Below are 53,132 nucleotides of genomic sequence, written 5' to 3' on the forward strand. Positions count from 1 at the left end.
CTGATTCGATCCCAGCCCGGCTCGGGAGCGTTCCGCAGGACGTCGGATGCGTGCGCCATCAATGCGTCGGTTCGTGATTCAGTCATCGCCACCTCGTCATTCGTTCACTCAGGTTAGCCCGTGCACGATGGTGATGCCCGCGCACCGCATCCGGGGTGAGTCTTAGAATCTTGCCGATTTGAACGAACGTGAGCATCTCCACCTCTCGCAGCGTCCATGCCGCACGCTGGCGATAAGGCAGTTCACCCAACGCTTCTTCCAGTGCCTCGAGGAACGCGGAGTTCGAGGTCGTGTCGAACGGGCCGGCCTCGGGAGACGGCACGAGAGGATCGAGCAATCTGTCGTCGATCGGTTGAGCTCTCTTGATTCGATAGCTGTCCACGATCTTTCGGGAACAGATCGCGAAAAGCCATGTTCGCATCGACGATTCGCCACGAAACGAATCGAGTCGACGCCAGGCGGCCACGAAGGTGTCCTGGACTACCTCGAGAATGTCACCTTCGTCTGCGAGCATGCGACGCGCATAGCGGTGAAGTGCAGGTCCGTAGTAGTGCACCAGTGACTCGAATGCTTCTCGGTCGCCGAGTATCGCAGCGTTCACTGTCGCGGTGTCCAAACCGTCAGGTGCTTCGGTGAGCCCCTGTGTATGCGGTAACGCCACAGTCGCTCCTCTCGCGGAAATGCGGAAAACTCGGCTGCGTTCGAAGATTGTTCGCCCGGCCGGGGCGTTGAATGTTACGGACAGTAACTAACAAGTGTCAGTGATGCACGTCACCTGACTGGGGCATTCGGTTTTGCCTTCGAGTGACGACTACACAGGTAGATCGATCAACAGGAGGAGATGACAATGGTCAGCACGCAGGTTGCGACAGCATCTACGAAGGATGTTGCATCATCGAACGACTCGGCTCTCGTGAGTTCGCAAGGAAAGACGTCGATCGCCGACACCGTTGTCTCGAAGATTGCCGGCATCGCTACGCGAGAGGTGAGCGGCGTGTACGACGTCGGCGGCGGAGCGTCGCGGGTTGTCGGGGCACTGCGCGAGCGGATCCCCGGCGCGAGTGTCAACCACTCCCAGGGAGTATCGGTCGAGGTCGGCGAAAAGCAGGCAGCGGTCGACATCGACATCGTGGCCGAGTACGGCGTATCGCTCGCCGATCTGGCCACCGGCATTCGCCGCAACGTCATTGCGGCGCTCGAACGGATGACGGGTCTCGAAGTGACCGAGGTGAACATCACGGTTCACGACGTTCACCTCGACGAGGGCAGTGACGACGAAACCGGCGAGCCCAAGACTGCACGGGTGCAGTGAGTTCCGAAATCGCCGACACCATCGCGGCGGCTGTGACGGGGATACCTGGGGTCGCCTCGCTTCATGCCGGAATGTTCGGCGAGGTTGGCACGTACCTCCCCGGTCGCCGCGTCGTCGGCGTGCGGGTGACGGAGTCGTCGACAGACATCCATGTGTGCATCTTCGCCGACGCCGCCGTTCGAGATACGGCTTTACGTATCCGCCAAGCGGTTTCAGGACTCGTTACAGGCCCCGTGAACGTGACAGTGGAAGACGTAGTCGGTCGTGGACGCGATGCCTGAGCACTCTCGTGGTCCAGTTCCTGATCGCCGATCCGCACGCCGAGAGGCGATCAGGAGCTACCACCCCGACGTGGGCGGATCTGCCGACGCACTCAATCGAGCGCTCGAACGCGTCGACCGGGACTTCGCGTCCCCGATCGGTGTGGGTGTGCGCAGGACACTGCGCGGCACGATGCGGCAGATAGCGAAACCCGCTCGGACCCAGTACACGCGTTTGCGCGCTCGGTTTCCGGGTGCCAAGACCTACACCGAGATCTGACAGGCACCATCGAACATCATCCACAACGGAGGATTCACATGACCACCTCGACTGTCGGCCTACTGGCAGGACTACTTCTCGGAGTCGCAGCTGCTGCAGGCGGTTTCACCGGATTCCTCATCGCTCTGGTTCTCGGTGTGATCGGATACCTCGTCGGTGGTCAGCGTGACGGCGAGTTCGATCTCGGTGTGATGCTGAAGGGTCGCGGACGTGGCTGAGACAGCTCGACCGGAGTCGTCTGTGCTTGGTGAGCCGGGCGATCGCGGAACGCTGACGATTCGAGACAGAGTCGCGCAGAAGTTGGTTCTCGAGGCGACGCGCGGAACCCCGGGGGTGCGCCATCACGCCGCCGGCATGGACAAACTGACCGGGCGCGAATTGCCGAGGGCGCGAGTGCTGGTATCCGGCAAGCGGGTACGGGCCAAGGTGGACATCGCGATCGAGTGGCCCGGATCCTTGTCGGTCATCGGTACCGCGGTGCGAGAGAACGTGACAACCCAGTTGCAGTCTGTATCGGGCCTGGACGTAGACGGCGTGGACGTGGCGATCGTGAGCGTTCTCCCGGCATCGACCAAGCGTGACGCGGGAAGGAAAGTGCGATGACCGCCGACAAGGTCGCACCACCCACTGCCTCGAGGGCTGCCGCTCCGGTTCCCCTTGCGGCGCCCGGATCGGCCGTCACGGGATTCCTCATCGCCGCGGCGCTACTTGCGCTCGGCGTGGTCGGCGTCCGCGACGCGCTGGTGGATACCGGCGTGATCACCGGGTCGCAGTGGATACCAAGTGCTGCCGCATATGTGGACGGGCTCGCGTACCAGGGTTGGATGTTGCCGGCGGGGATCGCAGCCGTCGTTCTCGGCCTGTGGTTCGTCATCCTCGGACTCAAACCGCGACGAAAGACTGCCAATGCCTTGGTCGGAGTCGCGAATACGTGGATCGATCCCGCCGATGTAGCGGCGATAGCGTCTGTTCGCGTCGAGTCACTGGCCCAGGTTCGATCCGCTTCGTCACACGCGACCCGGCGCAAGCTGGAAGTGAAGGCCTCGGTCACGCCCGATGGAGCCGCCACCGCTGAATCGGAAATCCGTGCGGTGCTGGGGGACTTGGCCGGGTCGCTGTCACCATCGCCGCGAATCAAGGTTCGTATCCAGACGGGATCGCTGTCATGACTCGGACGGCGACGGCGATGGATCGTATGGCGACATGCGTCGTGGGGATGCTCGCGATAGCGCTGGGAGTTGCAGCGATCCTGTGGAATCGCGACGTGATCAAGGATTTCCCGGCGCGTATCGAGATCCCGTGGGCTGAAGATCTTGTCGATCACTCGTGGTGGCCATGGGCTGTCGGAGCTGGGGGAGTACTGCTAGTCATCCTCGCGTTGCGGTGGTTGATCGCGCATGTGCCGCTGCGTCGGGTGAAGGAGATCACCGTCCATGGGTCGAACTCACACAATTCCATCACCGCGGATCTGGGTGCGGTGGCGGAAGGGGCGAGCGCATCACTGGAGGACTTCGACGAAGTGTCGCGTGTCCGAGGAAAAGCGTTGCTCGATCGTGGAGTTCGCACGATCGATTTGCGAGTGACATTGAGACGTAGCGTCGTATCCGGATCGGAAACGTTGTCCGAGCTGATTTCTCGCGTCACCGACACGGGGGATCAAGTCGCTGCGGTGGTCGGTGATCCATCCGTCGCGACCAGAACTCACATCGCCGTGGAAAGCGCGAAACGCGATGAGCCGAGAACTCTCTGATCAATCGAGGTTTGAGCCTCCCGACGGCCGGGTATTGGTAGACCTCCCGATCGTGCACAGAGTCATGGATGTTGCTGTGGCACTGTGCGTCACGGTGCTCCTGGCGACCGTGACCTCGATGGCGATCGCGATCGTCGTGACGCTGATCATGTGTGCGTCGGTGAGTGTCGTTTCTCGTATGTGGTGAATCGCCAGTCATTTTGGTTCTGTCGTGAACACCTGATAGAAAGGTAAGCAGACAATGTGGCTGCTACTGAGTGCACGATCCCCCGCGTCGTGCGGTGGAGAGTCCGGTTGTGTGCAAACACTACCCGCGATCACGGTCTAGTTGCGCGGGCCGATCGCTCGGAACTCTCCCTTCGCCGGCAGTCTCTCATTGCGCCGCCCCTCTTTACTCTAAGGAGTTCAAATGCTTCCTCTCGGTATCATCGCCTGGATCATCATCGGTGGACTGGCGGGTTGGATCGGCAGTAAGATCATGAAAACCGATGCGCAGCAGGGGATCTTCCTCAACATCGTTGTCGGTGTCATCGGCGGTCTGATCGGTGGTTTCCTGCTTCGAGTCTTCGGCGTCGATGTCGAGGGCGCGGGCTGGATCTTCAGCTTCCTCACTTGCCTCCTCGGCGCTGTCATCTTGCTGTTCCTGGTCAAGGCAGTCACCGGAAAACGCTGACACGCATTTGTCCACGCAGTTCGAGTTCGACTGAATCCACGACCGAATTCCACGGCCGAACGCACGACCGAATCCAAGAAGGAGAAATACATGTCTGACTTCATCGACAAGGCAAAGCACCGCGCTGAGGATCTCATCGGCGAGGCGAAGGAAAAGTTCGGAAACGCCACGGGCAACGATGATCTGGCTGCCGAGGGTGTTGCCGATCAGGGCGAGGCGAAGGTCAAGAAGGCCGGCGACACTGTCAGTGACAAGGTCTCGGATATCAAGGACAAGTTCACAAGCTGAGTGAGCTTCAGCGCGGTTGATCGGCATGTCCGGTCAACCGCGCTTTTGTGTGCCTCCCCGGCCGTTGCGGCTACCGCGATACGCGAACTTGCGCGTTTCTGCGAGCCACTCCGGAAGCATGCGCATGTGGGCCGGTGTGTTCAGAATCGGATCGAAGGACGGCTGGAGGCAATCCGGGTGGTCCTCGACTTCGTCGAGGCAGAGATGTCCGATCGGTATCAACTGAAGTTGAATCCTCGCGAGGTACACGGAGAAGTGCAGCGGGGAATGATCGACCGCAGCTTTCAATGCAGACAAAGAAGTGCCGGCCGGATGGACACCGCGCGGTGTCACGATCAGCCACGCCGCGGCACCGCCCGCGCGTGAGTAAGGAACCAGTGTGCTGTATCTCGCGCCGTTCCACGAGAAAGCCGGAGCTGGAAACATTTTCGAGAAGGTAGAAAGTCCTGATGTTGCGAGAAGAATGTCCCACGCGTTTTCATCTGCGCCGACATCGTGCAACCGAAGCGCCAGGCCGAGTACGTCGGGTAGGTCTCCGGGTGTTCCGAGGGCTTTCGACATTCGAGCGGTGACGGTAATCGTCGACGACTCCGATACCGGCCACCATGGGGTGGCCGGCTTCAATGTTCCCTTCAGTTCGATCCCGTGAGGGTGAAAAACCCTGGCCATGCGCAGCGATGATGCGAAGTGGAACGGCGCACCGACCAGCTTTCCGATCGCACTCTTGCCGGCGGGGATGATCGAATTGATCGTCACAGCTTCCTTTATCTGAGAATTCTCCGCCCGTGAAGCGCCCGGACTGGACGGACGTTCAGGCGTGTTGACGGGCTTTTCAGTGGCGTCTTTCGGCTTCCCAGTGGTGGTGATTGCTAATCATGTGACATGCCGTAACAAAAGTCTCGCCCGCCGGGATAATTAGCCAAACGCACAAATTGGTCGTTATGGTTTGTTTGTCCGTAACGGTGCGATCGGACCTGCGACCGTCGCGAACTGGCGAGATTGCTACTCGTGATTTGTGTTTGGTGATTGCGCGGAAACAAGAAATGTCGAGGAGACACGCTGATGGGCCACTCTCGAACCTGGCTGACGCGCGCGCTGGCAATGCCGGTGGCTGTCGCGGTCACTTTGTTGCTTCCGCTCGGCAGTGTCGCCTCCGCCCAGGATTTCGAGGACGACGCAGATACTTCGGTGGCCGCCGCAGCCACAACTCCGATCTCCTTCACCGAACTCGGACGAGGAACAGACATCGTGTTCTCCTCCGATGACGCACCCGTCTTGGTGACCGTGCCGGTGCCGGACGGACTCACCGCAACAGCCGTGACCGGAATCCTGACCGCCCCGACCGACTTCAGTAGGGGTTGGCTCGAAGTGACTGCGGACGGCAGATTGGTGAGCCGCGTCGACTTCGACGCCGGGCAGGCCGGAACCGGCCTACCGATTTCGGTTCCGTTGCAAGGTCTCGAAGTGGTCGACCGGAGCGTGACCGTGTCGATGATCGCTCACCTCGTTCCCGTCGACGACCGCTGCTACGACCGAACGAGATACCAGCCCCTTGCGCTCCGGGATGCCTTTGTCGCCTACGACGGTGCCGAGCAGCAGCCCACGACTGTTGCAACCTTCTTTCCGCCGATTTTGAGGAAGGCAACCATCTACGTCACGGATGGTTCGTCACGGTCACAGCAGAGTGCGGCTCTGCAGCTGAGTGCAGCGATTGTCAACAAGTACGGAAGTCAGCCTGACGCCGTGGTGGTGGAACGACTGCCGAACGGCCAGAGTCTGCCGTCCGCTGAGCCGGGACTGTTCGAGAGAGCTGTAGTACTCGGCAACAGTGGGGACGCCGGCATCGATCTCGCGGCTGCTCCGAATGGTGCACCAGTGCTGCGAATTTCAGGGGACGACAAGACCCTCGTTCCTCAGGTCAGTCTGTTGGCGGCGAACTTCGACGGCTACTGGGCGGCGAGCAGGGCGCTCGCGTCACCGGACAACACAGTTGCCCAGATTTCCCAGGACGCCATCACCGTCGGTGAGCTGAAGCTCGGAACGTTGACGGCTTCCGGTCTCAATCACATCGAGGTCGACGTCCCGTTCAGCCAGTCGCAACTGGGGCGTCCGATGAAGGACGTGTCGATCCGAATGATCGGTTCCTATGTACCGCTGCCGAATTCACGCAACGGAGAACTGTCGATTTCGCTGGGGGACTCACGGCTTGCTTCGCAGACGGTGAACGAGACAGGGCGCTTCGACATCGGCGTCGATGTTCCGAACGAACTCCTGCGTCGCGACCTGACCTTCGAAGTCTCGATGGATGTGACCGGCGACTTCCAATGCGGCACCAGTAGCCCGTCTTCGCTCACTGTCGATCCGGCAAGCACCATCACGTCCACTACCGGATTCCCGCCGACGCCTGGAGGATTCCAGGCATTACCGCAGTCGATGCTGCCCACACTCGATGTCGGTTTGAGTCACGGTGATTTCGCAGATCTCGTTCGCGCGCAGCGCCTCGTTGTGGCGATGCAGCGGTTGAGCTATCTGCCGCTGCAACCGCGTGTGCTCCCGTTCGGCGACGCGGCGACCAGTTCGCTGCCGGCGTTGTTGATCGCGGCGGACGGGAAGCTTCCCACTCCGGTGGCTCTACCCATGGACACAGCAGATCAAGGGCTCCTGCGCTTGCAGGGTCTGGAATTCGGTGGACAATACGGTGCCTTGCAGGTGGTTTCGGGTTCGCACAACGAAGTGGTGGCGCTGACCTCTGAGGGTGATGCGGCCGATGCCGACGGTCTGCTCAACTGGTTGGAAGGTGGGAAGGACCGGTTCGCAGAACTGACCGGCGATCTCCTGGTCGCGCCTCGGGGAAGTGAGCCCTTCGATGTCGGAGTCAACGTCGCCCCGTTGGGCACCGCGACCTCGGCCGAAGAGGAGACCGGACTGAGCGCGGTCACGATCGGCTGGATCGGATTCGGGACCGTGGTTCTGATCGCTGTTGCCGTCGGTGGTGTGCTCGTGGCTCGGCGTCGCGGACAGTGACCGTCACCGATCGCCCGGGCCTGTCCGTCGCGGTCCACGATCTACCGGGCCGCAAGCCATGGCGGATGTTCGTCGCGCTCTTCGCGATCTACACCGCGTTGGGCGTGTGGATGAACGCGGGTATCGGGTTCATCTTCACCGATTCGCTCAGCCGCGTCGCCGCGGTGTCGGCGATGCTGCTCAGCCGTGATCCGCACTTCGCGGCGATCGGGTTCGTGTTCACCCCGTTGACGGCGGCAGTCCAGATTCCGATGGGCCTGATGGGTCATTGGTGGCCGGATCTGCTGCGGTGGAACATCACTGCGGTCGTGATGTCCGCGGCCTTCATGGCTGGTGCTGTGATTCAGGTACGTGGGATCAGCCGCGACCGTGGGTGTGCGCGATGGGTCACCGTCGTCCTGACCGTGCTGTTCGCTGTCAACCCGATGATCGTCATGTACGCGGCGAGCGGAATGAGCGAAGCTCCGTTCCTCTTCTTCGTTCTGTGGGCGACACGTCGATTGATTCGGTGGATGCGAAGCGACGACGTACACGACCTCATCGGTGCCGGCCTCGCTTTCGCTCTGGCGTACCTCACCAGATACGACGCATTGGCCCCGCTGTTCGTCGCGGTGGTGCTGGTGACCGTGGTGAGTTGGCTTCGTTTCCGTCCGACTGCTGAGGAGCGCGGCGAGGGCGCGGGGCCTGGCTTGCGGCTCTGGGCAGCAGCCCTCGACGGTGCCGTAGTGCTGATGCCGGGATTCCTTGCCTTCGCCTTGTGGTCGTTTGCCAGTTGGCTCATCACAGGTCAAGCGTTCCAACAGTTCTCGTCGGTCTACGGGAACAGTTCCATCCTGGAGCAGGCTGGTGCCGGAACCGACTCACCGATCGCCCGTCTTGCGTTCTCGATTACCGAAATGGCCGTACTCGGCCCGGCGCTCCCGGTGCTCGCGGTCCTTGCAATCATCTACGCACTTCGGCGGCGCGACACCGAAGTGGTCGTGCCTCTTGTGTTGTTCGGCGCCATCCTCGGTGCCCAAACCTTGCTCTACGTGATGGGATCGACGTTTCCCCTTCTGCGCTTCTACATTTCGATCATTCCGCTGTGTTTCGTGTTGGTCGTCCTGATCGCACCTCGCGGAGCGCCGGTCGTCACGCGTCGACCGGGGGCTGCTGCGTCACGCTCGGTATCGACGTACCCCGAGCAGTCGGGACCCTCTCTGCCCCTTGTGATCTCTCTGTGCTTGCTGGTCGGGTCGACGCTGGTCACGTTTGTCGCGATGGGTAATGCGCGGATCGCAGTGCTCGAGCATTCCATTGCCAGTGCGATCATTCCGGGCCGGCAGAACCTGGAGGAGCAGACGAATCTGCGCACGTTTGCGGCCGAGCGTCGCATCGCCAGATACCTGGACGACTTGGCTCTGCCGGAGGGGTCGGTTCTGCTCGACACCGTGCAGAGCTATGCCGTCGTGGCGTCGTCGAACAACCCTCGGCAATTCGTCGTGCCTTCCGATGCGGACTTCGTGCGCGTACTGAACAACCCCGCCGAACATCACGTCGAATACATCCTGTCGGTGCCGAACACCGGTCGCGGTGTGTCGGACGCGGTCAATCGGCGCTATCCGACGATGTACGACACCGGGGCCGGCGGTGTGGGAGCGCTGGTACTCGAGGTTCCCAACGACGGCGGCATGGACCCTTCGGCCTGGCGTTTGTATCGCGTCACCGGTGAACGGCAAACGGGTCGATGAGGCAATTCGTGTGGGAGGATTGTCCGTATGACGTGGATGGTTGTAGATGTCTTCTGAAGAAGTGCGTCCGCGTGTGCCTGGCACAGTGCGTCGCCGTATCGCTGCCGCTGTAGTCAGCTTTGCAACCGTCGCGGTGGTGACAGGAATGTTCACGACGCCGGTGGTTGCCGATTCGCCCAAGACGGTTCGGGTGGGAGCGTCGTCGAGCGGACTGACGCTCGACGGACAGCCATGGTGGCCTACCGGGCTGAATGCTTATCAACTGGCCACTGATTGGTCGGTGAACTTCGGCTGTGGCGCCATGGTCGATCTCGATGCCTACTTCGGTTCTCTGCCACCGAACTCCGTCACGCGTTTCAACGCGTTCCAGGCGCTCGCGGTGAACAAGGTGTCCGGGGATATGGATTTCGGCCCGATGGACGCGGTGTTCGACGCTGCGGCGCGACACAATCAGTTCACGATTCCGGTGCTCTCACCCCAGGACAGCGGGTGTGATGACGGGCTGTTCAAATCCAGGGACTGGTACACCGACGAGTGGAAGGTCGCGAACCTGATCCCAGGTCGAGCCACCATGAGCTTCCAGGACTGGATGCACACCGCCGTCGACCGTTGGAAGAACGAGCCTTCCGTCGCGGCGTGGGAATTGGTGGGGGAGCCGGAACCGAGCCTGTGTACCGATGCCGCCTGCAATTGGTGGACAAGAACGTGCCCGTCTGATTCCGCGCAGGTGTTGCGGGAGTTCTTCGACACGGCAGGCGCCGAACTTCGGGCGATCGATCCGAACACCCTGATCACGGCCGGATACGTCGGGGGCGGTCAGTGCGGCACTGCGGGTGACGACTACCAGTACGTGAGCGAGTCCGACTTCGTCGACGTTCTGCAGTATCACGACTACGGAGCAGACGGGGTTCCGCTTCCGGGCGACCAGTGGAACGGACTGGCGCGTCGCATCGAACAGGCCGCGAACGTCGGGAAGCCGTTGTTGGTCGCCGAGACAGGCGAATTGGCAGGCAGTTGTGAATCACTGGCGACCAGAGCCACGAATATCGAGACGAAGCTGACGGGGCAGAAGGTGGCCGGTACGGCCGGAGCTCTCCTGTGGGCATTCGTGCCGGATCCACGGCCGAACGAATGCACAATGGATATCGGGCCTGACGATCCACTCTTCGACGTGATTGCTTCACTGGCAAGTTAGGACACTGCTAGTAGTCCACTGGGAGTTCCATCCAGTGGGAGTATGGTCACGATTTGATAACAACCTGAATCTGGTGTTGTGGCGTGATGACCGTATTTCGTTCGTATTCAATGGTATTCAGTGGCATTCACCTGTGGATAACCGAACTTGAAGGCGGGTGAAGTCGCACGGGACCATCGATGCGACGCTTCCAGGACCTTCGTCCGGGTCGGCTGGGGACGGTCCGGTTGAGGTGCTGAGTTCGGAAGTTGTGTCGTACCTGTCTCTTTGGCCAGTTGCTACGTCCCGCCGTGGTCAACGTCGAAATACGATCACAACCGTTCGCCGCGGTAACGGGTAGTGCGCGGAGTGCGGCGTGCCCCTCGTGGAAGTGACATCGAGGGGTGGTGTGTAGCTCTCGCGCGCAACGAATTCCGAGTTCGAGTCAACTTGCGGCGGCATCGGCCGCCCGGTAGACCTTGTGCGCAGGCTGTACATGCGATGTGAGCTTTCGGTCGTCGAAATGAGGGGACGACCGCTGCATGCGCGTAACGGTAAGTGTGTGGAGCATCGTGTGAGCGGAGAGGTGAACGATGACTGGGTGCGCTGAACGGCCTTTCAAGACTGCTGTGGTGCCGGCTGCCGGGATGGGGACTCGTTTCCTCCCGGCCACCAAGACGGTTCCGAAAGAGTTGCTCCCCGTGGTCGATACACCCGGGATCGAGCTGGTCGCAAGCGAAGCGGCGCAAGCAGGCGCGGAACGTCTGGTAATTGTCACTGCGCCGGGCAAGGCATCGGTCGTCGGGCATTTCGTCGAGGACCTGGTGCTCGAGGGCAAGCTCGCCGCCAGCGGGAAGCACCATCTACTCGAGCGTGTGCGTCGGGCCCCGGGCCTGATCTCGGTGGAGCCGGTTGTGCAAGAGTCTCCGCTGGGATTGGGACACGCTGTCGGTCTGGTCGAATCGGTGCTGGATGCGGACGAGGACTCGTTCGCGGTGCTGCTTCCCGACGATCTGGTCCACCCCTGCGGCATTCTCGACGCGATGGCGAAGGTACGTGTCGAGCGTGGTGGTTCTGTGCTGTGCGCGTTCGACGTCGCGCCCGATCGTGTTGGGGCCTACGGAGTATTCGACGTCCAAACACCTGTGGAGGGCAGCGATCCCGATGTACTTGCCGTCGTCGGCATGGTCGAGAAGCCGGCTCCTGAGGATGCTCCGTCCACTCTCGCCGCGGCCGGACGATACCTTCTCGATCGCGCCGTGTTCGACGCGCTCAGACGAATCTCACCCGGGCAGGGTGGCGAACTACAACTGACGGATGCGATAGCGCTGTTGATCGCGGAGGGGCATCCGGTTCACGTCGTCGTCCATCACGGAACCCGCCACGATCTTGGTAACCCGGGAGGCTTTCTGCGAGCATCTCTCGACCATGCGCTCAGTCGCACCGAGTACGGACCGGAGTTGCGAGTCTGGCTCAAGGAACGATTGGATCAGCCGGATCCGCAGTTGACGTACTGAATAATGCCGTCCATGACAGCTGAGGTCGAAATATGTTTTGGTGCACGAGAATCTGCACCATGTTCGGCTAGCGCGTATGTGAATGTCGGTAGCCCGGATTCATTCACTTTGTCGGTCGATACCGCGTCGGGTGAGTTCGTCCACCAGGGACTGTGTCGAAATCGTCGCGACGATCGACGGTGGAGTCATCCCCGGCTCCGCTTCCTCAGAGGTCAGATAACCGGCGGCTACGAGGACCTCCATGATCGGAGCGTCGAAGACCTGACATGCCGTCCGCATCGTGTCCTGCGTGGGAGGGCGTTTAGCCGACAGCCATCGACTCAGCTCGGAAGGTCGAATCTTCAGCGCACGCGCAGCTTCCTGGATGTCGCCGAACGAGCGAAGTTCCAGTTGATTCTCGACCCATGCGGAGAAACCACTCATAGCGGTCATATTGCCTGAGCCGAGACGTATATGCCACTTCCTTTCGGCCACGAGTCGAGGACAATTGGATATCTGCCATGTCGTGGCAAAGTTTTGCGTCGACGATTCGCTTATTTGCAGTTACGCGACGTTGCCGACAGAGGATGACTTCTGCGCTGAGCGGGGATTATTCAGCCCGGCGTCGGCGAAGGGTGAAATCGAGGGTGAAATGCAAAAAATTCGATTGTCGGAAGCAGGAACTCAATGACAACGCCGAGTCAAGTCAGACCTCAAGGTCTTCGGAATGATGCCGCTTCGACGGCAGGGCGAACGGGCAGAATTCCTTTGTCGCCGACTACCGCCGTGTGGATGGCGATCGCGATCGCAGTTCCGATATACCGCTCGTTGCCCGGCGCCGTCACGCAGTTGTGGGCGATGGCAGTGCTTGCGGTCATCGTGGCGTCAGTAGCGCTGGGACGAGTTGCTCGGCCGCAGTTTGTCGGCGTCTGGTTGACCGCCGGCTACGCCGCTCTCGTCGCCACGGTAACAGCGACGCGTGGCAATGATATCGGCGGAAATCTTTATGTTGGAATCCAACTTTTCATAGTTCTCGGGCTCGGAATATTTGTGATGGTCGCCAATGTCCGGCGTGATCCGGGTTTTGTCAGGCGTGTATGCATTGCGTTCATAGCAAGCCAATCGGTTTCTGCTCTGGCCGCCGCTATCCAATTGGCCGGTTCATCCGTCTTCGGTTTCGGTGTTGTGAACGGTCGTGCTCCAGGTCTGGCAGGTCACCCGAACGTTCTGGGCATCATGTCCTCACTTGCGCTGATTCTGTGCCTGGGGGCTGCAGTGCGAAAGGTAGGAAATCGGGTCGTTCTGGTGCTGATCTCGATTGTGAACGCGGTGGGACTGCTGGCAACCGGTAGTTTGAGTTCGTTGTCGGCATGCGCGATCGGATTGATCGTCGTGGCGATTTCTTCGCGAGTGAAGATCACCACCATCGTCAAGAGTTTTGTCGGCGCCTCTGTTCTCTTCTGGGTCGCAATCACCTACACCGAGTTCGGAAAGCACCTGGAGACGCCGGCCGATCGATACCTTCAGGTCACAGGGCAGACCAAAGCCGTCAGCACACTCGAGATCCGTAACGACACTTACGGATTCGCTTGGGATGCTATTCGCGCGCATCCGCTGTCCGGGGTGGGTCTGAACGCTGCCAATGCGGCCTCGTTCGACAACGTCACAGTCGTCCACAATGTGTTTCTACGGTCTTGGTACCAAGGCGGGGTGGTGCTTGCCCTGGCTGTGGGACTCATCATCTGCGCGACGGCATTGGTTGCGTTCAGATCGATGAAGTCCGGCAAGAACGCCGCCGCGGCCGGCGTGCTGGTCGCGATGATGACATTCGCACTGACCTCGGCATTTTTCGAGCAGGCGTACTACTGGCTACCGGTCGTACTCGCGTTTGCATGTCTTTCGGCCGGCAGTGATCGGACCGCAAGCTTCAAAGCTCAACCCGCGCAACAAGCGTTGATCGGGAATTGAGCTTACGTGTTCAAGCCATGGAAGGTCTTCTCCCAGTAAGACGGGTTGCGTATCAACTGATATGTGCCTTTGATGGCTGCGATGCTCATCAAGACCCAGTAAAGCGGAGCGGTCAGGCAAGCTATCAGCAGCATAGGATTTCGCGTCTCTCGGCATGCCACCAGGTTCATGTAAAGGACTGCGGCGTTACCGAATACGAGTGACACGAGGGCGGGAAAATAGACGTAGTTGGGAAACACGTCGTGGATGACCTCGGGCTGGCCGAGAATCCAACCCAGACTGATCAGCCAGAACGCCATGTTCAGTGTCGCCACAATGGGTGTCCCCGCCATCAAGATGGTGAAGCGTAGAAATCCGACCGTACCGAGTCCGCGCCACAGTTTCACAGGTTGACGCATGTGAACCAACCAAGTCTGCAGGTAACCCTTGTACCAGCGTGAGCGTTGTCGGATCCAGTTGATCGTGTCGCTGTTGGCCTCCTCCAGCGTCGTCGAGTTCAGAACAGCGGTCCGGTAGCCGCTCTCCGCGATGCGAACTCCGAGATCTGCGTCCTCCGTGACGTTGAAGGGGTCCCAGGCGCCGATCTCGTCGAGCACACTTCGTCGAAGGTGATTGGACGTGCCTCCCAAAGGAATCGGTGACTGACTGCGCATCAGTCCTGGGAGGATGAAATTGAACCAGAGGGCGTAGTCGGCCGTGAACCACGCGGTCAACAAATTCTGAGTCCCGTTGTGAAATGCGAGTTTCGCCTGAACGCACGCGGTATTCGATGGAAGCTTCGCGAAGGTTGCCACCACACGGCGTAACTGGAGCGGATCCGGTGAGTCCTCGGCGTCGTAGATGGTGATTATCTCGCCCGTAGAGAAGTGCAATCCGTAGTTGCAGGCTTTGGGTTTGGTGCGCGGATCTGCAGCAGGGACCTTCAAGATACTCACCACGGCATCGACTCCGGCGGCAGTCGCCGCGTCGATGGTGACGGTGTCATCCTCTTCGAGGAGCAACAGCACCTGCAATTTGTTCGAGGGGTAGTCGATCGCACGCATAGCGGAAATCAGGTCTCCGACTACTTCCGGCTCGTTGTACGCCGGCACAAGGATTGTGTAGTGCGGTAGTTCTTCATCGGAAAGCGAGCTTGCCTCCTGATCGCTGATCGTCACGATCGAGGAGGCATCCAGACCTCGTGTGAACAGCACTAGGCGATCCACCATCGCCCATACGTACCCGAGCGTGCATGCCAATGTGAGAACGATGAGCGTGGGAGTAAGGAAGAAGACCAGACACACAACGGTGATCACGAGAATCAGGAACAGGATGTTGCGCTGCCACGGATAGAACGCAACTGATGCCGACGAAATCGGTTTACGTTCACGCAGTCCGTTCACAGCATCGTGAAGTGCAACTCGTTTGAATTCTTCCGAGCTTTCGTCCTCAACCGAGAGATCGGGATCTACCACTTCTGTGCCTCCACGACAAGCCTTCCGAGGGACTGGAGCATACCTAGATCCTTGTACTGAGATTCGCTGTCGACAGTAGATATCCTGCCTCTGAGTAAAACTGCCAAGGTGTTGCTTCCATTCGAAGCCATCGATGGTTTCGGTTCGGGGAACAAGGCATTCGGTTCATGATTGTCCACTGTCAAGAGTGTGACGCGTTGTGCGGCACCGTCGCCGCGTGTCCACACGAAATTGAGGTTGCTCCAGGTGAGTAGGAGGGAGTCGTCGACAACTGTGTACATTTCCGCCACAACTCCACGAGTCAACTCAACTCGTACGGTGGGGCTGACACGTGCGTTCTGGAGATCATAGGTTGTATTGCTCGGATAGACAGACAGAGTAGACGGGCGACGCACTTGAACAACGTCCATTTGGACGGTGCGTGGTCGCATCTGGGTGTCCCAGGCAGGGTTGGGTGTGTCAGCACGAATTGTCTGGCGAGTGAGTGCCGAGGTGGAACCGAAGTATTTTCTCGGCCAATCGTATTCGTCGGTTGAGATCTCACGCCAACCGGCGGGGACGATGAGGCGTGGATCAGCAGTCGCCGGCGGACCTACTGAGACCGGAACGCTCTGAGTGGTGGGCACTGGCGTAAAAAACATCACGATTGCCGCGGCGAACACCACCAGGATCGTCCAGTTGCTGGTTGACGTCGAGGGATTCCGGAGCGGACGCTCGAACGGCTTCCATGACCTTCCACGTCGCTCGTACAGGTAGAAGAACCCGCCTACCAGTAACGCACTACCTATTGCTGGTAGCAGCTGGACGCTGAACAAGGGTGCAGTCGGGTACTGCCGCGAGAGGTAGTAGACCAAGGCAGCACCCAGGACGGACGAAGCGACGAACCCGGCGAATCCCCGTCTCCAGGTCCTACTGACGGCGATCGTCGTTGCGGCCGAGGCGACCAGCACCATGATGATGCTGTAGTCGAATCGTGTGCCGCCGAGTTCGGTCGCCAGCGTGCGGTAGATGAGCGGCGCCAAGACGATCGGAACAACCCAGATTGCCCAGTAGCGGTTCACCGGACGCAGCCCGAACATGAGAACCGCTGCGCTCCAGACAAATACCCATGCCGCGATTACATCGATATGCATCAGTTCATAGTTCTCGGCAAAACGTGGCATGAGGAGTGCCTGTAAACCCAGAGAAACAAGTAAGCCGATACCACCGACAATCTTGTCCGTCTCACGGTCGTGGATCGGAAGGTCCGGGCCGCGTCGCAAATCTGTTCCGACGGCGGCTATCAGGCAGAGCAAAGGGAGGACAAAAACGTATCCGATGGCGGTACCGCTCGCGGTGCTCCTCCACAAATTGGTCCAGGTGGGCCAGAAAGCAAAGACTGTCGCGGCTGCAATCATCAGCCAACGTACTGTGAGGCGGGGGATAATTCCCGACTGCGTGCGTAGGTCGCGAATCTTCAAGATATGTAGTCCTATTCGAACTGGTCGTCCACTCCGGCTGTGTCGGCTGCAGCGAGGTTGTGTCAGCGAACCCGACTTTGGTCGACCTTACGTGATCGATCACAAGGTGCGAATCCGAGCACCGGCCGCTGCGGAACGGCCGAAGCCGGGCAGAAATCCCACATATTGAGACGAAGGAAAATTTTCTTTTCGGAGCTTGCTTGTTGCGAACTGGACGAGTGACCTGATCTTGTTTCGATGTTGAAGCCTGTATCAGCAAGGGCTGTAGGGCTATTCGCCTTCGAATTGCACATCGAATCGGCAATAGGGACCAAGATCCCTGCCGGGGACGTAGGTCCCCAACGGCGCAGGCACCTTATGTCGGCGAAAGTCATTGCGTTGGTTACCAATGGAAATGATCCTCTATTCAGGCCGTATCGGTAATGCGTTGCCCTGTGGCAACCGCCTACTGACGAGTAAGGTCCTTCGCTTTGCCGCACTTTCGTCGAAGTAACGCGATAGTTGCCTCTGAATCGATCTTTCGTTCTGTTGTTCCAGGCGCTCCGCCTCCGAACGGTGAGAGGCAAAGCGCTTGCGTTGCGGCCACATTGGAATAGGTAGGGGTGCGGGCGACTACAGGCCTGAACTGGGGCGACTTTGCGTTTGATCCTGCGCGCGGACAGTGCTGAAATGTAATCCACTCGGAGCGTGAGAGCGTTCCGATTCTCGAACAATTGCACTCTTCGGATCGAAGCGAGCAATTTGCTGTTCCAGTGGATTGCTCAAATCTGGTGAATCACGCTCAACACCTGTCAACGACACACGGATTCAACGACACACGGATTCCACGAATGAGGAAGGGACTGATCACGTGACGGCGCTCGACGTGTCCACACTGGGCAAGACCAAGCACACGCTTCCCCGCGCAGTGCCCGACCTCCGCCGCGGATCGACTTCTCGGAGGGAATGGGAAACGGCGTACCGCAGAAGGCTGTTCCTGGGCGATTCGGTGATCATCGTGGCGACGGTTTTCCTGGCTCAATGGCTGCGATTCGGTGGAGACAGCCGCGCAGTGAGCCCCGGCATCCTCGGGCAACTCAGCTACACCGGTGTGTCAATTGCATTGGCGGCGATGTGGTTATCGTCGTTGGGGATCTTTCGCACTCGCTCGATTCGTGTGATCGGCAGCGGACCCGAAGAGTACAGGCGAATCTTCGTCGCGACAGTTCGCCTCTTCGGACTCATTGCGATTGTCAGCTTGCTGTTGCAGTTGGACATCGCGCGGCTCTATCTGGCCTTCGCATTTCCTGTCGGTCTGACCGCGCTGATGGCGAGTCGCTGGATCTGGCGAAAGGTGATTGCGAGGAAGCGCTCGCGCGGCGATTTCCAGACGTCCGTCTTAGTCGTGGGAAGCCCGGTTGCAGTCAAGAAAATGGCCCAAACCTTCGAACGAGCTCCCGGTGACGGGTACCGGGTCGTGGGCGTCTGCCAACCCAGTCAACTAGGTCGTCGCGACAGAGTCATCGTGGTCGACGGCAACGAAATACCGGTCCTCGGGGACGAGCACGATGTGACCGACGCACTCGACTTGGTCGGAGCCGATGCGGTGGCGGTTACGGCGACGGAACACCTCGGCTACGACGGTATGCGGAAACTGGCCTGGGATCTGGAGTGTAAGGACGTCGATCTTGTTGTGGCACCGGGAATCCTGGATGTTTCCGGTCCGCGACTGTCGATGCGGCCGGTGGCGGGCCTTCCACTGATTCACGTCGAACGTCCGCGATACCACGGTGCTCAACGGTTCGCCAAGACAGCCTTCGACGTCGTTTTCGCATCTGTAATTCTCATTTTGATCAGTCCCGTTTTGATCGTGACGGCGTTGGCAGTCAAGTTCACCAGTCGGGGTCCTGTGCTCTATCGGTCGGAGCGAATGGGATTGGACGGGGTTCCCTTTCCGATGCTGAAGTTCCGATCGATGGTTCAGAACGCAGATACGCAGGTCGACAGCCTGCTGTCGGATAACGAGGGCGCCGGTGTCCTGTTCAAGATGCGTGACGATCCTCGGGTTACCAAGGTGGGGCGCGTCATTCGAAAGCTTTCGATTGACGAGTTGCCTCAGTTCGTCAATGTGCTCCGGCGCGAGATGAGCGTAGTTGGTCCGAGACCGCCGTTGAGGCGTGAGGTAGAGGCATACGACGGGGCCGTGAAAAGGCGACTGCTGGTCAAACCGGGTATCACCGGTTTGTGGCAGGTGAGCGGGCGCTCGGATCTTTCGTGGGAAGAAACCGTTCGGCTGGATCTGTCCTATGTCGACAACTGGTCGATGGTCGGGGACGTGATGATCGTCGTGAAGACGCTCAAAGCCGTAATGGCTAGTGACGGCGCATACTGATCCGTTCAGTCAGTCAGTCAGTCTTTCGTATTCGTATCGCGAATCCGATTCGCCATTCCCGGCGAACCCTGCCTGGGATCCGAAGTAAGGGAACTGCGCAATGCACACTGGCCAATCGGTGGTGCTCGATGAGAACTTTGGGGGAGCAGGCTCGATGTCATCAAAAAAATACTCGATGTATTTGGCGGTGATTCCAACGTATCGGAATCCGTGCATCGAGGTGTTGCGTGAGATGGAGGAAGGAAATCTCGATATTCTGGCTTCGGACTACGGGTTGGATTCCACGGTACGAACTGGCATCGACACGGATTTCTACGACCGCGTTCGACGGATCGGAATCTTCGGTGACAAGGTTCTTCTTCAGGTGGGTTCTTGGAAAAATCCGCTTTCAGCGTCCGTGACTATCCTGGATTTGAACCCCCGTAGTCTCACATCGTGGAGTATTTTGGTCCTTCGACGAATAGCGCGTCGCCGTACTCTTCTTTGGGGCCATTTGCATCCCAGGCAAGGTTCTTCGTCGAAGACGGCTTTCCTTCGGAGAACGATGCGCCGCTTGTCTCAGGGGACCATTCTTTACGGGTACGCCAGTGTGGTCCCAGCCAAGCTCGAGGTTCCAGGCCAACCAGTTTGGGTTGCACCCAATTCTTTGTACAAACGCGCTGACATCAACGCTGGTAACACCGGTGAATCGCGTAAATCAATTGTCTATGTCGGCCGATTGGTTGCCGAGAAGAACGTCGATCAATTGGTTCCGGCTTTCCACCAATCAGGCCTCGTCGACGAGGGTGCCGTGTTGGAAATCGTGGGTTTCGGCAATGCGGTGGAAACGATAGAACGGCAAATTCTCGATTTAGGTCTGGAAGAGTCCGTTGTGGTACACGGACGCATTGAAAGTCCGATCGAACTTGCTGAAATCTACGCACGCTCAATCATGTCGATCTCTCCCGGATACGTCGGGTTGAGTGTCACTCAGAGTTTGGGATTCGGAGTCCCGATGCTGTACCCCGAGGACGCCCCGCACGCCCCCGAGATCGAACTTGCTGCTGTCGGTCCTATGCAGAGTTACTCACCGACGACCGAGGAGTCGCTGGCTGCGGCGCTGCGAGACTACTTCTTGCATCTTGTCTCCAATCCCGTTCCAGCGGAGAAAGTTTCAGCGAAGGTAGGGGATCTCTATTCCGCCGAAACCATGGCATCGGGGATCTCTGCTGCGTTGCGAGGTCAGGTCGTCGAATTCGACAATGAGGGATGGCCCAAGGAGATGGTCGTACGATGAGCAACCGATCACGCCTACCGTCAGGTGTCAGGCGAGCCCTTCGCGGAATAATGAATGGACTCGCAATATCGAACGGGAATGTTTCAGTAGGGCGCGACTTCAACGCCGGCCGTGGAGCCATCATCAGTGCGCCTCACCGGCTGAATATCGGCGATAATGTCAGCGTCGGACCCCGAACCGTTATTCAGGTAGACGGCTCCATCGGATCCCAAGTCATGATCGGAATGAACGTCTACATCGTGGGGCGCGAAGACCACGCGATCGACGAGGTGGGTATTCCGATGCTCGCGTCGACGTGGGTGGGGGACCGTCAGCCTGGTGCACGCGATTCTGTCGAAATTGGAACAGACGTATGGATAGGCGCCTGTTCGGTGATATTGAGCGGTGTGAAGATCGGTGACGGTGCGGTTATCGGAGCCGGTTCGGTCGTGACGAACGACGTCGAGAGTTTCTCGGTGAATGTCGGAGTTCCGGCACGGAAAGTCGCCGAACGATTCGAGAGTGACACGCAGAGAAGTGCACACCTGCAAGCTGTGCACGGACTGCCGTCCTGAGTTAGCTGAAAAGGGAAATGAGCACGATGGATAATCAGGGAAATAAAATCCTGATCGTGGGAATCAACTATTCTCCTGAGCCAACCGGTATCGCTCCGTACACGGAGGGTTTGGCAAATGCGATAGCGGATGCCGGTGCTGACGTCAGGGTAGTGACAGGGTATCCGCACTATCCATTCTGGCGAAAGATGGATGGCTTCTCAGGTCTGTCTTCCGTAGAGCAGTCAGAAAATCTGACGGTTCAAAGACTTCGTCATTACATCCCCCGGAATCCCAGCTTCCTGCGAAGAATTCTGATGGAGGCAAGTTTCGCTTTGAGGGCGACCTGGGCGACTCTTTTCCATCGAGCAGACCTCATACTGTGTTTAAGTCCTACACTTTTGTCCTCGGCGGCATTTGTCATCAGGACCAGGCTCCTTCGATCGCGCACACCCGTGGTGCTGTGGGTGCAGGACTTCTACGGACTGGGCGCGTCCGAGACCGGTCAGCTGAGCGGAGGCCTGTCGTCTCTCGTCGATCGAGCCGAATCCTGGATCTTGCGAAAGTCCGATCACGTCGTCGTGATCCACCCGCGGTTCGCGAAGCATGCGCAGGACAACCTCGGAGTCGACTCGAGCAGCGTCACAGTCATCAGGAACTGGACCCACCTGGATCTCTCCCAGTCTGCCTGCACCCGAGAAGATTCGCGAAAGCGATTGGGCTGGGGGCCGGAACAGAAGATAGTTCTGCATGCCGGCAATATGGGTGCAAAGCAAGGGCTCGAGAACGTGGTGAACGCCGCGCATTTACTTGGGCCGCGCCAGTCCGACATCAAATTCGTGCTGATGGGGGATGGGAATCAGCGGGCCCATCTCGAAGAGCTGTCCGAGGGATGCACCGGGATCGAATTCATGGATCCTGTTGGCGGCGAGGACTTCACCGATGTGCTGCGAGCAGCGGACGCATTACTTCTCAACGAGTTGGCCGATCTTCGCAGTATGGCCGTTCCGAGCAAACTTACATCGTATTTCGCTTCAGGGGTACCTGTCGTCGCGGCTACATCTTCGGACAGTGCCTCCGGCGAGGAGATCGCCCTGTCCGGGGCGGGAGTACGTGTTGACGCCGGAAATCCCGAAGCATTGGTACGTGAAATAGAGATGCTGGTTTCCGACCCCGTCCGTGCCGCTCAACTCGCGCGAAACGGGGGGGAGTACGTGCACGAAACCTTGTCTCCCGGCTCTGCCACCACCGCGTTCGGTGACCTCTTCGACGGACTCATCAATCGAGACAGTTTGCCGACTCGACCGACGCAAGCCCGAGCGCGATGACACACCCGCAGCTCTCCCTCGGCGAATTCACCGGGGCAGGATACGACAAGGGACGTCCGGCATCAGTGCAGGTCGCCTGGCTCGCGGTGGCACCACTGTTCCGGGCCTGGTTCGTGCCGGCACGCATACGAGTTGCCATTCTCAGACTGTTCGGCGCTGAGATCGGTGATGGAGTCCTGATTCGGCACGGCGTGAAGATCCATTGGCCGTGGAAACTGTCGATCGGTGATAACACTTGGGTGGGTGAGGGAGCATGGATCCTCAATCTCGAACCGGTGAGTATCGGGTCGAACAGTTGTGTCTCGCAGGACGTCTTTCTGTGCGCGGGCAGTCACAGCAGACAGTCACGGACTTTCGAGTTCGACAACGGACCGATCGTCATCGGCAACGGAGTGTGGATTGCGGCCAGGTCCACAATTCTCCGCGGCACGTCGGTCGGTGACCACTCGGTTATCGGCGCAAATTGCCTTGTTACATCCGATGTTCCGGCGAGTTCGATCGTCCGCGCCCCGGTTTCGTCGACCGGACGACCATGAAGGGCGCACGACCGCGCTGCGCCGGGGTTCCGCACGCGTTCGAGTGCCCGGGTGGTGGAACATGAAGGTGATGACGAACCCCTTGGTGGTTCAGTTCACGGGAATCGCCGGCGGACGTCTTGTCGGTGCGTTGATTCAGGCACTGAGTATGGTCCTACTCGCGCGTATCTCCGGTCCGTCCGGCTTTGGAATCTTCGCTGCGGCTTATGGTGTCGGACTGGTGCTTCAGACCATTCTGAACTTCGGGTTCACCCCATTTCTGGTTCGGATCCGTGCGTTGGGTGACCAGGAACCCCTCATCGCGTCGACCTTGGAGTTCTCGCGCCGCGCCAACCTGGCCGTCGGTGCATTGCTGGCATTTACCGCGGCGGTAGCCGCGGTCTTCGAGCCGAAGCTTTGGTTCGTAGTGCCGTTGACAGCTTGGGTTGTTCTGGACAATTACGTCGAGACGCTGCTCTCGCTACCACTCGCTGACGGGAATACCTGGCAGAACGCGGTGTCGTTGCTCCTCCGGCGAGCACTTGCTCTCGTTTTTGTTGCGGCCGCTTGGCTCGCAGGAGTCGACGCAGTGTTCTGGTATTCCGTGGGCCTCGCGTTCTCTTCGATGATCGCTGTCTTCGTGGCCATTCGGCTCGGACCGGCGATCACTCGTGTCAGATCGAGACGCTCGTACAAGTCGATCATCGGCAAGTCCTCGCACTTCTGGTTGAATTCCGTTGCTACTCAGACGCGCAACTTCGACGTACTGCTGGTTGGACTTGTCACGTCACCGGCCGTCTCCGGAATCTACGGCGTGACGAGTCGTATCACCACTCCGTTGCGGCTGATTCCCACATCGTTTGCGGCAGTTCTCATGCCTGCGGCGGCGCGCTCGACGACCGGGCGAATCACCCAGGGCATTCTGCGACCCGCGATGTACGTATGCATCGCAAGCGCGGTGATCTTCGGTGTGATCGCAGCTGTCATCCCTGTACTCGTTCCACCGATTTTGGGCGATGCGTACGTAGACGCGGTACCGGTAATGCAGGTCGTCTGCTTCAGTTTGATCTTCGCAGCGATCTCGTCCCAATTGAATGCGATCCTGCAAGGTACGGGCAGAGTTGAAATCGTCTCCTACATAACGGTTGTGAGCACCTTGATCTGCCTCGTCGGAATCGTGCTGGCTGCCCCCCGTTACGGGGCGCTCGGAGCGGGGTGGTCGCTCTCGCTCAGCTATGTACTTCAAACCGCATTGCTGACCTGTGTCGTTGTCGTTGCAATGAGGAGGGATCCCCATGCGTAGGTTCTTCATGAGTATCGCAGCAGCTCAGGGCAATCTGGGTGACATCGAGATACGCCGAACAGCAGTCGACTACATGCGTGAACTGGGGTTCAGACCCGTTGTATTTTCGGGCAGTATGAGCGCGGAGTACGTCGATGCCTTCGATTGGGAACCAACCGACGAGGTGATGGATTCGGGTATCAACTTCTGGCGAGCGATTTTGTCCGATACAGTGCGCCGAAAGCGGGCAGTGATCGTGATGGCACCTGGGCCGGCGGTTCTGGGGGCATCAGCAGCAAGCGTCGTCAAGCACTCGTTGTTGGTGACAGTCTTTGCGGTGCTTCGCATGTTCGGTACACGAGTCCTCGTTTTGGGACGGTCGATCGAGGTACGAAGCCCAATGGCGGCAGTACCCGAGAAGATCCTCGTCGGCGTAGCCGACGTCTACGCGGCACGTGACAAAAGGACGTGTGAGTACCTGCGAGGTAAGAGTCGGTTCTATCCCGATCTCGCGTTCGGGGCCGGTGTATCCGACGGAGCGAAGTCTGCTGGCCGAGAATCTGCGCGCCGAGAAATAGCCTTGCTTTCACTTCGGCATGACCGACCGGTGAACTACGCGTCCCTTCGGTCGATCCAAAGTCAGTTCTCGGCAAATGGTTTGGATTTGATGGCCTGTTGCCAGGTTGTCGAGGACGACAGCCACAACCGCGAAGTTGCTGCGACGCTGGGTATTCCCTACGTGGGATGGGACGATGACACGACCCATCGGCAACAGGAGTCGGCTGTCCGCGCCCTGTACGAGCGCGCCGCCGTAACCGTCAGTGACCGCCTCCATGTTTTGATCCTGAGCGCTCGAGGCGGATCGATACCGGTGATGTCGGGTAGTAGTTCGGTACCGAAGCTGAGGGATTCGCTGGAACCGGTACTCGCACCGCAGGCCTCCTGGATGGACGATGCGACGGGTGGCAGCTTGAATCTAGGGCACGACGAATCTGCCCGAATCTCTCGCGGAATGGATTCCGCTGCCGCGGAACTGGAGGATCTGAGATCGCGGATCAAGGAGGCAGTAATGCCGTGAGGGTTTCTCAGTTCTGGTTGTGGGTTCGCTGCTCCCACACAACACAATTCGGCCGATGACTACTCGCAGACAAGTATCTGCTTCGAGGACGGAGTTTCAAGTGAAACGTGCACTGATTACCGGAATTACAGGCCAAGACGGTTCATACCTGGCCGAGCTGTTGTTGAGCAAGGGATACGAGGTCCACGGACTTACTCGTAGATCGTCCACGTTCAATACGGCTCGAATCGATCACATGTATGTGGATCCCCACACGCCGGATGCAAAACTGTTCCTTCATTACGGAGATCTCAGCGACGGGGCGCGTTTGGTCACTCTTCTCGCACAGATACGCCCGGACGAGGTCTACAACCTCGCAGCGCAGTCACATGTACGGGTAAGTTTCGACGAGCCCGAACATACCGGAGACACGACGGGAATCGGGTCGATCAGGTTGCTCGAAGCAGTCCGGATGGCTGGTCTCGAATGCAGGTTCTACCAGGCGTCCAGTTCCGAGATGTTCGGTGCGACACCGCCTCCGCAGGACGAGCAGACTCCCTTCTATCCGCGATCGCCGTACGGTGCGGCGAAGGTGTACTCGTACTGGATCACCAAGAACTACCGCGAGGCGTACGGGATCTTTGCCGTGAACGGAATTCTGTTCAACCACGAATCTCCGCGGCGAGGCGAAACATTCGTAACTCGCAAGATCACGCGAGCGGTGGCGCGGATCAAGGCCGGCCTGGAAAACGATTTGTACATGGGTAATCTCGATGCAATCCGCGACTGGGGTTACGCGCCGGAGTACGTGGAGGGAATGTGGAGGATGCTTCAGGCCGACGAGCCGGACGATTACGTGCTCGCGACAGGCGGTAACTACTCGGTCAAGGATTTCCTGACGGTGGCCTTCGAGCACGCCGGTTTGAACTGGGAAGATCATGTGCGCTTCGACGAGCGCTATCTGCGGCCGACGGAAGTAGATGCGTTGATCGGAGATGCAGGTAAGGCGGAGCAGAAGCTCGGCTGGAAGGCGACTGTACATACTCCCGAGCTGGCTCGAATCATGGTCGATGCGGACATCGAGGCTCTGAAGTGTGAGGGCAAGCCCTGGATCGACCGCCCGAACCTGGTGGATTGGGAGCACGCTCGATGACGGGGGAGTACGCGCAGAAGTCCCTCGATCGGAACGATGCGGTGTACGTCGCGGGCCATCGTGGACTCGTGGGTTCAGCGATCTGGCGTCGTTTGGAGGCCGACGGTTTCAATCGCCTTGTCGGTCGAACGTCCGCCGAACTCGATCTTCGCGACCGCGGTGCCGTGTTCGAGTTCTTCGCCGCCGAGAGGCCGAAGAACGTGGTCCTCGCGGCAGCCAAAGTGGGCGGGATACTGGCGAACAGCACACTGCCGGTGGACTTCATCTCCGACAACCTTCGCATCCAGGTGAACGTGATGGACGCGGCGGCCGAGTTCGACGTAGATCGCCTGCTGTTCCTCGGATCATCCTGCATCTACCCGAAATTCGCTCCTCAACCGATTCGCGAAGAATATTTGCTGACCGGTCATTTGGAACCGACGAACGATGCATATGCCATCGCCAAGATCGCGGGAATCCTGCAGGTACAGGCTGTTCGAAAGCAGTTCGGGCGTCCGTGGATCGCCGCGATGCCGACCAATCTCTACGGCCCGGGTGACAACTTCTCTGCCAAGGGCTCTCATGTGCTGCCAGCCCTCATCAGACGCTTCGACGACGCGCGCCGTGATGGAGCTGCTTCAGTCGTGAACTGGGGCAGCGGGACGCCGAGGCGCGAGTTTCTCCACGTCGACGACATGGCGGATGCCTGCCTTCATTTGCTCGACCACTATGACGGAGCAGAACACGTCAATGTTGGTACAGGCGAGGACCAGAGCATCGCGGAGATCTCTGCGATCGTGGCGGACGAGATCGGGTTCGACGGCGAGATCGAGTGGGATCATTCGAAACCTGACGGGACGCCGCGGAAGTTGCTTGACATCGGGAAGCTTCGAGATTTGGGGTGGCAGCCCAAGATTGATCTTCGTGCGGGGATCGCATCGACCGTGGAGTGGTATCGACAGAACGTCGATTCGATCAGGACATGAAGTACTACAGCATTATTCGACGTAAACTCGACTTCGACAGGCAGACATCGTTATGACTTCTCGTATTGCGGTATTCGGCACAGGCTACCTCGGGGCGACACACGCAGCTTGCATGGCCGAGTTGGGTCACGAGGTTCTCGGGGTGGATGTTGATCCGAACAAGCTCGCTATGCTCGAAGCTGGGGAGGTTCCTTTCTACGAACCGGGACTCGAGGAAGTACTGCGCCGCAACATAGCCGCGGGACGTCTTCGATTCACGGCTTCCTACGAGGAGGCCGCAGAGTTCGCCGACATCCACTTCCTCGGCGTCGGTACGCCGCAGAAGAAGGGGGAGTTCGCGGCCGACATGCGTTTTGTCGATTCGGTGATCGAGACACTCGCACCCCTCTTGACCAGGCCGACCGTAATCTTCGGGAAATCAACTGTGCCAGTCGGTACAGCAGAGCGATTGGGTGCGCGGGCACGGGAACTGGCGCCTGCCGGACAAGACGTGGAGGTGGCGTGGAACCCGGAATTTCTCCGGGAAGGCTACGCGGTGAAAGACACGCTTCACCCGGACCGGCTTGTGCTCGGGGTCGACCGCAATCGACCCGGACGTGCGGAATCGATTGCGCGTGAAGTGTACGAGCAACTCTTGAACGAAGGTATTCCCTTTGTTGTGACCGACCTTGCGACTTCGGAGTTGGTCAAAGCATCAGCCAATGCATTTCTGGCAACGAAGATCTCGTTCATCAATGCGATCTCGGAGGTGTGCGAGGCTTCAGGTGCGGATGTGACCGTTCTTGCCGATGCCATCGGCCACGACGAGAGAATTGGTAGGCGATTCCTCAACGCCGGAATCGGTTTCGGTGGGGGCTGCTTACCGAAGGACATCCGTGCTTTCATGGCACGTGCTGGTGAGCTGGGAGCAGATCAAGCACTCACTTTCCTACGCGAAGTCGACAATATCAACATGCGTCGTCGTACTCGGATGGTCGAACTGGCTCGAGAAGCGTGTGGTTCTCTACTCGGAGCCAATGTGGCGGTTCTCGGTGCAGCCTTCAAGCCTGACTCCGACGACGTGCGCGACTCACCTGCGCTGAACGTTGCCGGCCAGATTCAGCTGCAAGGCGCTGCCGTCAATGTCTATGACCCGAAGGCCATGGGAAACTCGAAGGCGTTGTTCCCCACCCTCACTTACACTTCGAGTGCACTTGACGCGTGTGCAGGAGCTGATGTCGTCTTGGTTCTGACCGAGTGGACCGAGTTTCGAAAGTTGTTGCCGTCGGACCTCGAACCTGTCGTCCGCAAGAAGGTCATCATCGACGGACGTAACTGTCTGGAACCGACCACCTGGCGTGACGCAGGGTGGACCTACCGAGGTCTCGGAAGGCCGTAAACCGGTGAAACCTTCACGGAGGGTGGGTGTTGTAGGCATCGAGGGGAAGTGGCCGTGTGCCCGGGACCAAAGTCCGTCAGCGAGCGAGCTGTGGCCGGGGGAGATGCTGGGATAGCCGCTCGTGCATCACAGGGTGAGGGGCATGATGCCTTGTTCGGTTGGTATGCATCAACTTCCGGCGGCAAGTTGCGTAGTTGGTCGTCGACGGACGTTGGTCCTACGGCCCGCTGTGGTATGTGACCCTTTCATGGTCGTCACGGTCGACTGACGATTTCTAGGAAGTTTCGAGGCTCCGTTGCGGTGGTGAAAAGACCAATGACGCAGTAGAGTTCAGCCTGGCTGCACGTTGTGTCTGCTCTGCGCGATGTGTGAGTGGGCCCGATGTCAGTGTCGCGGGTTTGTCAGTGTCGCGTGTTCGCCACTTCCCGATCATGCATCGGCCAGGAAGTGAGATGTGTGAGATGCCATGAAGGCCTCTCCCCCCTGGCTGTTTCGGCAAATACCTCGCGCTGTGACGCAGGGACACGCGATAGAAGATTGGCTGCCTCGTTCAGCCTGCATTGAGTGCAGCGGCTCGACAGCGGCTGTCGATTACTACTCGAAGACGTGATACGTGTTCGAGCCGAAGGAGATTCGACGATGGATGTACGGGACTACCTGAAGATTTTGCAGGCACGGTGGAAGATAGTCGCTGTCGTCACTGTGGTCGTGATCTTGGGCGCATTGGGCGCCTCGTTGATTGCCACGCCGATCTACCAGGCTTCCACGCGCCTGTTCGTGTCGACCTCTACCGGAACAACCGTGAACGAGGCTTACCAAGGTAACCAGCTCTCACAGCAGTTGGTCACTTCCTACGCCAAGCTCCTTACCGGCGAGACACTGGCACAGAGAACGATCGATTCAGTCGGGCCCGATCGACTCGGCGGGCTTTCCGCTGCGGAGATTTCGTCCAAGGTGACCGCCACATCGGCGCCGGATACAGTACTGCTCGATTTGAGCGTGCAAGATGCGTCGCCTGAACTGGCACGTGAAATCGCAAATGCGCTCTCGGACGAGTTTGTCGTGATGGTCAAAGATCTGGGTACGCCCGCAAATGGTGGCACAGCACCTGCGCGCGTCGTTGTCGAACAGCGAGCACAAACTCCCGCGGAACCGGTGTCGCCGAAGACTTCGCGGAACGTGGCGCTCGGTGCCGCGATCGGGCTTCTGCTGGGGATCGGGTTGGCTGTGGTGCGTGATCGCCTGGACAACACCGTCAAAGAGCGCAAGGTGGTCGAAGACATCGCCGGCGCGGCGATGGTGGGAACAATTCCGTTCGACAAGGAACGCGAAGTTCATCAAGCGATCAACTTCCACGAGGGCAACTCCGCAAGTGCCGAGGCGTACCGCGAGCTGCGAACCAATCTGCAGTTCCTGGCCGTGGATCGCCCACCGAGTGTCATCGTCGTTACGAGTTCTCTTCCCTCCGAGGGAAAGACCACGACTGCGGTGAACATCGCACTCGTGTTGGCCGAGGCAGGCAAGAAGGTGTGTCTCGTCGAAGGTGACCTCCGTAAGCCTCGCGTTTCGAAGTATCTGGGACTTATCGGAAGCGTCGGTCTGAGCTCGGTCCTGGCCGGGCAAGCAGATCTCGACGACGTACTTCAAGTCACGAGCAATGCTGACCTGACGGTTCTTGCCTCAGGTCCGATTCCCCCGAACCCGAGCGAACTTCTGGGCACTGACACTGCCCATGCGGTCTTTACCGATCTCCGCAGAAGGTTCGACTACGTCATCATCGACGCCTCGCCGTTGCTTCCGGTTACGGATGCTGCAGTTCTTTCAGCGCTGGCGGACGGTGCGCTAGTGATTGCTCGTCACGGCACGACGAAGAGGGAACAGCTGAGCAGGGCGGTCGGCAATCTCCACAGTGTGGGCGCGACGATTCTCGGTACTGTCATCACGATGACCCCGCTGAACGGTCGTGGTGTCTACGAGTACAAGTACTACTACGATTCCGATCCGGTTGTCGCTGACGTGGCCGTGGAAGGGTCCGTGGACAGCAATCCAGTCGGCGAACGAAAGGTCACGTCGACAGTCATCTGACCTGGTCGTACGGTAAATCCCGACGCCTCACAGGGCCCTCGAGCAATGCTCGAGGGCCCTTCTCTGTGTGGTGAATCGGACGCAATTCTCTAGTCGGGTCCTCTGAGTCTGCGACGCGCAGTGCGGAATACGGGTTCATCGGCCGTCGCAGTAATTGGGTAGGCACGGGCATGCGGGATGTGACGCTGCGGTCTGAGCTGTCCCTGCTTGACCAGTGCCTCTATGACTGTCGATCTGGTTGCGCCCGACGGGGCCTTGGGCGTCTCGGTTGGAATCGCGTAGCGAGTGTGGCGGACCGCAGGCGGACCAGCCCGATTCGGCCTCGAGAGTTTCGCAACGCCTAGATGTCGATCTGGCATCCCTCGATGGATTTGGACAGCGGGTGCGGGGGTTGTCGGCCAGCTGCGACTCAGCATGAACGAGTTCTTGGCCGATGTCGGTGGTCATATCGGCCACGGGTCCGTCGGTCGGAGGGCCGGAAAGGGATAGCGTCGACTGCTCTGGGTGAGGCGCTCGCGTATGTCGGCGACCCGGTGGGGCTCAGTCGCGTCCTGGTTACCTGCGACGAAAGGAACCCGGTTTCGCGTAAGGCAATCGAAGCGTGCGGGGGTTTACTCGAGAGCGTGCGCCCAGCTGATCAGTTGTCCCGCAATGTCGGTTGTTCGAGAGACACGCTCCGCTACTGGGTGCGAACGAGCGTGTCGAGCGTCCGTCGACCCTACACGGCCACACACGTTTGCCATGGCCATAGCCATAGCCATCGGTAGCAGTCGCCCCGCTTTGCAGCCGAGCGGCTGCGCAACTCGCATGTCCCTAATTGGGCTGCGCTGCAGCTATTTCAGGACCTCACAGGCGATCGCTGGCGGTCCACACTCCTCTTTTTGCATGTCTGAATTCTCGGTGTCGCCCGATCGTAGGTTCGCGCAATACCGGCCAGGAGTAGGTAAGACGCCCAGAGGCGAAGTGTCGAACAATCGTCCAGGGCTGAGTCGACGCTGAGCGCATCAAAGTATGGATTGCAGAGTGTTTACCAACCGCGTGCTGGTTTCCGTCCAAACGCGGAGCCCAAATGGGCTAGGCGATGAAAACTCTAGGTACGCAATGGTAATGGTGAGCAATGTTCACTCCTTCTTGTCGGAGGGTGAATAACTGACGTCAATGCTGGCGTCGGGAAGAAATTCGGAAAGCGCTATTGCCACGCTGTCCGGAATGTGGCAAACTCCTCACTGGTACTGACCAGCTAGCCGAAGAGTTGCCAAGATGTGAGTCCTGGCAATATCGAGGCCGGCGACGTCAGCGGGCGAGGAGAAATCGCCGATCGTCCTGTGTTTGGGTTGTTAGTGGACTCTGCTTCAATCACGGGGTGTGAGCTGCGGCAATGCCGCAATAATCGACAGTTGGGCCGAGGCCTGACAATAGTCGCCGGGTTAACTGCAAGGCGCACGTAATGCGACCATACGCACTGAACGCAGCAATGCGGAGCAGTTGCTTCGCTGTCGAAGTTTCGGGATTCGGCAAGGCGGTCCGATGGACCTCGGCCGGTGAACATCTTCAGGCCGAATTCTGTGCATGGGGAAAGGATTCTGAACACATGACGGTTCTCGAGATGGCCGCGCCCACGAAAGAGCGGCCACAACAACACCGACGAGTAACGCCGGAGAGGGCCGGTGGAGTTTCCGCACGCAGGAAATGGCAATCTGCGTATCTTCGTCGCCTGGCGATCACCGACACGGTCATCGTTGCGGGAGTTGTGTTTCTGGCTCAATGGTGGCGATTCGGTAGCGACGCGGATGTCGTCGACGGTGAAGCATTCGGCCATTTCAGCTACACCGCACTGTCTTTCGCCCTGATTATCGGCTGGTTTGCCGTACTGAGGGTATTTCGGACCAGATCTCCTCGCGTGATCGGAAGCGGCCCTGAAGAGTACCGATTGATCGCTGTCGGAACGCTCCGCCTGTTCGGACTGATTGCGATCGCCAGCCTTCTCCTTCACCTGGAGATCGCGCGCCTGTACCTTGCCGTGGCGTTTCCGATGGGATTGACCGCCTTGATCGCGAGTCGTTGGATCTGGCGACGGGTGATTGCTCGTGAGCGAGCCCGAGGTGAATTTCGAACTGCCGTACTCGTGGTCGGTGTGCGAGGGGCGGTTGTCGATCTTGCACGCAACCTCGAGCGCGACGATGCCCATGGATACCGAGTTGTCGGAGTCTGCGTACCTGGCTACGGAGGAGAAACGGGCGAAGTTGTCACAGTGAACGGCCGGGACATTCCGGTGCTCGGAGACGAGCACAGTGTCACCGACGCACTCGAACAGGTCGGTGCCGACACGGTGGCGGTGACGGCGTCGGAGCGACTCGGACCGGAAGGGCTGCGCAAGCTGGCCTGGGATCTCGAGCGCGATCATGTGGACCTTGTCGTCGCGCCAGGGATTCTGGATGTGTCCGGGCCGAGGCTCTCGATGCGCCCGGTCGCTGGATTTCCGCTGATCCATGTCGAGCGTCCGCGCTATCACGGCGCGCAGAAGTTCACGAAGACGACCTTCGACATCGTCTTCTCAACCGTGGTACTCGCCGTGATCAGTCCGGTGCTACTGGCGGCTGCGATCGCCGTCAAGCTCACGAGCAAGGGGCCGGTTCTGTACAAGTCCGAGCGGATGGGGTTGGACGGTCAGCCGTTCCCCATGCTCAAGTTCCGCTCGATGGTCCAGAATGCGGATTCACAGGTCACGGCACTGATGAAGGAGAACGAAGGCGCCGGAGTGCTTTTCAAGATGCGAGACGATCCGCGTGTGACGACGGTCGGTCGATTCATGCGCCGATACTCGATCGACGAGTTGCCCCAGTTCGTCAATGTCCTCCGGCGTGAGATGAGCGTTGTAGGCCCGCGGCCACCGCTTCGGCGCGAGGTCGAGATGTACGACGACGCGGTCAGTCGTCGGCTACTGGTCAAGCCCGGTGTCACCGGCCTGTGGCAGGTCAGTGGACGTTCTGATCTTTCGTGGGAAGACACTGTCCGCCTGGACCTTTCCTACGTCGACAACTGGTCGATGATGGGTGACGTCATGATCGTCGCGAAGACGCTCAAGGCGGTGGTGGGAAGTGATGGCGCCTACTGACAAGAAGGCGGTACCGGCGCCTTGCGAAAATGAGGCGCCGAACAATCCGCTGATCTTGCGAACGGCATTGGTGATCGCGGTCATCGGCGCGAGCGGAGCCTTTCAGGCGTACACGCAGAGGACAGCGCTCGGATCGTTGCTCGTACACGGTTCGGCCGTTCTTTCGGCGACACTTGCGTTGGTCTACTTCCTCGACCGGCGATACTCACGCAATACGACGTGGCCTGTCTTCACGCTTATGATCTCGGCCGGCGTCCCGGCAACCAGCTGGTACTGGTCGACACTGCCCCGGAACTCCGCCGTCGCCGGCATCGTCGTCGTGTGCCTGGCGATCACGGGAATCATCGTCGCCCGTGAGTTGACCTTCGCGGTGCGAGTGCGGACTGTTGCCCTCACCTTGCTGGTACTTCTCGTGCTGTCGCTGATGGTCGTGTTCCTCGATCCTTCGACTGGCATCGACGTGGACACCCGCGCCGTTGCTTATCGCGGAATCTTCACGCACAAGAACACTTTGGGACGAATGGCTGCCATCGAAGTTGTACTTGTCGGTGTCATGCTCATGCTTCCCGACGTCAAGCGTATTCCGTGGGTGGCGGCGCTTGCTGTCGCCGGCATCGTGTTGTTCGAGGCCCGGAGCCAGACCGGTCTCGTCGCTGCAGGGATTGCGCTGGCGACAATGCTTGCTCTGAGGTGCTTTAGACGGACACCGAACGCTCACCTCGCCTCGACTGTGATCATCGGCCTGTACCTCGGGGTGTCCGGCGCGATGAAGGTGCTCGGACCCGATGTCGCGGCGCTACTCTCGCGAGATGTCACGCTGACCGGCCGGTTACATCTCTGGACGGTATCCGACTACTACGCCGAACAGCGGCCTCTGCTCGGATGGGGCTTCGGCTCGGTGTGGGCGCCGGACAGTGCAGTGGGGCAGATGATTCGGTCAAAGCTGTCCTTTCCGGCGACCAGCGCACACAACGGAATGCTCGACATTCGGCTGCAGATCGGTTGGATCGGATTCCTGCTGCTGTTGGCCGGCTATTACCTGCTTCTGAGCACGGCGCTCGGGCGAGCCCGCAGCAGAACTGAGTACATCGCCGTCGTCGCGATCATGGCTCTCGTCTTCTCGATGGACTTGACGGAGTCGACGCTCTTCTTCGGCGCCATGTGGCTGATCGCATGGGTCTTCCTGGCGCCGTACGGACCCTCGACCCACCGCTCCCACAATGCGGGCAACGCCGAGTTGTCGATCCGTGGGGTTCGTGCCGACCAGAACGACGCGTACAGGTTCGCTCCGGAGCGAAGAGGAGGTCACTGAGATGTACAAGTCGTTCGATGTAGCGCGTTCGAAGCCCGAAGTGAACCCGACGTCCGCCGGTGGATTCACGCCGCCGAAAGCCTTGATGTTCCATGCGATCTATCGGAATCCGGGTGGTGAGGAGCAGAGCTTCGCCAACGAATCCAAGCTCCTGAAATCGATCGGATACGAGACGGTTCAGTGCACCACCGAGAATTCCAAGATCTCCCGGGGACCGTGGGCGGCAGTCACCGCTGTTTTCAGTCCTCGCGTACTCGTCGATGCGTTGCGCATCATCCGTTCGGAGCGCCCCGACGTCATCTACGTGAACAATCTCTGGCCGGCGTTCTCGGCTTCGTTGCTCGTGGCCGCAAGAGCCGCCGCAATTCCTACGTTGCAGGCGGTTCGGAACTATCGCCTGGCCACACCGTCAGCCAAGTTGCGCGCAGATGGCACGTGCACCGAATGCGGTTCCACCAAATACTTCACGAGTTGTGTCCGCAACGGATGCTACGGAAACAGCCGACTGCAGAGCCTTGTCTGCTACCTGAGCGCTACGGCGGTCAAGCTGAGCGTCTTGGGGTGGAAGCAGCACAGGTTCGTCGCAACGAGCGCGATGACAGCACGTCTGGTCGAAGGACGACTGATCGGTTCTGGCCGCGTCGTGGTTCGTCCGAACTTCGGATTCGAAGAAAATGAACCCGAGTTTCGGAGCACTGATTCGGTTGTGTGCGTCAGCCGACTGACACCGGAGAAGGGCGTCCTGGATTTGGTGCGCAACTGGCCGCAGGGCGCTGGAAGTCCCTCGCTCACAGTTCTCGGTGACGGACCGCAGTACGGCGAGATCTCCAGCATAAGCGCAGCTCTCGACAACGTCACGCTGGCCGGATTCACTTCGCACGAAGATGTGATCGAGATACTTCGAGACAGTGCGGCGTCCGTGGTGCCGTCTCAATGGGCAGAACCGTTCGGACGCGTTGCGATCGAATCGATGTCGGTTGGCACCCCAGTCATCTACGCAACCAACGGTGCACTCGCGGACATCGTCGGACCGGGCGGAACGCCTCTCAATACCTTGGAAGAGTCGTCGATACGCGAGGCCCTCGATCGAATCTTCGGAGCGGACGATCGATCGGCGATACGCAGATCCGCTTATCGTCACTACTCGAATCGCTTCACATCGCGCAAAGCGGCGACGTCGATGCGTGAGCTCATCGACGAGGTGAGATCGTGAAAGATCGCACTCGGCATGTGACATTCATGGCCGATCAAGGGCTTTCGAGCGTCCTCACTTTTGTCGTTCTCACCTCGGTGGCACGACTCGGTGGTCCGATCGAAGTCGGCCAGGTTGCCGTGATTCAATCGGCGGGTCTGTTGGCACTGGCACTGGGGAGAGCGATCGGCGTCGACGTCTGGCTGTCGCGAGGGGCGGGGTCTGACGAGCGTGGACCGGCGTTGGCGCCCACGATCGTGCTGGCGGCGGTATCGGTGACATCGGTGTGGGCACTGTTCGTGATCGCCGGCTCGGACTCGATGAATCTCACGGTATACGCCTTGGCTGCAGCTGGTTTCGTGGTGTTGGACGTGATACGCACGATGCTGATGCACGACGGTGCGAGTTGGATCTCTGTGTCGATACAGATCGTGACACTCTCGTTCGTCCTTATTGCAGCTTTCCTGGTCGAGAATCTGACACTTGCACTCGTGACCTATACGGTCGGTGTCTTCGTCGCGCTCGCTCTCGGTCACGCATCCATGCGTCTGGTACCGCCGGTACCGTCGATCAGGTACTCGCGCACTCACCGATATCGATCCGTGCCGTTTGCGATCGAGATATTGATGGGATCAGCTGCGCAGCAGGCGATGTTCTTGATACTCACTGTGGTGGCGTCGATCTCGATGATCGGTGAGATCAGAACTGCCCAGACACTGCTCGGTCCGCTGTCCTTGATGTTCGCGGGCATCTCGCCAATTCTGATGCGTAAGTTCGGCAGTGGTGTCGAAGCGATGAGCCCGAGCGAGTGCATGGCACTCGGCCGCCGAGTGGGCTTGCAGATCTTCTGGGTTTCGATCATCTGCGTTTCGCTGATCTGTCTCACGCTCGAGATTCGATTCTCGGGAGTGCGATTGATGGATCATCTGGTCGGGTCGCACTTTCCGAACTTGATACCGGTCATTCTGCTGTGCGGGTTGGCGGTGGCGTTCAACGGGATTCTGCTGGGAGTCGGCACGTCGATCCGCGTCGTGGACAAGACGGGAAACCTCAACAGATTTCGCGCCTTGCTGTTACCTCTGCAGTTTCTGATCGTTCTCGGGGCGGGACTGACCGACAGCGCCGTACCCGTCGCAGGAGCATTGGCCGCGTCGGCGTGCGTCAGCGCGAGCGTCGCACTTCTGGTTTCGATGAACCGTGACGCCCGACCGAAAGTTGACCTCTCATGAAGAATCCCAGCGGCGTCGTAGTGGCGATTCTGACCTTCCGTCGTGAATCGGAACTGGCTGTCTGCATCGACAGCGTCCGGGCATCGATCCAGGCTTCCGGTGCCTCCGCCCAGGTCGTAGTAGGCGACAACGATCCGGAATCCACCACGCCGACGTATGTTGCCGACGGGATCGAACGACTGCATCTCGGATTCGGCGGGGTATCTCCGGCGCGACGTGCGCTGGTCGATCTCGCCCGTGCACGAGATCGTCGTTACATCGTCTTCGTCGACGACGACGAGTACGTCGATGTCGACTGGCTGTCGAATCTCCTCACCTGCGCCGCAGATTTCGACGCAGGTGCTGTGGCCGGTCCTGTGATTCCGGTGGGTCTGCCTGCCTCGGAACTTCCATTGCACACTCGCGTTCGCCATTCGACCGGCACCCCGGTTGCGTCTGCAGGCGCTGGAAATCTGTTGTTGGACCTGAAGGCTTTGAACGGCTTGAACTTCAGTGACGACTGGGATCTACCTGGCGGCGAGGACACCGAGTTCACGCTCAGGATGAGCGCCGGCGGTGTCCGGTTGGTGTGGTGCGACGAGGCGCTTGCGTACGAACCGGTAGGCGAGGATCGGCGTCGGGATTCCTGGCTCTTCGCCCGGTATGTCAACAACGGACGAATCCTCGCGGTCTGTCAGGGACAGCTCGAGCTGCCACTGTTGGCGGCTCAGAGTGCCAAACGCGCTCTGCTCGTACTCGCGTCGGCGACGTTGATCCCCGTTGCCTTGATCAGTCCACGGATCAAGCGCGTGGTTCTCGACAACGGTGCACGCAACATCGGTTGGTTCTCAGAGCGATTCAGCCGCAGCGATTCTCGGACGCCGCGCGCACAGAGGCTGGTGGTAGCGCGATGACACGGTTGTTGATGACGGCATACGCCTGCGATCCGAATCAGGGGAGTGAATCCGGTGCGGGTTGGGCGCTTCTCTCGGCAGCTTCCGAACTGTGTGAGTCGATCACGGTGGTGACTCGCTCCGGTGAGGCTCCCGCATTGGAATCAGAGTGTGAACAGCTCGGTTGCGAAGTTCGTGTCGTGCGAATAGCGACTTTGCCCGCGGAAGAAGCCGGATCGTACGGTCGATACCTCCGATGGCTCTGGCACACCTCACTGTTCGTTCGGCGTGAAGCGGCAAACTTCGACGTCCTGCATCATGCAACGTTCGCCTCCGACTGGTTGCCCCCACCGGTGCTGTTCGGTGGAGCCGGCGGAGTACGACTGGTATGGGGGCCTGCCGGGGGCAACACCTACCCGCCGATGCCGCTCGCCAGGCGCATCGGTATGCGGTACCTGGCAACCACGGCAGTTCGGACCTGCTCCACGAAAGCCGTTCGGTCACTGACACACATCTTCATGTCCGGACGAGTCGACACTTTCATCGCGATGAACTCCGACAGCGGACGAGGCGCACCGCGGGCACGCAATGTCGTCGTCCAACCCAATTGTGTTCTGGACTACGACGGAATCGAGAAGCAAGCGGTACCCAGACCGAAACGAAGACTCTTGTTCGTAGGAAGACTGTTGCAATACAAAGGAATCGACCTGATTCTGGATGCGCTCGAGCAGCTGGGCACCGATTGGTCCATGACCTTTGTCGGGGAGGGACCCGCCCGCGGGCGGATCGAGAAGTCGCTTCCGTATCGGCGCGGTCAGGTCACGCTTCGCGGATGGCGCGACAGATCGGAAGTGGTAAGCGAGATGGGGGCCTCCTCCGCTCTGCTCTTCCCGAGCATGCACGATTCGGGCGGCTGGGTGGCGGCCGAAGCGGCTGCGGTGGGCCTGCCGGTGGTCTGTTTGGAACTCGGCGGTGTGCCGACACTGGCAGGTAGGAACGCCGTGACGATCCAGGTTGCTCCGGCGTCGACTCTCTCCTCTCGTATCGCTCGATCGATTGTCGAGACCGAGCTTTCTCTCTTTGAACCGCAGCGTGATTGGACTCGGTCCCGGTTGACATCGGTCTTGTCGCGCAGCTACGGCCAGTGCAATGAACGTCGACATACGAACTCGGAAAAGTGGTGAGACAGATGAGCAGTCCGTTCGAGGTCATCGAGGTGGGTGGCATTCCGTTTGCCGCGACCAATCTCGAGAGAGCTACCGATTGGGTAGTCAACGACAGACGAGAGGGAGCAGGAACCGGAGTCTCCGTGAGGTTGTCGAATTCCTACTGCGTGTCGGCGGCGCACAGTGATCGCGACTACTCCGCGGTTTTGAAGGGTCCGGGTGTGAACTTCGCAGACGGAACCCCGGTCAGCTGGGTGATGCGCCTGATCGGCGGCACCGCCGATCACGTCGGTGTTCGACCAGTCCGGGGTCCGTCGTTCTTCGAGGCCACCCTGGACAAGGGACGCCGCTACAGCCTTCGTCACCATTTTGTCGGCACGACAGAAGAGACGTTGAATCTCTTGACGGATCGAGTCGAGGAGTTATACCCGGGAATCAAGGTGGCCGGCACATATGCCCCGCCGTTTGCCGCGTTCAGCAAGGAGTTCGTCGACGACATCATCACGAAGATCGATCCGACGTCACCGGACATCGTGTGGGTCGGTCTGGGTGCGCCGAAGCAGGACTTTGTCACGAAGGCGATAGCGGATCGAACCGACTACGTGGCCGTCGGTGTCGGCGCTGCCTTCGACTTCTTGGCCGGAACTGTTTCGGAGGCACCATCTTTCGTCCAGAACTCGGGTTTCGAGTGGTTGTATCGACTTGTATCCGAACCCAAACGTCTGTGGCGGCGCTACCTGTTCGGTAACTCGACATTCATACGGCTGGCATCACGTGACATACGAAAAGTCTTCGGCCGTTTGGGGGGACGCGCATGAGCGAGATCAAGACTGCCGAGCGATTCGGAGGACTACGGACCACGACCGTGGTTTCGCAACTATCAGGCGGGCTGTCCCGCAACGGAAGGAACGCAGGATGAAACGCGCACTGATTACCGGAATCACGGGGCAGGACGGCTCTTACCTTGCCGAGTTGCTGCTCTCCAAAGGCTACGAGGTTCACGGACTGATCCGTCGATCCTCGACGTTCAACACTTCGAGGATAAACCACATCTACGTTGACCCGCACGATGCGGATGCTCGACTTTTTCTTCACTACGGTGACCTCAGTGACGGAGCGCGCCTGGTGACACTACTCGCGCAGATCAAGCCGGACGAGGTGTACAACCTCGCTGCGCAGTCTCACGTCAGGGTCAGCTTCGACGAACCCGAACACACCGGGAACACCACTGGCGTCGGGTCGATCCGACTACTCGAAGCGGTTCGGATGGCCGGACTCGACTGCCGGTTCTACCAGGCGTCGAGTTCCGAGATGTTTGGTGCCACACCGCCACCGCAGAACGAGGAGACACCGTTCTACCCACGTTCGCCCTACGGTGCGGCGAAGGTGTACTCGTACTGGATCACCAAGAACTATCGTGAGGCATACGGGATCTTCGCTGTGAACGGAATTCTGTTTAATCACGAATCCCCTAGGCGTGGTGAGACATTCGTGACGCGGAAGATCACGCGCGCGGTCGCACGCATCCAGGCAGGTATCGAGGATCATCTGTACATGGGCAATCTCGATGCGATTCGCGACTGGGGATATGCGCCGGAGTACGTGGAGGGAATGTGGCGCATGCTGCAGGTCGACGAGCCTGAGGATTTTGTGCTCGCCACCGGTGGCAACTACTCGGTGCGCGACTTCCTGACCGTCGCGTTCGAACATGCAGGTCTGAACTGGGAAAACCACGTTCGATTCGACGAACGGTATCTTCGGCCGACCGAGGTGGACGCACTGATCGGGGATCCGAGTCATGCCGAGCGCAAACTCGGTTGGAAGGCCGGCGTGCACACACCCGAACTGGCCCGGATCATGGTCGAGGCAGACATCGAAGCGCTCGAACACGAAGGGCGACCGTGGATCGACACTCCGGCACTTCCCGACTGGTCGGCGACGCGATGAGTGATTCATTCGCAGCGCGACCACTCGATCGAGGCGCACCGTTCTACGTGGCCGGCCACCGAGGTCTGGTCGGCTCTTCGGTGTGGCGACACCTGGAATCTGCGGGCTTCACCAGGTTGCTCGGAAAGACGTCGGCCGAACTCGATCTACGTGACCGGGAAGCTGCTTTCGATTTCTTCGCCCGCGAAAAGCCGACCAACGTGATCCTCGCAGCAGCAAAAGTTGGGGGGATTGCGGCGAACAGCACTTTCCTCGTCGACTTCCTGTCGGAGAATCTGCGCATCCAGGTGAACGTGCTCGACGCTGCCCTCGCACACGGCGTCGAGCGTCTCCTGTTCCTCGGATCATCGTGCATCTACCCGAAATTGGCACCGCAACCGATCAAGGAGGAATATCTGCTCACCGGGCATCTCGAGCCGACCAACGACGCCTATGCAATAGCAAAGATCGCGGGAATACTCCATGTTCAAGCTGCCAGGCGGCAGCATGGTCGCCCCTGGATCTCAGCTATGCCCACCAACCTGTACGGCCCGGGAGACAATTTTTCTCCGCGCGGATCGCACGTACTTCCCGCCCTCGTTCGGCGTTACGACGAGGCGCAGTCGTCGGCAGTCCAGTCGGTTGTCAACTGGGGGAGTGGCAATCCGCGACGTGAATTCCTGCATGTCGACGACTTGGCGTCGGCGTGTCTGCATCTGCTCGACAACTACGACGGTGCATCGCATGTCAACGTCGGAACCGGCGAAGACCACACAATTCGCGAGATCGCTTCGATGGTCGCCGACGAGGTCGGATACACCGGCGAGACGCAGTGGGACACCTCGAAGCCTGACGGAACGATGCAGAAACTGCTGGACGTGAGCATGATTCGTGAACTCGGATGGCGGCCGACAATCGGATTGCGCGAAGGAATCGCGTCGACGATCTCGTGGTACCGCGACAACATCGGTGCCGTACGCACCTGAATCACTTTTCCCATCAACACACTTCGCACACTCTCGAGAAAGCAGATCGAGCAACATGAGCACTCGCATAGCAGTATTCGGCACGGGATACCTGGGCGCGACACACGCGGCCTGTATGGCCGAACTCGGTCACGAGGTCCTCGGAGTGGATGTCGATGCGGCAAAGCTGGAGAAACTGGCAGCAGGTGAAGTTCCGTTCTACGAGCCAGGGTTGGGCGAGGTCCTACGAAACAACATCGATCGAGGGCGACTGAAGTTCACGTCGTCGTACGAGGAAGCCGCAGAATTTGCGGACGTGTTCTTCCTCGGGGTCGGGACGCCGCAGAAGAAGGGTGAGTTCGCCGCGGACATGGTCTACGTGGATGCCGTGATCGAGACTTTGGCGCCGCTGCTCACCAAGCCCGCGGTCATCTTCGGCAAGTCCACGGTACCGGTGGGAACCGCGGAACGGCTCGGTAAGCGCGCGCGGGAACTGGCACCGATCGGTGACAGCGTCGAAGTCGCGTGGAATCCCGAGTTTCTGCGTGAAGGATTTGCCGTCCAGGACACGTTGCACCCGGACCGACTTGTGCTCGGAGTCGATCGAAATGTCCGCGGTCGAGCGGAATCTGTTGCGCGCGAAGTTTATGCAGAGCTCATCGATGCGGAGATTCCGTTTCTCGTCACGGACCTTGCGACGGCGGAGTTGGTGAAAGCGTCAGCGAACGCTTTCCTGGCCACCAAGATCTCGTTCATCAACGCCATCTCCGAAGTGTGCGAGGCCGCTGGCGCCGACGTCACAGTGCTTGCCGACGCGATCGGGCACGACGTTCGGATCGGACGTCGATTCCTCAACGCGGGAATTGGTTTCGGCGGAGGGTGTTTGCCGAAGGACATCCGCGCCTTCATGGCTCGCGCCGGTGAACTCGGTGCCGATCAAGCACTGACGTTCCTGCGCGAAGTCGACAACATCAATATGCGCAGACGTACACGCATGGTCGAACTGGCGCGGGAGGCATGCGGATCGCTTCTCGGTGCGAGAGTCGCAGTTCTGGGTGCCGCGTTCAAACCGGACTCGGACGACGTTCGTGATTCGCCGGCGCTCAACGTCGCGGGTCAGATTCAGCTCCAAGGTGCTGCAGTGAACGTGTACGACCCAAAGGCCATGGACAATTCGCGCGCGCTGTTCCCGACGCTGACCTACTCGGCAAATGCATTGGAGGCCTGCGAAGGTGCCGATGTCGTCCTGGTATTGACCGAGTGGCTCGAATTCTTGAAGTTGCAGCCGTCCGATCTCGATTCGGTGGTTCGCAACAAAGTGATCGTCGACGGGCGCAATTGCCTTTCCCCCGACGACTGGCGAGGCGCAGGTTGGAACTACCGCGGACTGGGACGCCCGTGAGCACAGGACGTCTCGTCCGTCGCAGCTGATCTATATCGAAATTGATAAAGCCCGGTTCGCCCTCGCGGTCCGACCGGCAAAGACCGCTCAGACCCGCAGTGGACATGCGTGAGCCGAAGGAGACATCAAGATGGAAATTGTCGACTACCTGAAGATATTGCAAGCCAGATGGCGAATCGTCGCTGCTGTAACCGTGCTCGGAATCCTCGGAGCCCTTGGCGCTTCTCTTCTTTCGACGCCCGTTTACCAGGCCTCGACGAGGCTGTTCGTTTCGACGTCGGCGGGTACCTCGGTCAACGAGGCACTGCAGGGCAGTCAACTTTCACAGCAGCGAGTTCTGTCCTATACAAAACTCCTGACCGGCCGAACACTCGCACAGCGGACGATCGACGAACTGGGACCGAGGGTGGTCGGCGGGATGTCGGCTGACGAGTTGGCCTCCAAGGTCACTGCGACGTCGGCGCCCGACACTGTGTTGATCGACCTCGCAGTCAAGGACGCGTCACCGAAACTCGCACGCGAGATCGCGAACACTCTCTCATCCGAATTCGTGGCATTGGCAAAGGAACTAGAGACACCCGAGAACGGCGGAACACCGCCTGCACGTGTGGTCGTCGAACAGCAGGCTCAACAGCCGACTGTTCCGGTGTCACCCAAGACTTCGCGCAACCTCGCGCTCGGCGCAGTGGCGGGACTGGTTGTGGGGATCGCGCTTGCGTTGATTCGTGATCGACTCGACAACACGGTGAAAGATCGTCGAACTGTAGAAGAGATCGCGGGTTCGGCGATGGTGGGCACGATCCCGTTCGACAAGGACGTCGAAGTCAATCACGCGATCGCTTTCAGTGACGGAAGTTCCGTGAGTGCCGAAGCCTTCCGTGAGTTGCGCACGAACCTTCAGTTCCTCGAGGTGGACCATCCACCGCGTGTCATCGTCGTCACGAGTTCGCTTCCCTCCGAAGGTAAGACGACCACGGCCGTGAACATCGCTCTCGTCTTGGCGGAGGCCGGCAAATCAGTGTGCCTGATGGAAGGCGACCTCCGGAAGCCGCGAGTATCGAAGTATTTGGGATTGCTCGGAAGTGTCGGCGTCAGTTCGGTGCTCTCCGGTCAAGCGACGCTGGACGATGTGCTTCAGCCGACCGAGTTCGACGGGCTGACAGTGCTCGCCTCCGGACCGATCCCGCCGAACCCGAGCGAACTACTCGGCACGGACACGGCCAAACATGTTCTCGAGGAACTGCGGGCGCGATACGACTACGTCATCATCGACGCCTCGCCGTTGCTACCCGTCACGGATGCCGCGGTCCTGGCCGCGATGTCGGACGGTGCCCTGGTGATCGCCCGACACGGCTCCACGAAGTGCGATCAACTGGCGCGCGCGGTCGGAAACCTACAGAGTGTGGGTGCGCACGTCCTGGGCACTGTCATCACGATGACGCCGTCTCGCGGACGCAATGCGTACGAGTACAGCTACTACTACGAGTCGGACAAGTCGCTACCGCAGTTGACCGCGGTGCCCGCGCTCAACGCTCACCGAAGCGAAGTCGGCTGAGCAGCGGGCCGAGGAGATCGGCGATCTCGAGTCCGATCTCGTGAAACACGTTCTCTTCCTTACCCATCGGATCCATGACGTCCTCGGGTTCGGTGGCACGAAATCGGGGTCTGGCGGCGGCGAGGTCCTCGACAGTTCCTGCATCTGCGAGCGAGCCCAACCGTGCGGCTTCTCGAAGTGTGAACGTGCGCTTGAGCCGCGCCGGAGCCATCGCCAGGACTTTGTCTCGCTGACTTTCGGTCATCGTGAGAATGAGGTCGGCGTCCGAGGCCAGCGCTGTTGTCATGCGTCGGGCTTGAAACTCCGTGGGGTCGCCGCCGAGCCCCGCGAGAACCCTCGCAGCAGTCGGCTCGATCGGGTGTCCGACCATCGCCCGGGTTCCGGCACTCGACGCGGTGAATCCGGTGACCCCGGCTTCGGCGGCATAAGCACGTGCAAGGCGTTCGCCCGTGGGTGATCGGCAGATGTTTCCCGTACAAACGAAGAGAACGTGCATGGCAGAAGCATAGGTTGCACACGCGACGCACTCGTCGTATGCCCGATGTTGGTTTCGCGCCCACCTGGCGTACGCGTTTCGGAAAGTTCGGACGCATACCAACAACACATGAAGATGACCGTGTTCGGAACGGGATACCTGGGGGCGACCCACGCAGTGTGTATGGCCGAACTTGGCCACGACGTGCTGGGAGTCGACATCGACCAGTCCAAGGTCGACAAGTTGTCTCGTGGGGAGGTCCCGTTCTTCGAGCCGGGTCTGACCGACATGCTGGAGAAGAATCTGGCGTCGGGTCGGCTGCAGTTCACGACTTCCTACTCCGATGCCGCGGATTTTGCGGACATCCATTTCGTCGGTGTGGGGACGCCCCAGAAGAAGGGGGAGTACGCCGCAGATCTGAGTCATGTTCATTCGGTGATCGACATGTTGGCGCCGTTGTTGCGAAAGCCTTCGCTGATAGTCGGGAAGTCGACGGTGCCGGTAGGCACGGCAGCGGCTCTCGGCGAGCGACTCCGAGCGACTGCGCCGGCGGGTGGCTCGGTAGAGGTGGCCTGGAATCCGGAGTTCCTGCGTGAAGGACACGCGATCGCGGACACCTTGAGCCCTGACCGGTTGGTTCTGGGGATCGATCGTGACCGGCCGGGAAACGCCGAAGGCGTTCTTCGCGAGGTGTATGCCGAGATACTGGACGCGGGGGTGCCCTTCCTCGTGACCGATCTGGCGACGTCCGAGTTGGTCAAAGGATCTGCGAATGCGTTTCTCGCGACCAAGGTGTCCTTCATCAATGCGATTGCGGAGGTGTGCGAGGCGACCGGGGCCGACGTCACGATGTTGGCCGACGCTCTCGGGTACGACGCTCGGATCGGTAGACGGTTCCTCAATGCGGGCTTGGGGTTCGGCGGTGGTTGCCTGCCGAAGGACATTCGGGCGTTCATGGCACGCGCCGGGGAGTTGGGTGTCGACCAGGCGCTGTACTTCCTCCGCGAGGTCGACAGCATCAACATGCGACGACGGACAAAAGCTGTGGAACTGGTGACGGCAGCCTGCGATGGCAGTTTGCTGGGAGCTAACGTGTCGGTGCTGGGAGCTGCGTTCAAGCCCGAATCCGACGATGTGCGCGATTCGCCTGCGCTCAACGTTGCAGGAATGATGCAGTTGCACGGGGCGGCGGTCACCGTTTTCGATCCGAAGGCAATGGATAATTCTCGCCGACTGTTTCCCACCCTTCACTACGCAACCTCCACGTCAGAAGCTTGCAGAAATGCTGATGTGGTCTTGATCGCCACTGAATGGGACGAGTTCGCCTCACTCGTGCCCGCCGATTTGGAACCACTCGTTCGGCGGCGGGTGATCGTTGACGCCAGAAATTGCCTCGATCCGGACCTGTGGCGCTCCGCCGGTTGGAACTATCGCGGATTGGGGCGGTAGGTCGAACGTCCAGGTAGCGAAAAAATAGCTGCGAGAAGGCCTTAGGTGAGATGCGCGAACCTCGCAGACCATGCCCAGTGGGTAGACTTCCGGCCGGGGAATGACGGGGTCTGGTGACGGAACCCGTCGACGGTCGACGAAGGTGGATCATGAACTTGGTTTTGGGTGTGACGGTGGGAGCCAGCGCTGTGCGTTTGGCGCGCCCGGGGACGCCCGACCACAGTGGTCCGGTGTTCCGATCCAGAGCGGTCGATCGAGGCCGCGAGATTCCCGAGGAAGTCGCAGCGGAGGCAACCGGCGTGGCCTTGACCGAGAATGCCGACCTCGGCAGCAATACGGTCGTCGCTTACCGGGATCAAGCGCAGGCCGGAGCACTCCAAACAGCGTTCGAACAGAAAGGCATCGACAACTTCGAGCTGGTTCCCGAAGTAGTCGCGACGCTTCGAATGCTCGAGGAGTCCGGTGCGTTGACCGACCAGAGCACACTCGTCGTCGTCGACATCGGTAGTTCTGGATCGACGATCAGCATTGTGGACAGGCAGATGCGGTCTACCGTCGTCACCGCCCGGTCGACGCGGGTCAGTGGAGATCACTTCGACGAGCTCGTCTACTCGGATCAGACCGTGCGTCGCCGTATAGCTACGCCGGCCGACCCGGGCGGCGATGCCGAACTGCAGGCGCGATGCCGACTCGCGAAGGAACAGCTGTCCTCACGAAGTGCGGTGTGCCTGCCCGGCCCCGGCGGGCTTCTCCTGCTGTCGCGGGAAGTTTTCGATTCGTTGGTCGTCACGTCGGTGGAGGCCTTCGCACGCGAGATACGAGAGGTCATCGCAACGTCCGGCCGTAACCCCGACGCGATTCTCCTGATCGGTGGCGGTGCACGCATTCCGATCGTGCGGGCGACCCTCGCCGCGTGGCTGGAGTGCCCCCTCATCGCGCCCGAGCAGCCGGAACTCGTGACTGCTCAAGGCGCTGCGCTGATCGCGGAGTCGTCGATGACGCCATCGGCGCGCGCGGTATCTGCCCCGGTTCAGGTTCCGGCTGTAGCGCCGATCTTTGCGCCGTATCCGATCCACACCCCGGCGGAGGTACCCGTTCCGGTTCAGGCGTTCAGCCACGGAGGGGTCGCAACGCTCGCGGAATCGGAGCGGCCGAATGCGTTGTCCGAAGCCGCTTCCGGCACGAAGTCCGTTCCGCAGGAACAGGTGCCGAGCCCTTACGCGGCGGAACTGCCTCAGCCGCGACCGAACCGGCACGAGCAACGATTCGATCCGGCCGCAGATCTCATGGTCGTCGACAGCGACCCGGCCACGGACGGATTCGGCACAGAACGTGACGCAGACACCGAGGCCGTGATGGTTGACGCCCAGGCGTACTCGGCGATGTACGAAGGCGAGGGACCCGGAGCAGGAACCGCACACCCGTCCTGGCTCGCCGGGACACAACCCGTTGAATCGACATCCAAAGAGCCGAGAAACCCGCTACGGTTCGCGGGCCTCGGCGCCGGTGTGATCGCGGCGATCGTGATCGTGGGGTTGGGATTGGGCTACGGAGGAAAGGTCTTCGATTCCGAGGACGCCGGACCCGTGGCAACCGAGGTGACCACGACGGCACCGACGACCACGACTACCCCGCCGCCTACGACCACAACGACCCCGCCCCCGACGACGACGGAGGAAGCCCCTCCGGTCGTCGAGGCTCCGCCAGTCGTGCAGGACACTTACGTGCCTCCCGCGCCCGCGCCCGCGCCGCCACCGCCGGCGATCTACATCCCGGGGCTTCCGCCGATTCTGTTGCCGGTCCTCCCACCGATTCCCGGACTCTGAGCAGTTGATTCCTGGACCCTGAGTCGCCGATTCGTGGACTCTGGGGCCGGTTGGGCTGTTCCTGACGGGCGGCGCGGCCTTCGCAAAGCAGGTCCGGTGATCGACTTCACAGGGTTCCCGAAGGCTGGATGAGCAAATTTCTGGCTACTTTACTTTGGTGCCGAATTTCTTTGCTTTCGTGTTCCAATAACCGGGTTGTTGGTCTCTTTTCGCCCAAAAATTCAGGCAATTCCCCCTTTGAGCTGTAATTATTCGCCTTGCGAACAGTATCTTGCGACGATTTGGCTTATACAAACGAGGTCATGGTTTGCGCTCAGACGGATGACTATCCCGTGCATTCGGCGCAGATTCGTGTAGGTTTCGATTTGCTGATTGGTAGCGATTCGATGAATCTGTATCGATTGAGCATCACTGTGAGGCACACGACCGAAGGAAGCACATCATGGACAACGACGCCCCTGCGGCAGACGAGCGTATGCGTTCGGCGACGATGCGCCCCCGTGTCACGGTGATCGTGCCGGCGATGAACGAGGCGAAGAATCTGCCTCACGTGGCTGCTCAGATGCCGAAGGGAATCGACGAGATCGTGTTCGTCGATGGAAATTCGGTTGACGACACCGTCGAGGTCGCCACGATGTTGTGGCCCGACGCCACGGTGATCACACAAACGCGCAAAGGAAAAGGAAACGCCCTCGCATGCGGGTTCGAGGCGGCGACCGGCGACATAATTGTCATGATCGATGCCGACGGGTCCACCAACCCCGGCGAGATTCCGCTCTTCGTGCAGGCACTCGTGGATGGGGCCGACTTCGCCAAGGGTTCGCGATTTATCGCAGGGGGTGGAAGTTCGGACATCACAAAGTTGCGGCGGCTAGGCAACTACGGCCTGAATTCCCTGGTGAATATCCTCTTTCGTACGCATTTCACAGACCTTTGCTATGGGTACAACGCGTTCTGGCGCAATGCACTCGACGTCATGCAGCTCCCGGATACAGGCATTGCTGCAGCTCAGTGGGGTGACGGATTCGAGATCGAGACGTTGATCAATGTTCGTGTAGCTGCCGCCGGATTGGGAATTGCGGAAGTCGGAAGCTTCGAGGCCGATCGAATTCACGGTGTCAGCAACCTCAATGCCTTCTCTGACGGAATGCGCGTGCTGCGTATCATCGGGATGGAGTGGCGCCGCCGACGCAGCGCGCGCAGGGGCGCCACCTCGCGTCGTTCCATCCCTCTCGACCCGCAAAAATTGACGTTGCCTGAGTCGATCGTCAGCTGAAGCAGGTTGGAGCGCACATTAAATCGGTTCCTGTTCGCGTCTGGTTGCCGGTTCGGAGCCCAAGACCGTCGCCAGCGCGATCAGGCCGATCAGTGAGGGGTACACCGTGAACCTTTGGATCGTGCCCATCCCGAGCATGCCGAGACCGCCGACTGTGTGGATGAAGTAGGCGCTCAGTCCGAGTACTCCGGCTGCGAGGGCGACCCATTTTGCTGGGGACGGTCTGCGGAGCGTCCGGGACGAGGTCGCGATCATGATCACGGCGGTGTTGGCCAAGACGAAATACATGTTTGCACCGATTCCATGGAGGATCGATCCGCGGTCGAGGGACGACACGGCGATCAGGATCAAACCGCTTGCCGACACGAGTAGAAAGGAGCCTTCTGTAGGCGATACGACTCGCGACTTCCACCACAATAGTGTGCCGACAGATATTCCCAGTGCAGTGGTCACGAAAGAAATGTTCATCAACCAGTACCAACTGCACACGCCCGCACGACTGTCGCAGACACGAACACCTAGTTCGCTTACGAATTGATTGCGGCGCGAGTAGTTTCCTCGCCAGCTCCACGCGGTCAAGAATTCACACACAAAAAACAGGAGTGTCGAAATCCATGCGTATCTGGCGAACAGCTCGATAATGTGCGAGGATTTGCCGTTTCCTTTGTTTGCGACGAATTCTTCGTTGTAGTCCGAGTGGATCATTCAGCGATTCCTTCTCTGAAGAACTTCAGTGGATTTTTGCATGCATTCTCGAATGCGGATCCGATTCTTTCGGCGTCGAATACATTGTCGTGAAACGAAAACGAGACATTGTTCAAGGTTCCCAGTCGTCCGACTGCAATCACGATATGTTCGGGACTTTCAGGTAACAAGGTCGCGATATAGACAGATTCTTTCGGGGTGCCGGTCAATGGAAAATTCTTGAACTGCGGAGCGCCTGACATATCGCTGTAAGCGATGCGCGCACGAGGGTGTGCCGGAGCGCTCGTCACAGCGTCTCCCACCGGCCTGCGCGTAATGCGACCGAGTCGGGACTTTACTGAAGTGGCGGCGAGATTGAGCAGCGGTCGACCCGAATCGGCCGCAGCGGAGATACCGTCCCCGACGGATGCAGGTGAGCCCGCATCGTCGAATGACAAGTCCAGGCCTGCCGCGAAGTTGGAGAGCGTCCGGTGGTTCTCGGGGAGGTACCGCCTGGCGTCGAACAGGACCTTCACGGTGTTGTCCACCTTGATACCTTCCTCTCGAAGTGCGCGCACTATGGAGGCGAAGAAGATCGACGACAACGACGCGGGAACGGCGTTTGCTTTCCTCCAAGCCGCGAGATCGCCAAGCGCAGTGGGTGACGATGTTGCGAATCCGACGTGATGGGAAGGTTGCCACTTCGCTGTAATTGGTTGTGAAGAAACCTCTTTCGGTCTCCCTGCGGTCACGCTGCGGAGAAGCTTGCCGGGGCTCGACGCATAAAGATTCCAGGAGGCAGCCGTCAGAGGGAATCGTGTCGGTTGTAGCGCAGTGCACCATTGTGGGACTTTGCCGGTACGCGTCGCAGGGTCAGCGAGCGCGCGCGTGAGATTGACTGTGGTCTGGCCGTCTCCCACTCCGTGTGCAAGTCGCACGATCAGGTATCGGCCGCAGACCGTCACCGCAATAGGCAGCGACACGTCGGCCAGGCGGACCGCAGCGGCGAGGGTGGCAGGTAGGTCTTGTGTGTGAACAGCAGGGATTTCGTGCACGCCGCGCTGCAGTGAGTCCGGTTCGAACACCCAATTCCGAGTTCGACTGCTCGGGATCAGTCCGACTCGCGCGTGTGGGCCCGCGGACGCGATCGTGCGGAGCGCAGCGCGAACTCCTTCCACACCTCCATGGTCGATTGGCCCCATTGCGACTAATGTCCAGTTTTCAACCATGGCAACGTCGAGATCGGTAACTTTGTAGCGCGTGGGCTGAATCTCATTTCGCACGGTGAGGCCTTTCTAATAGTAGAAAGTGGGGAGATATGCGACATTTCGGAAATTGTGTCCTCGTGGCGCGTGATTCTTTCTTGGTATGCTAATTCAGTGACGCGTAGCGAGGTTATCAAAGTGCTTGGAGTGACGCTTTCGGAGAATGTCGGCGGAACCGATCACAGCTTCCGAAATCTAGCTCTCGTTCTTGCCTCGGAAGGTATTCAATTGTCGCTGGCAGGCCCGTCCGGAGATACCCCGACCCGGCGCTGGTGGACAGAATCGAACCTTGAATATGTTCCGCTGGAAATTCCCAAACGAGTTGGATTGCGTCCGACAAGCGGGGAAGGCTTCAACTCCAAGTATGACTTTTTCTCGCAAGTCCCGAAAAGTATGCGCGCGGTCAAGGCTTTGATCGGGAAGGTTCGTTCCTTCGATGTCGTCCATTCGAACGACTTGATGACTCACGTGGACGTCGTGCTCGCCGCGCGACTAGCTGTTGCGGGTACGGACGTTGCTGACGCGGGACTGAAGTAGACGGGCTGGTCCTCGGCGCGAGAATGGGAATTGCGAAATAGCCGTTCTCGACCAAGAAGGACCAACCCTGTGAC

Annotated in this window: 51 protein-coding genes (1 of these 51 running past the window's edge); 42 read left to right on the top strand and 9 right to left on the bottom strand. The window is 59.6% G+C overall.

Going from position 1 to position 53,132, the window contains the following annotated elements; translation table 11 throughout:
• Together ASU23_RS25220 and ASU23_RS25225 are read right to left on the bottom strand one after the other, a co-directional pair.
• Positions 1–86: the 5' end (the start) of a hypothetical protein gene (locus ASU23_RS25220; protein ID WP_207624484.1), read on the bottom strand. Its footprint begins 406 nt before the window's first position; only the first 86 of its 492 coding nucleotides appear in the window; its start codon is at positions 84–86; its stop codon lies off the left edge, out of view.
• Positions 83–661 carry an RNA polymerase sigma factor gene (locus tag ASU23_RS25225; RefSeq protein WP_007726571.1) on the bottom strand — a complete coding sequence of 193 codons (579 nt, stop codon included), beginning with the start codon at positions 659–661 and terminating at the stop codon, positions 83–85. The genes ASU23_RS25220 and ASU23_RS25225 overlap by 4 nt, the downstream gene beginning before the upstream one ends.
• Positions 662–847: 186 nt before the next feature.
• On the opposite strand from ASU23_RS25225, the gene ASU23_RS25230 reads away from it, so the two are divergent.
• From ASU23_RS25230 to ASU23_RS25270, 10 genes are all read left to right on the top strand, one after another.
• The gene (locus tag ASU23_RS25230) at positions 848–1,312 is read left to right on the top strand and encodes an Asp23/Gls24 family envelope stress response protein (protein WP_003943699.1); all 465 of its coding nucleotides are present in this window, start codon (positions 848–850) and stop codon (positions 1,310–1,312) included.
• Positions 1,309–1,593 carry a hypothetical protein gene (locus ASU23_RS25235; RefSeq protein WP_054781084.1) on the top strand — a complete coding sequence of 95 codons (285 nt, stop codon included), beginning with the start codon at positions 1,309–1,311 and terminating at the stop codon, positions 1,591–1,593. Before ASU23_RS25230 ends, ASU23_RS25235 begins: the two co-directional genes overlap by 4 nt.
• Before the next feature lie 70 nt (positions 1,594–1,663).
• Complete coding sequence (locus ASU23_RS25240; protein ID WP_007726577.1) at positions 1,664–1,852, top strand: hypothetical protein; 189 nt, start codon at positions 1,664–1,666, stop codon at positions 1,850–1,852.
• A gap of 38 nt (positions 1,853–1,890) precedes the next feature.
• Positions 1,891–2,070: a hypothetical protein gene (locus tag ASU23_RS25245; protein ID WP_003943629.1), complete on the top strand. Its 180-nt coding sequence runs from the start codon at positions 1,891–1,893 to the stop codon at positions 2,068–2,070.
• A complete protein-coding gene (locus ASU23_RS25250) occupies positions 2,063–2,455 on the top strand; it encodes an Asp23/Gls24 family envelope stress response protein (protein ID WP_019747452.1) in 393 nt (130 codons plus the stop codon). The genes ASU23_RS25245 and ASU23_RS25250 overlap by 8 nt, the downstream gene beginning before the upstream one ends.
• A complete protein-coding gene (locus ASU23_RS25255) occupies positions 2,452–3,021 on the top strand; it encodes a DUF6286 domain-containing protein (protein WP_019747451.1) in 570 nt (189 codons plus the stop codon). Before ASU23_RS25250 ends, ASU23_RS25255 begins: the two co-directional genes overlap by 4 nt.
• Positions 3,018–3,602, top strand: a complete 585-nt coding sequence (locus ASU23_RS25260; RefSeq protein WP_054825799.1) for a hypothetical protein — start codon at positions 3,018–3,020, stop codon at positions 3,600–3,602. Before ASU23_RS25255 ends, ASU23_RS25260 begins: the two co-directional genes overlap by 4 nt.
• Positions 3,603–3,666: 64 nt before the next feature.
• Entirely contained in the window at positions 3,667–3,789 is a 123-nt protein-coding gene (locus ASU23_RS35150; protein ID WP_003943707.1) for a hypothetical protein, read from the top strand.
• Between the two features lie 222 nt (positions 3,790–4,011).
• The gene (locus ASU23_RS25265) at positions 4,012–4,275 is read left to right on the top strand and encodes a GlsB/YeaQ/YmgE family stress response membrane protein (protein WP_003943661.1); all 264 of its coding nucleotides are present in this window, start codon (positions 4,012–4,014) and stop codon (positions 4,273–4,275) included.
• A gap of 90 nt (positions 4,276–4,365) precedes the next feature.
• Positions 4,366–4,563 (top strand): CsbD family protein, encoded by a 198-nt coding sequence (locus ASU23_RS25270; RefSeq protein ID WP_007726588.1) that lies wholly within the window; start codon positions 4,366–4,368, stop codon positions 4,561–4,563.
• A gap of 33 nt (positions 4,564–4,596) precedes the next feature.
• Here ASU23_RS25270 and ASU23_RS25275 read toward each other — a convergent pair whose 3' ends face one another.
• Positions 4,597–5,319, bottom strand: coding sequence for a hypothetical protein (locus ASU23_RS25275; RefSeq protein WP_047269043.1), 723 nt, complete (start codon positions 5,317–5,319; stop codon positions 4,597–4,599).
• A gap of 306 nt (positions 5,320–5,625) precedes the next feature.
• Here ASU23_RS25275 and ASU23_RS25280 point away from each other — a divergent pair, with 306 nt between their 5' ends.
• The 4 genes from ASU23_RS25280 (at position 5,626) to ASU23_RS25295 (ending at position 12,008) form a co-directional block, all read left to right on the top strand.
• On the top strand, positions 5,626–7,587 hold the full coding sequence (locus ASU23_RS25280; RefSeq protein WP_058038944.1) for a hypothetical protein: 1,962 nt from the start codon (positions 5,626–5,628) through the stop codon (positions 7,585–7,587).
• On the top strand, positions 7,584–9,317 hold the full coding sequence (locus ASU23_RS25285) for a glycosyltransferase family 39 protein (protein ID WP_058038945.1): 1,734 nt from the start codon (positions 7,584–7,586) through the stop codon (positions 9,315–9,317). The genes ASU23_RS25280 and ASU23_RS25285 overlap by 4 nt, the downstream gene beginning before the upstream one ends.
• 46 nt (positions 9,318–9,363) lie before the next feature.
• Positions 9,364–10,512: a cellulase family glycosylhydrolase gene (locus tag ASU23_RS25290; protein WP_058038946.1), complete on the top strand. Its 1,149-nt coding sequence runs from the start codon at positions 9,364–9,366 to the stop codon at positions 10,510–10,512.
• Positions 10,513–11,084: 572 nt separating this feature from the next.
• A complete protein-coding gene (locus tag ASU23_RS25295) occupies positions 11,085–12,008 on the top strand; it encodes a UTP--glucose-1-phosphate uridylyltransferase (protein WP_058038947.1) in 924 nt (307 codons plus the stop codon).
• Positions 12,009–12,107: 99 nt separating this feature from the next.
• On the opposite strand, the gene ASU23_RS25300 is transcribed toward ASU23_RS25295, so the two are convergent.
• Positions 12,108–12,431, bottom strand: a complete 324-nt coding sequence (locus ASU23_RS25300; protein ID WP_223304618.1) for a helix-turn-helix transcriptional regulator — start codon at positions 12,429–12,431, stop codon at positions 12,108–12,110.
• Between the two features lie 348 nt (positions 12,432–12,779).
• Here ASU23_RS25300 and ASU23_RS25305 point away from each other — a divergent pair, with 348 nt between their 5' ends.
• On the top strand, positions 12,780–13,955 hold the full coding sequence (locus ASU23_RS25305) for an O-antigen ligase (protein ID WP_156423195.1): 1,176 nt from the start codon (positions 12,780–12,782) through the stop codon (positions 13,953–13,955).
• Positions 13,956–13,957: 2 nt separating this feature from the next.
• On the opposite strand, the gene ASU23_RS25310 is transcribed toward ASU23_RS25305, so the two are convergent.
• Together ASU23_RS25310 and ASU23_RS25315 are read right to left on the bottom strand one after the other, a co-directional pair.
• The gene (locus ASU23_RS25310; protein WP_058038950.1) at positions 13,958–15,409 is read right to left on the bottom strand and encodes a glycosyltransferase; all 1,452 of its coding nucleotides are present in this window, start codon (positions 15,407–15,409) and stop codon (positions 13,958–13,960) included.
• Positions 15,403–16,869 carry a hypothetical protein gene (locus tag ASU23_RS25315; RefSeq protein ID WP_253741472.1) on the bottom strand — a complete coding sequence of 489 codons (1,467 nt, stop codon included), beginning with the start codon at positions 16,867–16,869 and terminating at the stop codon, positions 15,403–15,405. Before ASU23_RS25315 ends, ASU23_RS25310 begins: the two co-directional genes overlap by 7 nt.
• 874 nt (positions 16,870–17,743) lie before the next feature.
• Between ASU23_RS25315 and ASU23_RS25320 the strand changes: the two genes are divergently transcribed.
• The 23 genes from ASU23_RS25320 to ASU23_RS25430 all read left to right on the top strand — a co-directional run bounded on the left by ASU23_RS25320 (position 17,744) and on the right by ASU23_RS25430 (position 45,546).
• On the top strand, positions 17,744–19,240 hold the full coding sequence (locus ASU23_RS25320) for a sugar transferase (protein WP_253741474.1): 1,497 nt from the start codon (positions 17,744–17,746) through the stop codon (positions 19,238–19,240).
• Between the two features lie 100 nt (positions 19,241–19,340).
• Positions 19,341–20,516: a glycosyltransferase gene (locus ASU23_RS25330; RefSeq protein ID WP_082661466.1), complete on the top strand. Its 1,176-nt coding sequence runs from the start codon at positions 19,341–19,343 to the stop codon at positions 20,514–20,516.
• 215 nt (positions 20,517–20,731) lie between these two features.
• The gene (locus ASU23_RS35155) at positions 20,732–21,070 is read left to right on the top strand and encodes a DapH/DapD/GlmU-related protein (RefSeq protein ID WP_024487404.1); all 339 of its coding nucleotides are present in this window, start codon (positions 20,732–20,734) and stop codon (positions 21,068–21,070) included.
• A 26-nt stretch (positions 21,071–21,096) separates the two neighbouring features.
• Positions 21,097–22,377, top strand: coding sequence for a glycosyltransferase (locus ASU23_RS25340; protein WP_164490553.1), 1,281 nt, complete (start codon positions 21,097–21,099; stop codon positions 22,375–22,377).
• Positions 22,374–22,913, top strand: coding sequence for a DapH/DapD/GlmU-related protein (locus ASU23_RS25345; protein WP_058038956.1), 540 nt, complete (start codon positions 22,374–22,376; stop codon positions 22,911–22,913). Before ASU23_RS25340 ends, ASU23_RS25345 begins: the two co-directional genes overlap by 4 nt.
• A 70-nt stretch (positions 22,914–22,983) precedes the next feature.
• Positions 22,984–24,195 (top strand): lipopolysaccharide biosynthesis protein, encoded by a 1,212-nt coding sequence (locus ASU23_RS25350; protein ID WP_158170310.1) that lies wholly within the window; start codon positions 22,984–22,986, stop codon positions 24,193–24,195.
• A complete protein-coding gene (locus ASU23_RS25355) occupies positions 24,188–25,252 on the top strand; it encodes a polysaccharide pyruvyl transferase family protein (protein WP_058038958.1) in 1,065 nt (354 codons plus the stop codon). The genes ASU23_RS25350 and ASU23_RS25355 overlap by 8 nt, the downstream gene beginning before the upstream one ends.
• Before the next feature lie 100 nt (positions 25,253–25,352).
• A complete protein-coding gene (gmd, locus tag ASU23_RS25360) occupies positions 25,353–26,384 on the top strand; it encodes a GDP-mannose 4,6-dehydratase (protein WP_172827095.1) in 1,032 nt (343 codons plus the stop codon).
• A complete protein-coding gene (locus tag ASU23_RS25365; RefSeq protein WP_042452275.1) occupies positions 26,381–27,349 on the top strand; it encodes a GDP-L-fucose synthase in 969 nt (322 codons plus the stop codon). Before gmd (ASU23_RS25360) ends, ASU23_RS25365 begins: the two co-directional genes overlap by 4 nt.
• A gap of 52 nt (positions 27,350–27,401) precedes the next feature.
• On the top strand, positions 27,402–28,727 hold the full coding sequence (locus tag ASU23_RS25370; protein ID WP_058038960.1) for a UDP-glucose/GDP-mannose dehydrogenase family protein: 1,326 nt from the start codon (positions 27,402–27,404) through the stop codon (positions 28,725–28,727).
• Between the two features lie 639 nt (positions 28,728–29,366).
• Positions 29,367–30,812 carry a polysaccharide biosynthesis tyrosine autokinase gene (locus ASU23_RS25375; RefSeq protein WP_007726623.1) on the top strand — a complete coding sequence of 482 codons (1,446 nt, stop codon included), beginning with the start codon at positions 29,367–29,369 and terminating at the stop codon, positions 30,810–30,812.
• 365 nt (positions 30,813–31,177) lie between these two features.
• Positions 31,178–31,579 carry a GNAT family N-acetyltransferase gene (locus ASU23_RS35355; RefSeq protein ID WP_172827096.1) on the top strand — a complete coding sequence of 134 codons (402 nt, stop codon included), beginning with the start codon at positions 31,178–31,180 and terminating at the stop codon, positions 31,577–31,579.
• Between the two features lie 824 nt (positions 31,580–32,403).
• The gene (locus ASU23_RS25380) at positions 32,404–33,927 is read left to right on the top strand and encodes a sugar transferase (RefSeq protein WP_058038980.1); all 1,524 of its coding nucleotides are present in this window, start codon (positions 32,404–32,406) and stop codon (positions 33,925–33,927) included.
• Positions 33,914–35,239, top strand: a complete 1,326-nt coding sequence (locus tag ASU23_RS25385) for an O-antigen ligase (protein ID WP_058038961.1) — start codon at positions 33,914–33,916, stop codon at positions 35,237–35,239. Before ASU23_RS25380 ends, ASU23_RS25385 begins: the two co-directional genes overlap by 14 nt.
• Position 35,240: 1 nt before the next feature.
• Complete coding sequence (locus ASU23_RS25390) at positions 35,241–36,452, top strand: glycosyltransferase family 4 protein (protein WP_058038962.1); 1,212 nt, start codon at positions 35,241–35,243, stop codon at positions 36,450–36,452.
• Positions 36,449–37,660: a hypothetical protein gene (locus tag ASU23_RS25395; protein WP_058038963.1), complete on the top strand. Its 1,212-nt coding sequence runs from the start codon at positions 36,449–36,451 to the stop codon at positions 37,658–37,660. Before ASU23_RS25390 ends, ASU23_RS25395 begins: the two co-directional genes overlap by 4 nt.
• Positions 37,657–38,553 carry a glycosyltransferase family 2 protein gene (locus ASU23_RS25400; RefSeq protein ID WP_058038964.1) on the top strand — a complete coding sequence of 299 codons (897 nt, stop codon included), beginning with the start codon at positions 37,657–37,659 and terminating at the stop codon, positions 38,551–38,553. Before ASU23_RS25395 ends, ASU23_RS25400 begins: the two co-directional genes overlap by 4 nt.
• Positions 38,550–39,716 (top strand): glycosyltransferase family 4 protein, encoded by a 1,167-nt coding sequence (locus ASU23_RS25405; RefSeq protein ID WP_058038965.1) that lies wholly within the window; start codon positions 38,550–38,552, stop codon positions 39,714–39,716. Before ASU23_RS25400 ends, ASU23_RS25405 begins: the two co-directional genes overlap by 4 nt.
• A 5-nt stretch (positions 39,717–39,721) precedes the next feature.
• Positions 39,722–40,516 carry a WecB/TagA/CpsF family glycosyltransferase gene (locus ASU23_RS25410; RefSeq protein WP_042452261.1) on the top strand — a complete coding sequence of 265 codons (795 nt, stop codon included), beginning with the start codon at positions 39,722–39,724 and terminating at the stop codon, positions 40,514–40,516.
• A gap of 97 nt (positions 40,517–40,613) precedes the next feature.
• Positions 40,614–41,645 carry a GDP-mannose 4,6-dehydratase gene (gmd, locus tag ASU23_RS25415; protein ID WP_007726640.1) on the top strand — a complete coding sequence of 344 codons (1,032 nt, stop codon included), beginning with the start codon at positions 40,614–40,616 and terminating at the stop codon, positions 41,643–41,645.
• A complete protein-coding gene (locus ASU23_RS25420) occupies positions 41,642–42,610 on the top strand; it encodes a GDP-L-fucose synthase (RefSeq protein WP_039972726.1) in 969 nt (322 codons plus the stop codon). Before gmd (ASU23_RS25415) ends, ASU23_RS25420 begins: the two co-directional genes overlap by 4 nt.
• A gap of 55 nt (positions 42,611–42,665) precedes the next feature.
• On the top strand, positions 42,666–43,991 hold the full coding sequence (locus ASU23_RS25425) for a UDP-glucose/GDP-mannose dehydrogenase family protein (protein ID WP_058038966.1): 1,326 nt from the start codon (positions 42,666–42,668) through the stop codon (positions 43,989–43,991).
• Positions 43,992–44,121: 130 nt separating this feature from the next.
• A complete protein-coding gene (locus ASU23_RS25430) occupies positions 44,122–45,546 on the top strand; it encodes a polysaccharide biosynthesis tyrosine autokinase (RefSeq protein WP_058038967.1) in 1,425 nt (474 codons plus the stop codon).
• On the opposite strand, the gene ASU23_RS25435 is transcribed toward ASU23_RS25430, so the two are convergent.
• Positions 45,518–46,042 (bottom strand): protein-tyrosine-phosphatase, encoded by a 525-nt coding sequence (locus ASU23_RS25435; protein WP_058038968.1) that lies wholly within the window; start codon positions 46,040–46,042, stop codon positions 45,518–45,520. The two genes, ASU23_RS25430 and ASU23_RS25435, sit on opposite strands and share 29 nt — an antisense overlap.
• A 108-nt stretch (positions 46,043–46,150) precedes the next feature.
• Between ASU23_RS25435 and ASU23_RS25440 the strand changes: the two genes are divergently transcribed.
• The 3 genes from ASU23_RS25440 to ASU23_RS25450 all read left to right on the top strand — a co-directional run bounded on the left by ASU23_RS25440 (position 46,151) and on the right by ASU23_RS25450 (position 50,572).
• Positions 46,151–47,470 carry a UDP-glucose/GDP-mannose dehydrogenase family protein gene (locus ASU23_RS25440; RefSeq protein WP_007726649.1) on the top strand — a complete coding sequence of 440 codons (1,320 nt, stop codon included), beginning with the start codon at positions 46,151–46,153 and terminating at the stop codon, positions 47,468–47,470.
• A 149-nt stretch (positions 47,471–47,619) separates the two neighbouring features.
• On the top strand, positions 47,620–49,296 hold the full coding sequence (locus tag ASU23_RS25445) for an Hsp70 family protein (RefSeq protein ID WP_242430641.1): 1,677 nt from the start codon (positions 47,620–47,622) through the stop codon (positions 49,294–49,296).
• Between the two features lie 442 nt (positions 49,297–49,738).
• The gene (locus ASU23_RS25450; protein ID WP_054826884.1) at positions 49,739–50,572 is read left to right on the top strand and encodes a glycosyltransferase family 2 protein; all 834 of its coding nucleotides are present in this window, start codon (positions 49,739–49,741) and stop codon (positions 50,570–50,572) included.
• A gap of 18 nt (positions 50,573–50,590) precedes the next feature.
• Here the strand turns inward: ASU23_RS25450 and ASU23_RS25455 are convergent, their stop codons facing one another.
• Together ASU23_RS25455 and ASU23_RS25460 are read right to left on the bottom strand one after the other, a co-directional pair.
• Positions 50,591–51,277, bottom strand: a complete 687-nt coding sequence (locus ASU23_RS25455; protein WP_058038970.1) for a DUF998 domain-containing protein — start codon at positions 51,275–51,277, stop codon at positions 50,591–50,593.
• Positions 51,274–52,434 carry a hypothetical protein gene (locus ASU23_RS25460; RefSeq protein WP_007726654.1) on the bottom strand — a complete coding sequence of 387 codons (1,161 nt, stop codon included), beginning with the start codon at positions 52,432–52,434 and terminating at the stop codon, positions 51,274–51,276. Before ASU23_RS25460 ends, ASU23_RS25455 begins: the two co-directional genes overlap by 4 nt.
• Before the next feature lie 201 nt (positions 52,435–52,635).
• Here ASU23_RS25460 and ASU23_RS25465 point away from each other — a divergent pair, with 201 nt between their 5' ends.
• Entirely contained in the window at positions 52,636–53,058 is a 423-nt protein-coding gene (locus ASU23_RS25465) for a hypothetical protein (protein ID WP_156423197.1), read from the top strand.
• The last annotated feature ends 74 nt before the right edge of the window (positions 53,059–53,132 follow it).

Source organism: Rhodococcus sp. KB6 (assembly GCF_001445685.1).
GTDB lineage: Bacteria > Actinomycetota > Actinomycetes > Mycobacteriales > Mycobacteriaceae > Rhodococcus_F > Rhodococcus_F qingshengii.

What these genes read in the sequence shown, in the direction of transcription:
- ASU23_RS25435 (WP_058038968.1), bottom strand. Translation starts at nt 46,042, where the DNA reads ATGCACGTTCTCTTCGTTTGTACGGGAAACATCTGCCGATCACCCACG.
- ASU23_RS25300 (WP_223304618.1), bottom strand. Translation starts at nt 12,431, where the DNA reads ATGAGTGGTTTCTCCGCATGGGTCGAGAATCAACTGGAACTTCGCTCG.
- gmd (WP_007726640.1), top strand. Translation starts at nt 40,614, where the DNA reads ATGAAACGCGCACTGATTACCGGAATCACGGGGCAGGACGGCTCTTAC.
- ASU23_RS25390 (WP_058038962.1), top strand. Translation starts at nt 35,241, where the DNA reads ATGTACAAGTCGTTCGATGTAGCGCGTTCGAAGCCCGAAGTGAACCCG.
- ASU23_RS25405 (WP_058038965.1), top strand. Translation starts at nt 38,550, where the DNA reads ATGACACGGTTGTTGATGACGGCATACGCCTGCGATCCGAATCAGGGG.
- ASU23_RS25355 (WP_058038958.1), top strand. Translation starts at nt 24,188, where the DNA reads ATGCGTAGGTTCTTCATGAGTATCGCAGCAGCTCAGGGCAATCTGGGT.
- ASU23_RS25370 (WP_058038960.1), top strand. Translation starts at nt 27,402, where the DNA reads ATGACTTCTCGTATTGCGGTATTCGGCACAGGCTACCTCGGGGCGACA.
- ASU23_RS25420 (WP_039972726.1), top strand. Translation starts at nt 41,642, where the DNA reads ATGAGTGATTCATTCGCAGCGCGACCACTCGATCGAGGCGCACCGTTC.
- ASU23_RS25400 (WP_058038964.1), top strand. Translation starts at nt 37,657, where the DNA reads ATGAAGAATCCCAGCGGCGTCGTAGTGGCGATTCTGACCTTCCGTCGT.
- ASU23_RS25430 (WP_058038967.1), top strand. Translation starts at nt 44,122, where the DNA reads ATGGAAATTGTCGACTACCTGAAGATATTGCAAGCCAGATGGCGAATC.
- ASU23_RS25445 (WP_242430641.1), top strand. Translation starts at nt 47,620, where the DNA reads ATGAACTTGGTTTTGGGTGTGACGGTGGGAGCCAGCGCTGTGCGTTTG.
- ASU23_RS35150 (WP_003943707.1), top strand. Translation starts at nt 3,667, where the DNA reads ATGGATGTTGCTGTGGCACTGTGCGTCACGGTGCTCCTGGCGACCGTG.
- ASU23_RS25280 (WP_058038944.1), top strand. Translation starts at nt 5,626, where the DNA reads ATGGGCCACTCTCGAACCTGGCTGACGCGCGCGCTGGCAATGCCGGTG.
- ASU23_RS25375 (WP_007726623.1), top strand. Translation starts at nt 29,367, where the DNA reads ATGGATGTACGGGACTACCTGAAGATTTTGCAGGCACGGTGGAAGATA.
- ASU23_RS25425 (WP_058038966.1), top strand. Translation starts at nt 42,666, where the DNA reads ATGAGCACTCGCATAGCAGTATTCGGCACGGGATACCTGGGCGCGACA.
- ASU23_RS25290 (WP_058038946.1), top strand. Translation starts at nt 9,364, where the DNA reads ATGTCTTCTGAAGAAGTGCGTCCGCGTGTGCCTGGCACAGTGCGTCGC.
- ASU23_RS25440 (WP_007726649.1), top strand. Translation starts at nt 46,151, where the DNA reads ATGAAGATGACCGTGTTCGGAACGGGATACCTGGGGGCGACCCACGCA.
- ASU23_RS25265 (WP_003943661.1), top strand. Translation starts at nt 4,012, where the DNA reads ATGCTTCCTCTCGGTATCATCGCCTGGATCATCATCGGTGGACTGGCG.
- ASU23_RS25295 (WP_058038947.1), top strand. Translation starts at nt 11,085, where the DNA reads ATGACTGGGTGCGCTGAACGGCCTTTCAAGACTGCTGTGGTGCCGGCT.
- ASU23_RS25330 (WP_082661466.1), top strand. Translation starts at nt 19,341, where the DNA reads ATGCACACTGGCCAATCGGTGGTGCTCGATGAGAACTTTGGGGGAGCA.
- ASU23_RS25450 (WP_054826884.1), top strand. Translation starts at nt 49,739, where the DNA reads ATGGACAACGACGCCCCTGCGGCAGACGAGCGTATGCGTTCGGCGACG.
- ASU23_RS25385 (WP_058038961.1), top strand. Translation starts at nt 33,914, where the DNA reads ATGGCGCCTACTGACAAGAAGGCGGTACCGGCGCCTTGCGAAAATGAG.
- ASU23_RS25245 (WP_003943629.1), top strand. Translation starts at nt 1,891, where the DNA reads ATGACCACCTCGACTGTCGGCCTACTGGCAGGACTACTTCTCGGAGTC.
- ASU23_RS35355 (WP_172827096.1), top strand. Translation starts at nt 31,178, where the DNA reads ATGGATTTGGACAGCGGGTGCGGGGGTTGTCGGCCAGCTGCGACTCAG.
- ASU23_RS35155 (WP_024487404.1), top strand. Translation starts at nt 20,732, where the DNA reads ATGATCGGAATGAACGTCTACATCGTGGGGCGCGAAGACCACGCGATC.
- ASU23_RS25305 (WP_156423195.1), top strand. Translation starts at nt 12,780, where the DNA reads ATGGCGATCGCGATCGCAGTTCCGATATACCGCTCGTTGCCCGGCGCC.
- ASU23_RS25365 (WP_042452275.1), top strand. Translation starts at nt 26,381, where the DNA reads ATGACGGGGGAGTACGCGCAGAAGTCCCTCGATCGGAACGATGCGGTG.
- ASU23_RS25380 (WP_058038980.1), top strand. Translation starts at nt 32,404, where the DNA reads ATGACGGTTCTCGAGATGGCCGCGCCCACGAAAGAGCGGCCACAACAA.
- ASU23_RS25345 (WP_058038956.1), top strand. Translation starts at nt 22,374, where the DNA reads ATGACACACCCGCAGCTCTCCCTCGGCGAATTCACCGGGGCAGGATAC.
- ASU23_RS25260 (WP_054825799.1), top strand. Translation starts at nt 3,018, where the DNA reads ATGACTCGGACGGCGACGGCGATGGATCGTATGGCGACATGCGTCGTG.
- ASU23_RS25230 (WP_003943699.1), top strand. Translation starts at nt 848, where the DNA reads ATGGTCAGCACGCAGGTTGCGACAGCATCTACGAAGGATGTTGCATCA.
- ASU23_RS25455 (WP_058038970.1), bottom strand. Translation starts at nt 51,277, where the DNA reads ATGATCCACTCGGACTACAACGAAGAATTCGTCGCAAACAAAGGAAAC.
- ASU23_RS25255 (WP_019747451.1), top strand. Translation starts at nt 2,452, where the DNA reads ATGACCGCCGACAAGGTCGCACCACCCACTGCCTCGAGGGCTGCCGCT.
- ASU23_RS25270 (WP_007726588.1), top strand. Translation starts at nt 4,366, where the DNA reads ATGTCTGACTTCATCGACAAGGCAAAGCACCGCGCTGAGGATCTCATC.
- ASU23_RS25410 (WP_042452261.1), top strand. Translation starts at nt 39,722, where the DNA reads ATGAGCAGTCCGTTCGAGGTCATCGAGGTGGGTGGCATTCCGTTTGCC.
- ASU23_RS25340 (WP_164490553.1), top strand. Translation starts at nt 21,097, where the DNA reads ATGGATAATCAGGGAAATAAAATCCTGATCGTGGGAATCAACTATTCT.
- ASU23_RS25350 (WP_158170310.1), top strand. Translation starts at nt 22,984, where the DNA reads ATGACGAACCCCTTGGTGGTTCAGTTCACGGGAATCGCCGGCGGACGT.